Here is a 57671-nt window from a genome sequence, read left to right on the forward strand (position 1 = left end):
CTTTTGGAAGATTTAAAACCGAAGTTTTATTTAACTCTCTGAGTTGTTCCTGCCTCGCTATGCATTGGCGTTTACCGTCTCAGTGGGGTCGCATTATAGGGAGCGGCGGATTTTACGCAAGCGTTATTTGCATAAAATAGTAATTAAAATTAAGCCCCAAGCAAGCACACATGATAAGCACAAGTTACCCACAAAAATCTGTTGATAACTCTTGTTTTTACATAGCTAAACCATTCTATAGCTTTTAATTAAAACCCTGAAAATACAAAAAGCACCTTATATAGGTGCTTCTCAAAAGTAATAGTTATTAGAATCTAGTATAAAATACTATATAACTTGCGACGATACTTTGCTGCGAGTGCGTCGCCATCAGGTAAAGAGGCAATAATGGCTAAAAAGCTTGGTTTCGCTTCATTGAAATTCAGATCTTTTTGCAGCACTGTAAATAGTATATCCAATGCTTCTTCTTTTCTGCCTGCTTCATTGAGTAAAATACTGAGCTCTTCTTTTAATTCTAGGTCATTTGGGTACTTTTCTACTTGTTGTTGCTTTTCTTTAATCTCTGGTGAGTCTTTTGCTTCAAGCGCAGCTTCGCATTTTGCTTTTATATTATTAAAGTAAGCATCTTGCTCTTGTACGTCTATTGTATTTATAAGCGCTTGGGCTTCATCTACCTTGTGAATTTGAATACATATGTCTGCTAGCACTAATTTGATACGTGCATTACCGCTGTCTATTTCATAAGCTTGCTTTGCATAATTAAATGCAGCATTTAAATCTGACTTTAATAACGCTTGCTTTGCTTGTTCTAACAGTAAGTCTTGTTGTGCAGGTAAATGCTTTGCTAGGGCTTCGCGTATTTGTGCTTCGCTTTGAACACCTGCAAGTAAATCTACTGGTGCAGAGTCTTTTAATAATACAAGGGTAGGCAGTGTTTGCAGACCAACTTGTTGCGCAAGTTGAGATGCGAGTGCTTGCTCTGCATCGCAATCTAGGTTTGCTACTACTATATAGCTTGCATATTCTGCCGCTACTTTATCTAAAATTGCAGCCTGTCCGATACAGTCAGGACTTTGAGGAGAGAAAAAGTTAAGCAACACCAATTTTTGTTGTGATGTTTCACCGAGTACTTGTTGAAGGTTTTGCACATTAATACTAACTATGTTGCTCATTGAATTGATTGCCATATTCATCTATTTAGGTTTTTATATGGTGGTGAACATAATAATTACAAGTCATATACCTAAATCATCCGGTATACATATTCAACAATGAGGGAAAACATGAAATTAACTTATCTAAGTGCAATACTTTTATTAGCAAGCCCATTAGTACAAGCAAATGGACTCGATTTGAATTTAAGCAAAACCATGCCAGCTATAGAAAAGTTTTACCTCGATTTACACCAATCGCCAGAGCTTTCTTATCACGAACAAAAAACGGGTAATAAAATAGCGGATAAATTAACTCAGCTGGGTTTTAAAGTAACAAGTAATGTAGGTGGCTTTGGTGTTGTCGGCATTTACAAAAACGGAAACGGTCCAACCGTGATGATCCGTACTGACACCGATGGCTTACCTATTATAGAGCAGACAGGAAAGTCCTATGCCTCAAAAGTTAAAGTAATAGACGAGCATGGTGCTAAAGTAGGTGTAATGCACGGTTGTGGCCACGATATTCACATGAGCTCTTTTATTGGTACTGCTGAGCAATTAATAGTACACAAAGATCAATGGAAAGGCACTTTGATGATGGTTGCACAGCCTGCCGAAGAAGTTGGTGGGGGTGCTAAAGCCATGTTAGGGGTAGGACTATTTAGTAAATATGAAAAACCTGATCATATAATTGCTTTGCATGTAAGTGCTAGCGTCCCCGCTGGTAAGGTATCAATGAAAAATGAATACACTATGGCAAGTGTAGATTCTGTCGATATTACAATTAAAGGTAAAGGTGGTCATGGTGCTTACCCGCATACAACTATAGACCCTGTGGTTATAGCTGCACGCACAGTACTTGCTCTGCAAACAATCACAAGCCGAGAACTTTCACCGCTAGAACCTTCGGTTATTACGGTTGGGTCTATTCATGGTGGCTCAAAACATAATGTGATTTCGGATGAAGTAAAACTACAACTCACTCTCAGAAGCTATAACCCAAATGTTAGAAGTGCTCAAATAGCAGCAATAAAACGAATCACGGCAGGTATTGCACAAAGTGCTGGCTTAAATGAATCAAACTACCCTGTAGTATATGTACATGAAGATGAATCTATTCCATCTACTTATAATAACCCTGCACAGACAGACATTGTTAGAAACTCTATTGCCAGCGCAATTGGTGATACTAATGTGCTTGAAACACAAGCTGTAATGGCGGGTGAAGACTTTGGCCTATACGGACGCACCGATGAAAATATCCCGATTACCTTATTTTGGCTAGGTGGCGTAAACCAAACACAATATGCAGATTCGATAAAAACAGGTGAAGTACTCCCTTCCCTACACTCTAGTAAATTTGCACCAGATTATAAAGTTGCCATTCCTACCGGAATAAAAGCAATGAGTAACGCTGCTGTTGCTTTATTTAATAAATAATCTGAATTCTGGACAATAAATCTATCTCAAGCAGAGTTCAGGTTAAGTAATATCGTTTAATAAAATGGCTCTGTAGCTAACTAGCAACAGAGCTTTTTTTATAACTCGACTTTTTAAGGGTCGCTTTTCCACCTCGTTTAGCAAAGCGTTTTTTAGGTGAGCTTTTTGGTAACCTTGCAAATGCATTGCTATCGCAGTTTGCTGCTAATTGTACAAACCCATTTAGCTCAGCAAGTAAAGGCTGTAAAAATTGCTGATAACTCATTACTTGCTGCGCGATATCACCTAAGCTCGATTCCCACTTTGCGGTTAAATCAGGACTCGCTAAACCTTGTGGTAATACGCTAATAAGGGCAAGTCCCGTTTCGGTCGCTCTAATTGACTTACCTTCACGTTTTAAAAAACGCCGCTTAAATAGCAACTCGATTATTCCCGCACGTGTTGCCTCCGTACCTAAACCATCAGTGTCTTTTAATACTTTTTTAATTTGTGGATCTTTAACATAACGACTAATGCCGGTCATCGCAGCCAATAATGTAGCATCGGTAAAATAAGCAGGGGGTGATGTATGCTTTTCGACTACTTCGCCTTGCTCACAAAAAAGAGACATACCTTTTGTTAAAGGAGGTAACGTAGCTTCATCTTTTAATTCAGACTTACCCATTAATACCTTAAAGCCTAAGCTTACATCTTGTTTTGCATTTGCTTTAAATAATCCGCCAGCGATTGTTATCTCTGCTTTAGTTTCGTTATATATATAGTCGGGATAAAACTGAATTAGGTAATGGCGGCTTATTAATTGATATACCTTCGCTTCGTCACCGCTCAAACTCGCTGACTTTAACTGCTTAGCTGTAGGCACAATGGCATGATGGGCAGCCACTTTTGAATCGTTAAAACATTTACTACGCTTTTTTACATCAGCCCCATTTACTAATTCACTGTTTTGCCCACCATTAGCACTTATAGCTTTAAAAATAGCAGATGCATCTTGATGGTGATCTTTAGGTAAATAACGATTATCAGAGCGTGGGTAAGTAATTAGTTTATGACGTTCGTAAAGTATTTGGCAAATATCCAACACCTTTTGAGCTGGCATACCAAATGCTTTAGCCGAATCTATTTGCAGTGCAGATAAATTATAAGGTAATGGAGCACTTTGTTTTTTTTGTTTTTGGTCAAGTGAAGTAAGCTCAGCACTTTGCTTTGTAATGCGTGAAGCAACATTTTGTGCGAGTGCTTTGTTAAGTATTCGCCCTTCTTCATCTTGATGTGGCTCACATGCTTTACTAGGAACCCACTTAGCTATGAATGGCTGGTTATCTGGAGTAAGTAAATGCGCCAGTACATCGTAAAAAGGCTTAGATACAAAGTGTGCTATTTCGTTATCTCTATTAACAACAAGACCTAAAATAGGGGTTTGTACTCGCCCTACCGAAAGCACATTACCAAACCCTGCTTTTTGCCCAGCTAGTGTGTATGCACGTGTTAAATTCATACCAAATAGCCAATCAGCACGAGAGCGCGCTAAAGCAGATACACTTAGCGGAATAAAATCTCGATTAGAACGCATAGTACCCAGTGATTTTTTTACCGCCGATAAGTTTAAATCACTAATGAGTAAACGTTGCGTACTCTGCTTTTTAGCCTGACTTATTTTAGCTTCTTCAATTACTTGATCGACTAGTAGCTGGCCTTCACGGTCTGGATCGCCAGCGTGAATAAGTTGCGAGGCTTGTTTAATTAATTTTTTTAAAACAGTGAGCTGTTTGCGAGTTTTGGTTTTGGCTTTTAACTTCCACTGTTCAGGTATTATAGGTAAGTGTTCAAACTGCCACTTTTTAAAGCGCTCATCGTAATCATCGGGTTCTGCTTGTTCTAGCAAATGTCCAATACACCACGATACACAATCGCCATTAGCGACTTCTATATAACCATCATATTTTTTATGTGGTTTTGGTAACGCATCAGCAATAGCGCGTCCAAGTGAAGGTTTTTCTGCAATGTAGAGTTTCATAGCCTGCTCATCACTGTTTATATAAACAGTAGTCTAGCACAGCTATTTTAAAGGAGGGAACTTTTTGTAACTATTGGCTAGCTGGGCTTTTTTTGTCTTTTGTTAAAATATAAATAAGCGGAAGATAACAAACAACAACGGTGCCTATATTAATAAATGGCAATAAGGTTTTATAAATGTATGTACTATAAGAAAGATCCCATAAATGGCGGTCGACTAATCTAAATAGCTGTAAAATTGGTGCCATAATAACAACCAATTGACCTAATACGCATTGCCATAAATAAACCTTATCTTTTAAACCCAGATATGCGATGAGTGCCATCCAAGCAATATCATTAAGGGCCCAAACAAGGTATCGATAAACATAAATCCCATTATCAAACTCTTTCAAGTAAGGATGAATAATGGTTCCATATAAAAAAAAAGCGGCTGTAATTAAAGCGAAACGCAGGGCCAAATAATCTTTTCTAAAATAAAAGATGAAAATAGCAGGGCTTAAAATAAACACCCAACTAGTATCTAATATCAATATAGTCTTTAAAAACCATTCAGGCATTAGAGTTAATCAAGTTTTTTTTCATCATCGTCATTACCACCGCCATTTCCTGGCATATGACTAAACTTATCGACCTTTTTCATAAACTATTCCGTTACATTTGTTAAAGAAAGCATACTTTATGATAAATAAGTGTGTTTGCCAATAAAAGTTATCTTACATCTATAGGAGCTGACTCTTTTGCTTTACCTTGTAATATAGATATTTCTACTCGGCGATTCCTGCGGCGATCTTCATCGGTGTCATTCGGTACAAGTGGTCGTGTTTCAGCTCGACCAACCACCATCATTCGCGTTTTATCAAATCCTTGGACTTTTTGCAGTTCACTTGCAACGGCTACAGCACGCTTTGATGATAGGTCCCAATTATTAATATATAACTCATTTGATACCTGAAAATCATCTGTATGGCCAGATACTGTTATTTCACCGGGTACATCTTTTAACAGCACACCGATATCTTGAATTATAGGTTTAAACTTAGGTTGTAAAAATGCACTACCAGAAGGAAATGAACCATTCTCTCTAATGCGAATAATTATTTGCTGCCCTAAAGACTCAAGCTCAATTGCGCCATCGATTATTTGCTTTTCAAGCTGCTGCGCTATCTTTTTAACAAGCTCGTTAGTTTGCTCCTGATCGGCTGCTGAAGTTGCTTGCTCAGAAGATTCTTCTTGTGAGGTACTACGAGATTCGCCACCGCGTTTATCCCCGCGCTGTTCTTGCCTGCCGCCTGCTGAGCTTTCATCGCCAGCCTGAAACTCTAACATTTGTTGAGTCATTTCGACTGTTTGCTGCTGAATGGTTTCTATTGGGGTTGGCTCTGGTTTGCCTGGGGTAAACTCCATGGCAATAACAGAGGTCCCTTTAGGGATGTCTTTTACTTCAATTTTATTCTGCACACCAAAAGCAAACTTCATAGAGCCCGCAATTTGTTTAAACTTAAGTACATCCATTTCTGAAAACGCGAGCAAGAGTACAAAAAAGCACATTAACAGTGACATTAAATCGGCAAACGTTCCCATCCATGCAGGTAGACCTGGTGGTGGGCATTTGCACTCTTGATCAGACATAGTTACTCCTCGGTATCTACTTTGCGTTTAGATTCAGCTAAGTAATTTTTCAAAATACCTTCGATTACTTTTGGATTTTGACCATCTTGTATACCTAAAATAGCATCCAAAATTAAACGCTGATTCATCGCTTCCTCGTCTTTACGCAGTTCAAGTTTTACCTGAATAGGAATTGCCACAACATTGGCTAAAAACGCGCCATATAAAGTTGTTAATAGTGCTACTGCCATTGCCGGACCGATTGCCTTTGGGTCATCCATGTTAGACAACATTGCAACCAAACCAATTAGAGTACCAATCATACCCATTGCAGGCCCTATATCAGCTAACGACTTAAATAAACCCGCGCCCAATTCATGACGAGTCGTGGTTAGAGAAATATCTTTTTGAAGTGTAGCGCGAACTACATCTGCGTCGTGGCCATCAACGAGCATATCGACGCCTTTGCGCATAAAGGGGTTTGGAATTTCAGCTTCTTCGAGTGCTAAAAAACCGCCTTTACGAGCTGAATCAGCAAGTTCTACTGCTTTTTCGATAAGTATTTCTGGCGTTTCGATTTTAAACATAAACGCTTTGGCAACAACTTTACCTATCCCCAAAAATTGCGACATAGTGAAGTTTGATAAAACAATAAAGAGTGAACCACCAAATACAATAACCACAGACGGGGTATTGTAAAACATAGCCATTTCACCGCTACTACTCATAAACATAGACATGACAATTAAGCCAATTGCGCCTAGGATCCCGATTATGGTTGCTAAATCCACATTTCCTCCAGAAGTTTCATGCTTAATGGCCTTATCATAAACTTTTATTATTAACTGCTTATCGGCAACATATTGAATTGCTTAAGCCATTTTTATAAATAAACATAAAAAGCAGCCTTTAGCACTATCTTAGATCAAGTTATAAAGGCTACCTAATTATCAATTGATTTATTAAACCAACAGACCGCTATTAAGGCTTTATTAATGCACTTGAAATATAATTTAACGTTATAAAGGTAAAAAACCAATATCATCCTTTGACCTAGTTTAGCATTCCCCCTAAAATTGACCCCTAAATTTATTATGTAAGCTGAAATAAAGATGGCGACTAAAAAACCTGAAAACTTAAGTTTCGAACAAGCACTAGAAGAATTATCTACAATCGTTAGTGACATGGAACAAGGTGACTTATCGCTTGAGCAATCGTTAAAGCAATTTGAGCGTGGAATTGCATTAGCAAGTGCTTCATCAGGGAAATTACAGCAAGCAGAACAAAAAGTATCAATTTTGATGGGGAATGGCGAAAAGTCAGTACTTACAAACTTTGATAATGATATGGAATAGCTGTGAGCATAAAAAATCATATTGAACGTGCTCAAAAAGATGTAGTAGCGACCTTACAACAGCATTTTAACCAGCCTCTCGATACAGAAGAAACGGTAAAGAACGCCACCCAGTATGGATTATTTAATGGCGGTAAAAGATTACGTCCATTTTTAGTTTATGCCACAGGTAAAATGCTCGGCGCAAACCATCAAGACTTAAACGTACTTGCTGCTGCAATTGAGTGTATTCATAGCTATTCGTTAGTCCATGATGACTTACCAGCAATGGACGATGACGACTTACGCCGCGGACGCCCTACTTGTCATATAGAGTTTGGCGAGGCAAATGCAATTTTAGCCGGTGATGCTCTTCAAACTCTTGCTTTTGAGCTTATTGCGAATCACAAATTTGAATGCTCATCACAAACACAAGTAAAAATGATTGCTACACTTGCCCACGCATCAGGCCTTCAGGGTATGGTTGGCGGACAAGGCCTTGATATAGCAGCAACTGATAAAGTAATTACCGTACAAGAGCTTGAGCGAATACATAAGCTAAAAACCGGAGCTCTAATTAATTGCGCAATTACACTTGGTGCACTGTGCAGTGAAAAGGCTGATCAACAAACCTTAGAAAATTTAAGTGTTTTTGGGTATGCTATAGGGCTAGCATTTCAAGTACACGACGACATTTTAGATGTTGAAGGCGATACAGTTATTTTAGGAAAGCCACAAGGCTCCGATATTGCCGCGAATAAAGCGACATATCCGGCGTTATTAGGTATGCTAGGCGCTAAAGAAAAGGCGCAGAATTTAATACAACAAGCCCATGAAGCGTTAGCAAATATAGATGCTGACACAACACTTCTTGCGTCGCTAGCAAATTATCTAATTGAGCGTGACCACTAATTTTTGCTCATACGTATTGCAATTAGCACTGACATTATTACTCAACATTAATTATTCGTAAAAGCTTTGAATTAATTAATGTTAGCGAAGGATATATATAAAACCATGACACTTGATAGTAGCAAGTATCCATTACTTAATTTGGTTGACGAGCCAGCCCAATTGCGTGACTTAGCGCAAGACAAACTCCCTGCATTTAGCAATGAGCTGCGCGATTATTTACTCAACTCAGTATCGCAAAGTAGCGGTCATCTAGCGTCTGGTTTAGGGACGGTTGAACTAACCGTTGCCCTGCATTATGTTTATAACACTCCAGACGATCGCCTAGTTTGGGATGTGGGTCATCAAGCTTATCCGCATAAAATTCTTACTGGTCGTCGCGAGCAAATGCACACCATTCGCCAAAAAGACGGTTTGCACCCTTTTCCTTTTCGCGATGAAAGCCAATACGATACGTTTAGCGTAGGCCATTCAAGCACCTCTATTTCAGCTGCCTTAGGTATGTCTATTGCCGCACAAAAAGAAGGTAAAGGTCGAAAGTCTGTAGCCATTATTGGAGACGGAGCTATAACCGCAGGCATGGCATTTGAAGCGATGAATCATTTAGGTGATGTAAAATCAGACATGCTTATTATTTTAAATGATAACGAAATGTCGATTTCTGAAAATGTTGGCGCATTAACAAATCACTTTGCTCGAATTTTATCAGGTAGCTTTTATACTAACATTCGTGAAGGTAGTAAAAAGTTACTCTCAGGAGTGCCTCCGGTAAAGCAACTTGCCAGTAAAATGGAAGAGCACATTAAAGGCATGATGATCCCGGGTACCTTCTTTGAAGAATTAGGCCTAAATTACATTGGTCCCATTGATGGTCACGATGTAAACATGCTTGTAGATACATTACGTAATATGCGTAATTTAAAAGGCCCACAGCTTTTACATATAAAAACCCAAAAAGGTAAGGGCTACAAACCGGCTGAAGCCGATCCTATTGGCTATCATGGTGTACCAAAATTCGATCCGAGCACAACTAGCCTACCTAAATCTAAACCTAGTGCTGCTACTTTTTCAAAAGTATTCGGCGATTGGTTATGTGATATGGCCGAACAAGACAGTAAGTTAATGGCTATCACGCCTGCAATGCGCGAAGGTTCAGGCATGGTACGTTTTTCTAAAGAGCATCCAGATCAATACTTTGATGTAGCTATTGCTGAGCAGCATGCCGTTACTTTAGCCGCTGGCTTTGCCTGTGAAGGTTTAAAACCTGTTGTTGCTATTTACTCAAGTTTTTTACAACGTGCGTATGACCAATTAATACATGATGTTGCACTGCAAAACTTACCTGTATTATTTGCCATTGACCGCGCTGGTATTGTTGGAGCCGATGGTGAAACTCACCAAGGTGCGTACGATTTAAGCTTTATGCGCTGCATTCCAAATATGGTAATTATGGCACCAAGCGATACCAACGAATGCCGCCAAATGCTATACACCGGTTATAAAGCAAACTGCCCTGTTGCAGTTCGTTATCCTCGAGGTAGTGCAGGTACTGCAGACATTGAAAGCACTATGCAACTGCTTGAAATAGGTAAGGCAGATACAATTAAGAAAGGCAGTAAAATTGCCATTTTATCGTTCGGTACATTACTTGAAAATGCACAGCTTGCTGCAGATGAATTAGATGCAACGCTTGTTAATATGCGTTTTATTAAACCACTTGATACCGCACTTTTAAATGAGCTTGCAACTAGCCACGATGTAATTGTTACGCTTGAAGATAATGCGATTGCTGGCGGTGCCGGCTCTGCAGTTAACGAATTCTTAGCAACGCAAAAAGCTGATATTAATATCCTTAACTTAGGTATTCCTGATGAGTTTATTAAACACGGCACCCAAGATGAAATGCACGATGAAATGGGGTTAGGCGAGCAAGGAATATTAACCGCTATTAAAGCGTTTATTAATTAACTTCCTATACATCTAAAGTTGAGCATATTAAAAAAGGAGCCTAGGCTCCTTTTTTAATATCAAATATTGCTGATCAGCGCATCCACACTTTAATATCAGCTAGGCCATTGCTTTGTAAAATACCTAATTGTTGATCAACGTTAGAATTTTGTTCAAACTCAAATGCATCAAGCTGATCATCAAACGTAATATTTGCAACACCATCACCACCGCGCTTTTTAACTTGGTGCAATGAAATATCAGCTAAATTAATAGATGTTTCCCAGCTAATTACCTGCCCACCCAAAAGTGGTAATGGATAAAATGACCAACCAATTGATGCCGTGATATTAGTTGTTTTGCCATTTGGTAATTGGAATGAATTAGCCGCTATTACTTTACAAAGATCTGAAGCATAGCTGTCTATTTTATTGCATTTAAAATCACGTAATAATAGTAAAAACTCATCACCACTCCAACGTGCCACATAGTCAGAACCCTGCGTACGCGAATTTAATAATGCAGCCATTTGCTGTAAGCAGCTATCACCTGCAATTGGGCCATAGGCATCATTAATACGGCTGAAATTATCAAAGTTAATAATTACCAGCACCAGTGACTTGCCTTGTGCCTGCAGCGATTGTGAATTACGTTGAAAGTGTTCAATATCTTTAGGGAGTTGATCAAACAAAAAGCGACGGCTACGCAGCCCTGTTAGCTCATCTGAGTGACTAACTAATTTAAGCTGTGAATTCACTTGGCCTAATTTATCATTAGCTTGACGAAGCTCTAAGGTACGCTCGGTGATCAAGCCCTCTAATGCTTCTTGTTTTCTACGCTCTTGCGCTCTAAATACCCAAAAAATGAGATAAAAAAGCAAAATAAAGCCACTGGTAATTAAAAGCCTAAAGTAAATAGTTTCGTCAAAGCGCTCAGGCACTACAAAACCGTATTCTACTTCTTGCGCTTTAGTCCAGTCTTCACCTTGGCGCTTCGCTTCTAGCTGAAACAAAAACGAGCCTGGAGGCAAGTTAGTATAAATAGCTTCACGTCGCGTATTAGCATAGCGCCAGTCACTATCTAAGCCACTTAGTTTATATCTAAATTCAATACTGTTTGGTGCATAATAATCAATAGCTGTGTAAGTTAGCGTTATATCACGCTCGTCTGTTTCTAATGATGGTTTTTTACCAAGCGCAGCGGTGGTTAAATGACGAAGTGGTGTTGTTATTGTTTCTATTGTTGGCTTTAATGCAAGCACACCAAATAGCTCTACATTTTTAGGTATTTCAACAACACCTTGTAAGCTTGGGTACCAAATAGAATTGCCGGTGTCTGCTACCGCATCATGCCCAAGCCCACTACAACATTGATTCGCTTTACCATCGAGTTGACGGTCAAAAGATGAAATCACTTCTTCAACTTTTAAGCTTTTTATCTCTGTTTTAAATTGCTCTACAGGCATTCTGTAAACACCTTTCATGGTGCTTACCCAAACATGTTTTAACTTTTCATCATATTCTAGGCTAAATATAGACCCATACGGTAAACCATTAGCGGCATCGAGTTGACGCCACTGCCCTTGCGTACTTCTGTAAAAAAGCCCATCGTTAAGAGAGCCGATTAAAATACCCACGCCATCTATATGTAGCACGCTAGTTACGTATGCACTTTCAAGTGTTGTTTGGTCACCAATTTTTTCAATGCCACGGTCTGTAAAGTAATATGCGCCTTTACTAGTACCAATCACACCAAAGTTTGTTTTATCCAATACGTAGGTAATAAACTTACTACCTAAAAAAGCGTTATATGCAAAAGGCGTTAAACCAGCATAATTTAATCGATATAAACCGCGTCCGGTACCAATCCAAAAACCGCCTTTACTAGAGCGACTTATTGCAAATACCGGGTTATCGCGAAGCGCTCGACCAGGGACGGTATAGAGTGTCTTGTTTTCAAAAACAAATAAGCCGCGCCCCGTGGCTATATATAATCGTTCACCATCGAATTGTAGATCGTGTACTGACGCGTATCCATATTTACTACTTGGAACTAAATTAATAAAACTTTTATCTAAATCGAAATAACCAATGCCGCTTTTGTTAGCAACCCACAGTTTTCCATCAGGAGCTTGGCTGATAGCCATAACAGACTCGGTCATATCTGAAACAGCTGAATGCCTTTCTACTCGCCCTTCATGGGCAAGCCATAAGCCTTCACTAAAACTTGCTAACCAAACGTTATTTTTATCATCTCTAAAAATATCAGCAAACCATATGCTTTGATCAAGTTGGCTTGGTTCTACCCATTGCCACTCACCGGTTTTATCTCTAAATAATAAACGTCCATAAGTCGAAACCCATAAGCCACCATCGGTATCACTCATAAACTTATAAACGGCTGAGTTATTTGCATTAGGTAAAGGAAAAGGTCTTAGTTCGTCATCTAAATCTAAAAAGTATGCACCTAGCTCAGAGGCTATATACAAATTACCGTTTAAGAATGATAAATCGTGCACTATGGTTTGCGCTAAGCGCTCTGGTAACGATATTTTAGCGGTAAGCTCTAAACGTAGTTTAGAGAAATCTGATGAGTTTTTAGTAAGGCGTAATAAATGACGATCATTAACCAGCCAAATACCTTCAGGAGAGAGTGCCATTTGGCTAACAGAGCCAACAATTTGGGTAATTACGGTAGCATTAACAATAGGTAGGGGACCATTTACTTGAGTGCGTAAATCAACTTGCCCTCTATCTACATAGTATAAACCATTAGCCGCAATCCATATGCTGCCTTTAGAGTCCTCAAGAATATCTCTTACCGGACCTTTAATATTAAATTCTTGTGCTGCAAATGTGGCTGGATTAATAACTACCAAGCCACTTTTAGTACCTACCCATAATAAGCCACTAGAATCGACTAAAAGTTTATTAATACCATTACTAGGCAAGAACGGGCTATTTTGCGTGTTGTAGTTTGTAAATGTTGTGCCATCAAAACGGCTTAAGCCAAACTGAGTACCCAACCACATATAGCCTTGCTGGTCTTGTACTACGCTTTTAAGTGATTGCGAAGGTAGACCATCTTTTATATTCCATTGCTTAACTACGTAATCACTAATTGAAGCCCAACTTGGTGTCGCGCACAACATCAGTACACAAACCAGTAAAAATCGCATCATATTGCTGCCACCTAGTTAAACAAATCAAATATAAAAAATTAAAAGGGTAGTAAACCCACTTTTATTAGCGCCTGTAAGCATATAAGCGAAAAAACGCCCGCAAGTATATCATCGGCCATAATACCTAAACCACCATGTACTCGTTTGTCTAGCATACGGATTGGACCAGGTTTTGCTATATCAAAAAAGCGAAATAACAAAAAACCAACGAGTAATGTTTGCCAGCTAAGTGCTGCACCAATCATTGTAATGTAATAACCTGCCACTTCATCCCATACAATAGCAGGATGGTCATGCACGCCTAAATCATCAGCTGTTTTACCGCAGGCCCATATACCAAATATACTGATCACTACGGCAAACACAATTTGCAACCATAGCGGATAATACATAGTCATAAAAATGAATGGCAGTGCAGCAAAAGTGCCAAATGTACCAGGTGCTTTAGGGGCTAACCCAGTACCAAAACCCAAACCAAAAAACTGATGTGGGCGCTTTAAATTAAACTTTCGGTTTTTGTTCAAACCAGCTCCTTTGCAAAATGCTCAAAACCTTGCTGCTTAAAATCAAACTTTTCACCGTTGTGTAAAAGTTCAATTTGACCATCGCCACTTTTAATTTGGCCTATGCATGTTGCATCTACACCATATTGACGCAGTTTTATATCTAGCATACTTTTATTGCTATCAGGTACAGTAAAAATTAATTCGTAATCATCACCGTAACTTAGAATAAATGGCAGCTGCTGATTAAAATCAAGGCTTGCTTGCATTGCATCTGAAGTCGGAATACTTTCAATATTCACAACTGCATTTACTTGCGACATATCAAGTATATGACTTAAATCAGCGATTAAACCATCTGATACATCAATAGCCGATGATGCAAGACCTCGTAATACCTGTCCTGCAGCAACACGCGGTGTTGGAAAGTCAAAGCGCTTATTTAAGTACTTTAAATGCTCTGGCTCAATACTTATACCTTGTTTGCGAGACTCAATTGCAAGTCCAGCATCACCTAGCGGACCTGTAACATAAATCCAATCACCCACTTTCGCACCACTACGGCGAAGTGCAGTACCTTCTGGTACAGTCCCTTTTGCACAAATAGTGATAGTTAATGGGCCCTGAGTAGTATCGCCACCTATAATTTGCACATTAAAGTATTCTGCAATTTCATGCATGCCTTCAGTAAACTCTTCAATCCACTGTGGGTCAATACTTGGCAAGGTTAACGCAACTGAAACCCATGTTGGCTCAGCGCCCATTGCCGCTAAATCACTTAAATTAACAGCAAGCGCTCTGTGACCTAATGCACGAGGGGAAATATCATCAAAAAAGTGTACGCCAGCAACAAGAGTATCTGTTGTAACGGCAAGTTGGCAGTTTTGTGGAACGGTTACTAAAGCGCAATCATCCCCTATACCTAGGTTTACATCACGACGGGTGATCCCGCGACCTTTAAAGTAGCGGTTAATTAATTCAAATTCCTTCATACACAAAAAAGCCGGCCTATGCCGGCTCCCCTCTTTAACGGTTTACTTACTTGCGTAAATGCTTAACAGCTTTATCAAGTACACCGTTTACAAATTTATGGCTGTCTTCAGCGCCAAATATTTTGGCCAGCTCAATACCTTCGTTGATAGCAACTTTATAAGGTACATCTTCACGGAACTTAAGCTCATAGCTGCTTAAACGTAAAATTGCGCGCTCAACCATATCTAAGTCATTAAACGGACGTGTTAAATGTGGTGATACAGCTTCGTCTAGTTGCTTATAATTTACAGCAACACCCGTCGCTAAATCTTTAAAGTATTCAACATCAATTTTAGTAACGTCTGTTTCGATCAACATTTGTTGTTCGATATCGGCAATTAAATTGCCACTTATTTGCCAAGAATAAACGGCTTGGAGTGCTAAGATACGTGCTTTACGTCTTGCTGCTGGTTTCACAAAAATTCCTTAAACTTAAATTTTATCTAACACATTAACCATTTCAAGCGCGCCTAAAGCAGCTTCGCCGCCTTTATTGCCCATTTTGGTGCCAGCACGCTCAATTGCTTGTTCAATGCTTTCTGTGGTTAATACGCCAAATGCAACCGGGATATCATACTCAAGTGATACTTGCGCAAGACCTTTGTTTGATTCGCCAGCAACTAGGTCAAAGTGTGGTGTACCACCTCTGATCACTACGCCTAATGCGATGATTGCATCATACTCTTTTTTTGCCGCAACGCGTTTAGCCGCTAAAGGTAATTCTACCGCGCCTGGTACATAAATAACGGTAATGTCGTCATCAGATACGCCACCAGTGCGTTTTAGCTCATCAACAGCACCTGCAAGGAGGCTGCTACCGATAAAGTCATTAAAACGAGAAATGACAATGGCAAACTTTTTGCCAGGAGCGTACTTACTACCTTCAATAATTTTCATTTGATAACCCTAAAAATAAGTTCAAGCGGTTGCGATTGCGCAAAAATTGCTGCGCATCATACCATAAAAATAAAATAATAGCCTAGTTTAAGCGTGATGCTTATTGTGGCTCAACATAATCAACAACTTCTAAATGAAAGCCCGAAAGTGCATGGTACTTTTTAGGGCGACTCATTAATCGCATTTGTTTAATTCCAAGATCTGCAAGTATTTGCGAGCCTACGCCAACAGTACGAGATGTACCTTTGAATTTACGAGGCGTAACGCTTTCGCCAGCATCAGCTGCTGCGAATGCTTTTACAGTTGCCTCTAATTCTTCAGTGCTTTCTTGCTTACCTAAAATAACTAAAGCACCTTCATTTTTAGCGATATAAGCCATTGCCTCAGAAAGGCCCCAACTACGGTCAGCACTTCTATCTGAAAGTAGGATATCGTTAAAGGTACTTTGCAAATGTACACGTACATTTGTCGGTTCTTGCTCTTTTATATCGCCTTTAAGCAATACGTAATGTAATTGGCCGTCAATTGTGTCTTTGTAAGTAACTAAATCAAATTCACCGTGAATAGTTGGTAACTTACATTTTGCAACTTGCTCAATTGTTGTTTCATTTAAGTTACGGTATTCGATTAAATCAGCAATAGTACCAATTTTAATATCATGCTCTTTCGCAAAAACTTCTAAATCAGGGCGACGCGCCATGGTGCCATCGGCATTAAGTATTTCAACAATAACAGATGATGCTTCAAGCCCAGCTAAACGCGCTAAATCACAGCCAGCTTCAGTATGTCCTGCGCGAGTTAATACGCCGCCAGGTTGTGCCATAATTGGAAAAATATGACCAGGCTGCACGATATCACTTGGTACTGCGCCTTTAGCTATAGCCGCTTGCACTGTACGCGCTCTATCTGCTGCTGAAATACCTGTAGTAACACCCTTTGATGCTTCTATCGACATTGTAAAGTTAGTCGAAAATGCAGCACCATTATTTTTAACCATTAAAGGTAAATCAAGTTGTTCACAACGCTCTTGCGTCATAGTTAAACAAATTAAACCACGGCCATGAGTCGCCATAAAATTAATAGCTTGTGCACTAATATGCTCTGCGGCAATAACTAAATCGCCTTCATTCTCTCTATCTTCATCATCCATTAAAATAACCATTTTACCGGCTTTAATATCGTCGATGATTTCTTGTGCGCTGTGTAAATTCATAAATTTGCTCGTGTAAGTTATCAGTTTCGTTATTTAATAAAACCCGCTTTAGCGAGTAAGCTCATCGAAATATCAGAGCCCGTTGGTTGCTCTGCACCTTTTATAAGGCGCTCTAAATAACGTGCAATTTGATCGACTTCTAAATTAACTTGAGTGCCTACTTTAAAGTGAGCAATTGTGGTTTGCTCACTCGTATGTGGAACAATTGTTAATTTGAATTTATTACCTTCTACAGCGTTTACCGTCAGGCTTATACCATCAATACATACCGAACCTTTGTACGGGATGTATTTCATTAAATTCTCTTCGGTTGTAAGCCAATATTCTGTTGCTCGAGCGTTTGCTGTAATGCTTGTAATAGTTGCTATGCCATCAACATGGCCAGATACTAAATGACCGCCTAAACGCGAAACAGGTTGCATGGCTTTTTCAAGATTCACCGTTTGCCCTAAAGCATAGTGAGCAAAACCGGTTAAACCAATCGTCTCGTTAGATAAATCAGCACTAAAACCGTCAATATGTTTATCAACTACGGTTAAGCAAACGCCATTGGTTGCAATGCTGTCGCCTAGCTTTACGTCTTCCATATCAAGGTCAGCACTTTGGATACGAATGGCTAAGTCGCCTTGTTTTTTTTGTAATAAAGCAATTTTGCCTGTGGCTTCTATTATCCCAGTAAACATAGCGCTACTCTTTTTATTAAGTGATTTTAATGAGTTTTTAACGCGGTGATACGTAAATCGTCACCAATGCGCGCACATTCATTAAATGTTAAATCAACGGTGTTTTGCATACTCGTCAATTCAGGAAAATTAACTAAACTTTTTGCATCATGGCCCATTAATTTAGGCGCCAAATAAAAAACAAACTCGTCAACTAAATCAAGCTCTGTCATTTTACCAGCAAGTGTTGCTCCGCTCTCAAGCCAAACATTATTAAACTGCAGTTGCCCAAGCTTTTCTAAAACAGCCTGTAAATCAACTTTGCCGTTACTTTCACTTACTTCAATATGCTTTACAAAATGCGGCCATTGCAGTGATTTATCAACCTTAGTCGTAAATATTATTACATCACTTTGGATTTTAAATAAAGCAAGGTTGGGCGTTAAACGATTCTGTGAATCAATTATAACACGCACGGGCTGGCGAAGCGGTAAATCGGTAGGTAACGTGCAAGGCAACTCGCTTAGTCGCACATTAAGTTTAGCATCGTCTACTAACACGGTATCGGCACCGGTTAAAATAGCGCAGCTTTGCGCTCGATATAATTGTACGTCTTGGCGAGCAGCGGGACTTGTGATCCACTTACTTTGCCCATTTTTAAGCGCTGTTTTACCATCTATGCTTGCTGCCATTTTACAGGTCACATAAGGTAAGCCTTGTTCCATTCGCTTAAAAAAGCCAACGTTAAGTGCGCGAGCTTGTGATTCAAGTAATCCATAAGCAACTTCAATACCGGCATCGCTCAGTATTTTAAGGCCTTTGCCTGCAACTTGTGGGTTTGTATCAACCATAGCGGCAATTACTTTTACAACGCCCGCCTTTTTTAAGCCTTCAGCACACGGTGGCGTACGCCCATAATGACTACACGGTTCAAGCGTTACATAAGCCGTTGCACCTTGTGCACTACTACCAGCTATTGCCAGTGCATTTACTTCAGCATGGCCTTGACCTGCTAATTGATGAAAACCCTCACCAATTATTTGATTATTTTTAACTAATACACAGCCAACATTAGGGTTAGGCGTGGTAGTAAACCGGCCTTTTTTGGCAAGCTCTATGGCGCGTGCCATATACATTTCATCATGTTCGGTAAAAGTAGTTTGGCTTTGCATTATTACTCCCCTAAGCGGGCAATTTCTTCGCCAAATTCGCGTATATCTTCAAACGAGCGATAAACAGAGGCAAACCTTACGTACGCTACTTTATCGAGCTTTTTGAGGGCTTCCATAATGCATTCACCCACCAAATGGCTTGAAATTTCTCGCTCACCCGTTGCGCGTAGTTGCGATTTTATTATATTCACCACTTCGTCTACTTGCTCTGTGCTCACTGGGCGTTTTTCGAGTGCGCGATTTAAGCCATTTAATAATTTATCTTCGTTAAATGGTTCGCGGCTGCCGTCTTGTTTAATAACACGAGGCATAACCAGTTCAGCGCCTTCAAATGTAGTAAAGCGCTCGTGGCAGTCGTTACACTCACGACGCCTGCGAACTTGATGGCCTCCGCCAACAAGGCGTGAGTCAATAACTTTAGTATCTTTTGCGGTACAAAATGGACAATGCATAGCTCGGTACTTCCGTTTTAAAACAAAAAAGACCGCTAAATAGCGGTCTTTTATCTTAGCAAAAAAATAGGGCCTGTTGACCTTTCAGGATTAAATTTGTTCTATCTAGGGGTGATTTAATCGCGGCTCGAGATTTGTAACCTAGTGGGCTAAGTAAAAATCGAGCAACAAAGAGTAAATCGCCCCTAGAACGAACCCGAGGGCAGTGCATGTTTGGCATTTATGCTGCGTTATCGCCTATTTGTGTGGAGTAACCACACTACATAGACTCTGCCTTGCTTAAAAGCCAAACATACTACTGCAAATTAAACCTCGAAAGATAAACAGGCCCCTAGCTTATGTGCTCTAAATTACTGCCGCATATGCAATTAAGCGTAAACAGGTAATTTTGCACAAATTGCTTTTACTTTTTCTTTAACTTGCGCCTGTACAGATTCATCAGTGATGTTATCTAGTACGTTACAAATCCAGCCAGCAAGCTCTTTTGATTCTTCTTCTTTAAAACCACGACGAGTAATTGCAGGAGAACCAATACGCAAACCAGATGTTACAAACGGAGAACGTGGATCGTTCGGTACTGAGTTTTTATTAACTGTGATGTTAGCGTTACCTAGGGCAGCATCTGCATCTTTACCAGTGATATCTTTATCGATTAAATCAAGTAAAAATAAGTGGTTTTCAGTTTTGTCAGAAACGATTTTGTAGCCGCGCTCTTGCATTACAGCAACCATTGCCTTTGCGTTTTTAACAACTTGTGTTTGGTATACTTTAAACTCTGGTTGAAGTGCTTCTTTAAATGCCACTGCTTTTGCTGCAATAACATGACATAAAGGACCGCCTTGGCCACCAGGGAAAACAGCGCTGTTAAGCTTTTTGTAGATTGCTTCGTCGCCACATGCAGAAATAATCAAACCACCACGAGGGCCTGCAAGTGTTTTATGCGTAGTTGTAGTTACAACGTGTGCATGAGGAACAGGGCTTGGGTAAACGCCTGCCGCAATTAAACCCGCAACGTGAGCCATATCAACAAACAGATAAGCACCGATTTTGTCAGCAATTTCACGGAATTTAGCCCAATCAACAATACCAGAGTACGCTGAGAAACCACCAATAATCATTTTTGGCTTGTGCTCAAGTGCTAGTGCTTCAACTTGTGCGTAATCAATTTCGCCCGTTGCTTCATCTAGTCCGTATTGGATTGCATTGTAAAGCTTACCAGAGAAGCTTACGTGAGAACCGTGAGTTAAGTGACCACCATGAGCTAAGCTCATACCTAATACAGTATCGCCAGCGTCTAATAATGCTAGAAAAACAGCAGCATTAGCTTGCGAACCAGCATGTGGCTGCACGTTAGCGTAGTCAGAACCAAATAATTCGTTAGCACGGTCAATTGCTAATTGCTCAACAACATCTACATGCTCACAACCGCCATAATAACGTTTGCCTGGGTAACCTTCTGCGTATTTGTTTGTAAGCTGTGAACCCTGCGCTTCTAGTACGCGTGGGCTACAGTAGTTTTCTGAAGCGATTAGTTCGATATGCTCTTCTTGGCGAGCAGTTTCTTTGGTTATCGCGTCAAATAACTCTGGATCAAAATCCGAAATATTCATGCTACGTTCTAACATTGGGGTCTCCTAGGGCAACGTGTATGGTGTTTTTTAGAGGCTTTATTGTACGCTTTAAACGACTCTTTGCCTACGCTCTTAAGTTGAGGATATTTAAACAGGGATTGAAACTATTTCACAGCTCTTTTAAGATGATATTTTTTTATAAAGCCATAATAATTTTAAATGAATTATATTTACTACATTTAATTAGTAAATATAACTAAGTGTATTCATCCGTATAAAGTTACAAAAAAAGCGGCTCAAGCCGCTTTTCCTTGTAATTTAACTTAGCCTAGTTTAGCGAGTATTTCGGTACGTAACGCGTCGTAATCGGCGTTCATATCGCTTGCTAGGCATGGTTTTGCTAGTGCATCAGCAAGTGGTTTTGGCATACCTAATTCAATATTTAGAATACCCTCTACGCTTTCTTTAAACTTAGCAGGATGAGCTGTCGCTAAAAAGATACCCGCAGCACCAGGTGCCCGATTTTCAACAAGACCTTGGTAAGCAATAGCAGTATGAGGCTCCGCAACATAGCCAGTTTGTTGAATTTTTTTCATCACGGCTTGCGTGTCTTGCTCGTTTACGCTTGTTGAATAAAAATTATCGTAGCTAAACCAGTTATTATCTAACATTGTTTGTACACGCGGCCAATTGTTTGGCTTACTTACATCCATCGCATTTGAAAGCGACTCAAGCGTTGCGTTTGGCGTCCAGTTTTTATCAAGCATAAAGCGCGGCACAGTATCATTTTGATTTGTTGTTGCACTTAATTTGCCAACAGGTAAACCAATAACTGCACCAATCATTGCGGCGCACACATTACCAAAATTACCACTTGGCACTGATATATGCGCTGTTGCGCGCTTTTCTTTTGGTAGCAGTGCAATGGCTTCAAAGTAGTAACAAACCTGAGCAACTAAACGGCTAATATTAATTGAATTAGCTGAGTTAAGCCCAAGTGTTGATTTAACTTCTTCATCTAAAAAGGCATTTTTAACTAACTCTTGGCAATCATCAAAGCTGCCCTCAACTGCATAACAATGAATATTATTACCAAGCGTAGTAAATAGCTTTTGCTGAGCAAGTGAAATTTTGCCTTTAGGGTATAAAATAACAACATCGATATTTGGTTTATTATAAAAAGCATGCGCTACAGCTGCACCGGTATCGCCCGATGTTGCTGTTAAAATAGTTACTTTCTCGTCTTTGTTAAACTGCGTTAAACACTCTGCCATAAAGCGACCACCAAAGTCTTTAAACGCAAGTGTAGGCCCATGAAACAGCTCTAAACAGTATGTGTTCTCTTCAACTTCCACCAGCTTAACTGGAAAGTTAAATGCATTTTTAACCATTTGTGCCACGGTATCGCTTGGTAACTCATCACCAATTAGGTGAGATAATATTTTGCCGCTGCGCGTAACAAAGTCCATATCAAGCAATGCATCAACATCGGACAGTGGCGGCAGTGATTCTGGGAAAAATACACCTTGGTTACGACCCAAACCTGTTTTTACAGCTTCAACGAACGACACTTTTTGTGAGCTATCTTTTAAATTATGTAATTGCATGACTACCTATCCTATAAAACTGTTAATTGACGCGTGCCGTCGTTATCTAATTTACAAATGTGGCAAAAGCCTTGCTCGTTAATGTAATTGGTTTCTAACCACTGCGCGCATTGCTGTGCAGCTTCAAGTGTTTTACACACAGTAAATAAGGTTGGTCCTGCGCCCGAAATACTGACTATTTCAGCGCCCAGTGCTGGCAAGCTTGCTTTGGCTTCACTAAAACCTTTTATAAGCGGTGCGCGGTAAGGTTCTGCTATTTCATCTTTCATTATGCTCAGCGCATCGTCAAAACGGTTAGTTAACAGTAAGCTACTAAATGCCGACAAACGCTGAGCAAACTCAACACTTGCATGCATGCTCAACTCTTTTGGTAAAACAGAACGCGCTTTTGCGGTATTTAGCGAAAAACCAGGAAATGCAGCAACGTAATACCAGTTTTCATCAACCGGCAGTGCAATCGATTTATCAGGAATTAAATCACCTGTTAACTGCAAACCACCTAAATAACATGGCGTGATGTTGTCGTAATGGCGACCGCCGCTTACCACTGCTTCAAAGTCAGCCATCAGTTCAATAAGCTCAACCTGACTTAAATTAGTTTTTGCAAACTTATCAAGGGCAGCAAAAGTAGCCACGACCGAACATGCACTAGAGCCAAGCCCAGAGCCAATTGGTAAGTTCTTTTTAAGCTCGAGCTTTACGCTTGGCATAGTAGGCGCAACATGCGCTCTAAAATGCACTAAGCACTGGTACGCTAAATTTTCATTAGCATCACTTGGTAACTTATGAGCGTATTCGCCAGTGCAAATAAACTCATCGCTTGGTGCGGCGCTTACAACGGCTACATCACCTAACAAACTGCCATCAATTGGCGCAAGCGCTGCGCCAAGTGCATCAAAACCCACTGCAAAATTACCAATAGACGCCGGAGCATATACTTCAATCATAACGAGCTCCTAGCGCGATAACGTTTTTAAAATATCAGCAAATACACCCGCGGCTGTTACTTCCGAGCCGGCGCCATAACCACGAATTACAAACGGACGTGGCTGGTAGTATTGGCTTAAAATAGCCAGCGCGTTTTCGCCATCGCGAATTACACTAAGCGCATGCTTTGCATCTACCGCTTCAATACCTACTTTACAGTGGCCTTCTTTAATTGTGCCTACATAGCGAAGTACCCTACCCTCGCTCGCAGCGCTTTTGATACGGTCGTTAAAATCAGCATCTAAGCTTGGTAGTTTTGCCATAAACTCATCAACGCTATCACCTTGTGCAAAACCTTGTGGTAATACTGACTCAACTTCAATATCGCTTAGCTCTAATTTCATACCGGCTTCGCGAGCGATGATCAATAACTTACGTGCTACATCGGTACCCGATAAATCATCACGAGGATCTGGCTCAGTAAAGCCACTTTCTTTGGCTTTAATAGTTGCCTCAGAAAGTGATAAACCATCTTGAAGTGCGCCAAACATATACGAAAGTGAACCTGATAAAATACCGCTAAACTCTAATAACTCATCACCGGCACCAAATAATGACTGTAAGTTGTCGATTACTGGTAAGCCTGCACCAACGTTTGTTTCGTATAAAAATTTACGATTATTCTTTTGCGTTGCTGCAATTAAATCTTGGTAATACGTGTATGAGCTTGTTGTTGCTTTTTTATTGGCAGCAACCACATGAAAACCTGCATTTAAAAAGTCTACATACTGCGCAGCAAGTGCATCCGACGACGTACAATCAACAAGCACAGGGTTTACTAAATGATTTTGCTTAACAAACTGCTCTACTAGTTTTAAATCAAACGCCTGCTCAGATGAGGCCAATTTTTGCTGCCAATCACCAAAAGCAATACCTTCACTATCAAGGTGTAATTGACGAGAGTTAGCAACACCATACAAGTTAAGTTTAATATTACGTTTTTCAAGCCACGCTTGTTGGCGCTCAAGCTGATTAATAAGCTCTTGCCCTACTAAGCCACAACCTAGTAAAAACACATCAATTGATGGCACATGCGTGAAAAAGTTTTCATGGCATATTTTTACGGCGTCGTTACAAAGTTCGCCATCAATTACGGCTGAAATAGCACTTTCTGTAGAATCCTGTGCAATTGCCACAATATTTACTTGCGCTTGTGCAAGCGATGCAAAAAACTTAGCCGCTAAGCCACGGTGCGCGCGCATGTTGTCGCCCACTAAAGTAACAATGGCTAAATTGCGCTGCACTTGTACAGGCTCAATAAGCCCTGCTTGTAATTCAAGTTCAAATGCAGTTTGTAGCGCATCAAGTGCAAGTGCTAGGTCTGTTTCGTGTACACAAAAGCTAATGCTGAATTCGCATGATGACTGCGTGATCAATACAATTGATACGTTATCGTGAGCAAGCGCGTTAAATACCTTAGACGCCATACCTACTTTGCCTTTCATGCCTGGCCCTGAGACAGTTAGCATTGCAAGGTCTTGTAGGCTCGAAAGCGCTTTTACTGGCTCATCTGATGAATAATCGTTACCAATTAATGAGCCTTGTGCGTCTGGGTTATGCGTATTTTTAATTTCGCACGGCACGCCTGCTTTAGCACACGGTAAAATTGTTTTAGGGTGAAGTACTTTTGCACCAAAATAAGAAAGCTCCATCGCTTCTTTATAAGATAAAAAATCTACTTTAGTCGCTTTTTTAATATAACGAGGATCAGCACTGTATACACCATCAACGTCAGTCCAAATTTGGCAAATCTCAGCTTCTAAACATGCTGCTGCAATGGCTGCTGAGTAATCTGAGCCATTACGGCCAAGCGTTGTAAGCTCACCTTTATCATTACTCGCCGTAAAACCAGGCATGATATAGATAGTTGCAGGGCTTTCTTTAAGCACAGCTTGAAAGCGCGCTTTACTTGTTACTAAATCAGCCTCGGCGTCAATATAACCACCAGTTGAAGCGATACAGCTTGTTGCTTCTAAGTATCTTGCATCGTGCGAGTTCAATAAAGCCTGCATTAAAGAAACACTAACGCGCTCTCCAAAGCTAATTACAAATGCGCGAACTTGATCAGGGCAACATTGTATAAGTGATACGCCATCTAGTTTATTTTTAAGTTCCCTTAAGTTTGGCCAACTTGTAACTACTACACCACTTTTTTCAACGTCAGCTTTCAAACCTTCACAGCGGCTAACTAATGCTTGCCATTGCTGCGAAAAGTCAGAGCCTTGTTCTGCAGCACTTGCAAGTGCAACTAGCGAATCGGTCATTCCACCTGGAGCAGAAAGTACCAAAAGCATTTCATCTTTTAATTGTGCTTTAACTAGCTGAGCTACCTGTTGTAAGCATGCATAGTCGGCAAGCGAAGACCCACCAAATTTTAAAACTCGCATTGTTTATGTTCCTCATCCCATAAAACGAAAAAAGGCCTGTGTTCTAAGTGAACACAGGCCTTTAAATTTGTTGCACCGACCTATGCCACTATCCAGTAAGAATGATGGTTGTAATAATAATGGTCAGTACGCGATTAATTGTTTTCATATGTTAAGACTGCCTTAACAAAGGCTATGCTGTCAACCCTAAATTAAAAGATAAAACAGCCTTTTTTAACATGAAAAAACCTAATGAATGCCAAATTTATGCAATATTTCGTTTAAGTTAGATTTATTGATAGGTTTATCGATAAAGTCTATTGCGCCAAGTTGTGCGACTCGTTGCTTCATTTTTTCTTGTATATCGGCAGAAATAACTAAAACAAAGCACTCTATTTTTTCTGTTTTTATAGTCTCGAGTACTTGTATACCATCAACTTCGGGCATGGTGAGATCTAAGCACAATAAATCAAAGCTTTGTGCTCGTAAAAGTTCTAGAGCGTGCGCTCCATTTGTAGCTTGTTGTATTTGAGCGTCTATACATTCATTTAAACACCGCACGACTTGTTTACGGGCAACTGCAGAATCGTCACAGACTAATATCGAAAATTTCATCATGTTTACTACTACACAACCATCAAAGTTATTAAAAGGTTATTAAACTAATGCCTTCCATTGCATTTTAGACACTTTAACACGCCTCAAAGCACTCAGCGCATTAATAATTTAATACAATGATAAATATAGAATAAATCCGTTTAAGATATAATTAACCAAAGCAAATACTAATTAAGCCTACAATACATAACAGATAACGAATTTATTAATTTATACCTTGGTTTAAATACTTTGATACTACACGCTCACTTTTTGGATTTATCTTATTAAATTTTAACTTTTTTATTTATTTTTAGAGGTTTATTGACTAACTTTTAAATTACTATCGTAACGTTACAAAAATAATAAAGGATGAACAAGTCACTCATGTTACAAAAAAGTCTTTCTAAGAAGCTACTGACTAGCGTTTTATCCGTCTATTTTTTGCTTACCTTTGTAGTGACCTGTGGACAAGTGCTTGCTGAATACGTCAATACTAAAGACTATATTCGCGATGAACTTAGTACCTTACAAAAAACCTTTAGTCGCAGCTTAACACGTGCAATTTGGGAGCTTAATACCAAGCAAACAATTACAACAGCAGAAGGTTTACTCGCCATCCCCATGATTGAAGGGATTATTGTTCGAGACGACAGCGGCGAAATTATTTCACAGCTAGGGCGCTCTCTTGATATACACAAGCTATATAACCAACAGTTAGTACAAGAAGAGGTTATTTTAGAAGACGCAAAATCGGGTTTATTTGGTTATACCTTTCCACTTATTTTTGAATTTTCAGGTCGTGCTACTCAAGTTGGTGACGTTACCTTATTCTCAAGTCGAGAAGTTGTTTTTAGCCGCATTATGGTATCAATCTACTTTTTGATTGGTAATGCGATGATTAAAACCACCTTTTTGATCATCTTATTTTTAATGGCATTTAGAAAACTTCTTACAGACCCTTTAGCAGAACTCACTGAGCAACTAGAAAATTTAGAACTAGACGAGCTAGAAGGTCAACATATAGAAATAGAAACAGAAGAACATAATGAACTAAAAGTGATGGAGCAGTCATTTAACAAACTAATAGATAAAGTGGTTCAGTATAGAAAAGAGCTTGAACACACCCAAAAAGAACTCATTATAAGTAACGAAAAGCTTGATCAACACAACATACAACTTGAACAAGACGTAGCCCGTAAAACATCCAACTTAAGCCAAGCAATGATGGATTTACAGCAGCAAAAATACGAACTCGAAAAGCAAAAAATTGTCCTCACCGAAGAAGTAGACTTACGACGCAGCACAGAGCAAGAGTTAATTACAAAGCAAACTGAATCTCAGCGCTATATAGAAGAGTTAAGCCTTGCACAGGAACGTTTATTAGGCACAGAAAAAATGGCTGCGCTAGGCGGACTTGTGGCAGGTATTACACACGATATAAATACCCCTATTGGGATAGGTGTAACGGCAATATCATTTTTACAAGAACGCTTAAATAAACTCGAAAATGCTTATACCGAAAAAACACTTTCGCCAAAAGCGCTAGAAGAATTCATTAACGAAGCAAAGCAAAGCACAAGCTTACTAACCACTAACTTAGATAGAGCTTCGGAGCTTATAGCTAGCTTTAAACAAATAGCGGTCGATCAAGCCAGTGAAGCAGTAAGAACCATTAACTTTAAAGATTACACTAACGAAGTAATACGCTCACTGCACCCAAAACTAAAAAAGACATCCCATACTATAAAATTAGAATGTCCTGATGATTTAGTTTTAAATCTACCTGCAGGGGCTATAAGCCAAATTTTTACTAACCTAATTATGAACTCACTTATCCATGGCTTTGAAGGTAAAAGCAACGGTGTAATGGATATTAAAATAAGCGCTGATGACACTAACTTAACTATTGATTACAAAGATGACGGTAACGGTGTTACCAACGAGCAATTAAAAAAATTATTTGACCCATTTTTTACTACCAAACGCGATGAAGGCGGTAGCGGATTAGGCACCCATATAATGCTTAATTTGGTCAAGCAAACCCTTAGTGGCTCTATTGATGCAACGAGTGAACCGGGCAAAGGTCTGCGTTACTATATTCAATTTCCGAAGAACATGGCTAAGCCACTGCCTATTTTTGATAAATATGAATAAATAAAAGTATATGCATTAAATTATTAGGCATGTTGATCTTTGGTGGTTGAATTTGCAGCAACATGTTTGGTTTTTAGGCAAGGCAGAGCCTATGTAGTGTGGTTATTCCCCATAAATAGGCGATAACGCAGCATAAATACCAAACATGCGCTGCCCTTTGGGTTCTTTCTAGGGACGATTAACTCTTTGTTGCCTACATGGATGTAGGTAAGGGGCGTGAGCAGGACGCGGAAGCTTTGCTCGGTTTTTACTTAGCCCACTAGGTTACAAACCTCGCGCCGCGATTTAATCGCCCCTAGATTGAACAAATTTCAATCCATAAAGTTCAACACGCCCTAGTAACAAATCAGTCATTTCGAGATGCTGTTTTTATTGCTATGATTGTACAAATTTTTCAAATGGATCAATTCCCCTATGTGGTTTAGTAACCTTATTTGTTACCGCTTTAAGCAAGACGTTTCATATACTCAAGAAGACTTTGATAAAGCATTAGAGCAAGATTTATTTCGCCCATGTACTGGTCAAGAGCTTGCAACATTTGGTTGGACAAAAGCGTTTGGAAAACATGGCGATACGCTATCGCATTTTTCTCAAAAAAGTATTCTAGTTTGCGCTAAACGCGAAGAAAAAGTACTCCCTGCTTCTGTTATTAATGAACTAGTTGCTGAGAAAGTTGATCTGATAGAAGCTGAAGAAAACCGCCCAGTTAAAAAGAAAGAAAAAGACGAATTAAAAGAAAACATTCTTCATACTCTTCTACCTCAAGCATTTAAAAAGTCGAGCTTACAATTTGCCTTTATTGACCAAGAAAACGGTTGGGTTGTTGTAAATAGTGGCAGCTTTAATAAAGCAGAAGAGCTACTAGCACTACTTCGTAAATCGTTGGGAACGCTTCCGGTTGTACCTGCGTTTGCTAACTACGACCTAGATGTATTTTTAACTGATTGGTTAACTAACTTTAGTACACCAGAAGGTTTTGCTATTGGCTCAGACGCTGAACTTGAAGAAGCAGACGACAGCGGCGCACAAGTAAAGCTTAAAGGTCATGATCTATCGTGTGATGAAGTTAAATCGCATTTAGAAAGTGGTAAACGCGTAACTAAACTTGCACTTGATTGGCAAGAGCGTCTTAAGTTTATGCTGCAAAACGATGGCTCTATCAAACGTTTAAGCTACTCTGAAACTCTAAAAGAAGAAAACGCAGATATTCCTAAAGAAGATATGGCTTTAAAACTTGATGCTGACTTTATTTTAGCTTCTGAAGAAATAAAGCAATTACTTGAAGAGCTAACTGCAGGTTTAGGTGACGTTGAAGATTTAGAAAAAGCGTAAATACCATAGTGCCTACCTGCATAAATATTTAAGCAATTTAATGAATTAAATAGCATATGTAAGTAGGTTGGTATAACAGATAAAAATCCGATAGCTAGTTTACTGCTATCGGATTTTTTTTATGAAATTTAGAAGCACTTATTTATATCTAAACCGCGAACAGTATTTAGCTAACGATCGACGTATTAAAACCTAAGGTAATCATCTTTTAAGTAGGAGAATACAGCATGGTTCAGAGGTAAGTTATGTAGAGTGATATGAGATTATCTATATACGCTTCAAGCTGGACTGCACAAAAGCTGAAATTTTTGATTTTAATTAAAACCATTAACTTACTTTGTGCAGATAACTTATTTTAGCTTTTAGCGTCTTCAACTTTAGGTTGGCGATATATTTTTATAATGTGATATAAATTTACAAGCGACAATAAGCCGTTGGTAAAAATAACAGGCACTGCGCCAATGGCAACACCGTATGCAGTAAATACAATACAACCAAACATGTTGTACCAACGCAGTTTTACTACATCTGTCATTGTTAACGATGCAACCAATAAAGCTGATGCAATATAACCTAAATATTCCCAACTCAATTGTTCTCTCCTAGCCTTTAGGTTAGCATTACATGTACTGCTATCTTATGGCACTTGTAAGTATTGCAAAGTTACAACAAAATAAAAAAGCTAACCTGCTTAAAAAACCTGAAAAAGTTTGCCGGAAAAGACCAGCAAATTCTTAAATCATTACACGGGAAATGAAGGTAAAATAATACTCTTAGCAAAGCTAATAATATTAGTAGCAAGTTAGCGTAAATTCTTAGTGTCTTAATGCTATCGTCATTAAGATGTAATAAATAGGACAAATGTCCGAAGAGCACATTGATGTTTCAATACCATTTTTCTAGTTACCTTGTTGATCAGCTTTTAACCTTTGCCGGTAGTAGCTATCAACAATCAAAAAAAGAAGTTCTGATCCATCAAGATCAGCCTTTAAGCAAGCTTGTGCTTGTACGCAGTGGCACTGTGTCGTTTAGTTACGACGTAGGTAATGGACGACGCCTGCTGTTAGGACAATTGGATTGTAACAACACCCTTATTGGTGAAATAGAAGCGCTAAATAATAATCCGTGTATATATACGGTAACGTGCTTTAGCGATGTCACTTATAACCTTATTGAATTAAGGCATTGGCGTGCTCTACTGCTTGAAAAACCAGAACTAAGCTTATACACAGCACAAACTATTGCGGCTAAGTTTCAGGAAAACCAAAAAATCAATTTAGATAAGTTATTACTACCACTTAGCTATAACATAGCTAAAGATTGCTTACTAAGGGCCGAGAACAACAACCCTACGCTACTTAGAGCCTACCCAACTGTAAATGCTGAAGCCGAACGTTTTGCTACCACTGAGCGAGCTTACAGACGTGTTGTTACAGAACTCGTAGAAAAAGGCTTGGTACTTAGAAGTAACGATGGCTTGCAAGCAGTCGATATACCAAAACTAAGTGAATACGTAGATAGCTTTGCTCAGCTTTAAAATAAAAAAAGGCCTTAACGGCCTTTTTTTATTTATGCAAATTACTAATTACTAATTACTTCTCTAGCAAAATGTCATGAATTTTCGCAAGATCAGATTTACCAGCAATAATTTCATCCGGTGTTAAACCCGATAATTCATGCGGGAACACTAACCACTCTTCAGATTCATGAATATAATAATCTGGAACAGTGTCCACTTTTGAGTTTTTTGGCTTGTAGTACGGGCATGCAATACGAATATCACGTGGCAAGTTTAAGCGCATAAGCTCTGAAAGCTTTTCTTTTAATGCAACAATACTACGACCTGAGTCAAATACATCATCAACAATTAATAATGAATCACCTGCATTTGCGTTCTCTACAATGTAATGTAAGCCGTGTACTTTAATTTCTTTCGACTGTTTACCAATACCGTAATAAGACGATGTACGTACTGCAATGTGGTCAGTCTCAATGCCTTTGTAATCGTAATATTCTTGAACAGCAATACCGATCGGTGCACCACCTCGCCAAATACCAATAATAAAATCAGGACGAAAGCCATCTTGGTATACTTGTGCCGCTACGCGGAACGAATCTTCAAGCAGCTGTTGAGCTGTGATGTAGCACTTATCTGACATAATTAGAAACCCCAGTGGTGGATATAAGATTTGAGCGCAGCTTAGAGTTAAGCAAAAATTAAACTCAAACAGGTATTGGCGACTGATTTTACCGTAAATGAAATAAAATTGCTTGCCTGTAAATTAAAAAATAGGCACCCAAGGGTGCCTATTTTTAGCGTAAAAAGCGTAATTTAGTAAATATTATGCTTTTTCTTGTAAAGTACGAGCAACTGTACGCATACCTTGAGTTGTTGCACCCGCTGCCCATTGACTTGTACTGCCCATGTTAAATGCAGCCGCTAAATCGATGTGTACCCAGCCTTTGCCATCGTTTGGCACAAAGCGCGATAAAAAGCCTGCAGCATTCGATGCACCGCCATAACCGCCACCTTTTTGCGCACGGCTATTTGCCGTATCAGCATAAGGAGATGGGCAGTTTTGTTGATGCCATTTTTCAAGAGGAAGTGGCCAAGCAGCTTCCATTTCTTGAGATGCAAAACTCTCAACTTCACGTACAAGTTCTTTATCAAGTGCAAATAATGCATTGTACTCTTGACCAACAGCAACAAGCGCTGCGCCAGTTAGTGTTGCTGCATCAATAATAAGTGGAGCGCCAGTCTCACCTGCGGCCATTAGGCCATCGGCAAGTACTAAGCGACCTTCAGCATCGGTGTTTACAATTTCAACTGTCGTGCCATTTTTATAAGTAAGAATATCACCTAATTTGTATGCATGACCCGAAATTAAGTTCTCAGCACAACATAAAAACAGTTTAATACGTTTTTCAATACCACGGTTAATAGCCAATGCTAAACCTGCAGTTACTGTTGCAGCGCCGCCCATGTCGCACTTCATACCAAGCATACCTTCGCTTGATTTGATTGAGTAACCACCTGAGTCAAACGTAATACCTTTACCTACAAGCGCTGCACTTACTGGTGCATTTTCGTCGCCTGTTGGGTTGTAATCAAGCTCAAGCAATACTGGCGGGCGAACACTACCGCGACCAACAGCATGAATACCAATCCACTGTTGTTCTAGTAACGCATCACCTTTAATAATTTGGTAACTTACATGCTCAGGCGCTAATGATTGAATAAACTCAGCCGCTTTTTCAGCAAGGCTTTCTGGGTAAATGTCATCGGCAGTCCCGTTAACCATTTCACGTGCCCAAATTGCTGACGTTTTTAAGTGAGCAAGTTCTTTAATATCTGATTGTGCGTTATCAACAAAATCAACACCGTTTAACGATTTTGGTGTTACAAAGCCTTGATAAAAAGCCCACTGACTTTCTGTACACCAAGCATCGCCTGCTAATTCAACGTTTTTAATACCTTGGATTGCAATAGTACGACCAGCTTTTTGAACATTTTTCAATGTTTCTTGCTCAGACAAATGAACAGTTGCACCGCGCTCATTAAAAGACAATGACGCATTATCGCCCCAATGACTCGCTGCTGCTTGTTCGCTTAGTTGAACAACAAATTTTTCACTCATGTTAGAATACCCTTGCACTTAAATGTGCCACCGAGTTTACTATAGAGCGCTTAAGTTCCCAACAGCTTGAGATAAATAACATAAACCACACTGCTGTGCAGTATTTACGCTTTGGAAGTTATCATGAAGTACACGCCAACTCTGCAACCTGCCACCTTATTAAAACGCTACAAGCGCTTTTTAGCTGATTTACAATTAAGTGATGGCAGTGAATTTACCGCCCACTGTGCTAATACAGGTAAAATGACGGGATGCGCAGAGCCGGGTTTTGCTGCTTTTTATTCAACAAGCGATAACGCAAAACGAAAATACCCGCATTCATTAGAGCTTACGCAAAATAACTTATCGCAGCTTATTTGTGTAAATACAGCGGTGGCCAATAAAGTAGTAGAAGAAGCAATAAACAATAATGTGATAAGCGAGCTACTCGACTACAGTCAATTGCAAAGCGAAGTAAAGTACGGCAGCGAAAACAGCAGAATCGACTTTTTACTCACAGACGAAAATAAGCCTGATTGCTACGTAGAAGTTAAATCAGTCACATTATTAAGCGAAGATGCACCACAAAGCGGGCAAGGCTACTTTCCTGATGCGCAAACACTGCGCGGACAAAAACATATTCGCGAACTAATAGAAATGATCGAACAAGGCCACCGAGCAGTATTACTGTTCGCTGTTTTGCATGAAGGAATAAATACAGTAAGTGCAGCTGCGCATATTGATAAAAAATACGCCACGCTATTAAGCCAAGCAATAATAGCCGGCGTTGAAGTATTAGCATACAAGGCCACAATTTCTGCTAATGAAGTTTTACTTCATAAAAAAATAGTATTTGCACAATAGTGTATTAAACCAAGGGATTGAACTAAGCGTAATTTGCAAAATAAGCAAAGTACTCAAATTAAAAAAAGTTATACAAAGTGAATTATAAAAATTAACTTGTTTTTAAAGCTTTTGCCCACATAACAAGGCAAGTTTTAGAAAGCGAATATGTGAATTAATTAAAAGTGTAAATAAACTATTAATACACTTTTTACTCAGTAAGCATGGTTGAAGCTAATTCGATTAATTAAAAATAAATTTGCCTAGGGTATAAGATTCTGTTATTTATACCGCCGGCTAATGCTGAGGCATTAAATTAAGGATTTAGGAGAGAGTTATGCCAGACCAAAAGAAACATGGTTTATTGGCTCAAGCCGGTTTAGAACCATACCAAGAAAAACCAGGCGAAGAGTACATGAATGATGCACAACGTGCTCATTTTAGAGCGATTTTAGAAACTTGGCGTAATGATTTACGTAACGAAGTTGATCGTACTAAATCGCACATGCAAGACGAAGCTGCTAACTTTCCTGACCCAGTTGACCGCGCTGCACAAGAAGAAGAGTTCTCTTTAGAACTTCGTACTCGTGACCGCGAACGTAAATTAATCAAAAAAATTGAAAAAACAATTAATTTGATTAAAGAAGATGATTTTGGCTTTTGTGAGTCTTGTGGCATCGAAATTGGCATACGTCGCTTAGAAGCACGTCCTACTGCCGATTTATGCGTAGACTGCAAAACACTTGCAGAAATCAAAGAAAAGCAATCTGGACGCGGCTAATTAATACTTATTAATTAGTTATGTCTCCTACAGCCGTTACTGCGCCTATGCGTAAATATCGCGGTCGTTTTGCACCGTCTCCTTCTGGGCCATTACATTTTGGCTCACTTGTAGCGGCTGTGGGTAGTTATCTAGATGCAAAAGCTAACCAAGGAGATTGGTTAGTTCGTATTGAAGACATTGACACTACGCGCGTGGTTAAAAACGCCGACTCCGATATTCTTAATACCTTACATGCCTACGCCCTTCACTGGGACGAACCTGTTGTATATCAAACGCAGCGTCTGCCTTTATACCAAGATATTACCCACTCACTTTTAAAACAAAACCTTGTTTATGGTTGCACCTGTACTCGCAAACAAATAAAAGCCATTGGCGGTATTTATCAGGGGCATTGCCAAGCACTTAATCATAATACTCAATGCGGTGCGCTTCGCTTAGTTCAGCAACATCCAACGACTCAATTTAATGATTTAATTCAAGGTGATATAACGGTAAATAGCGCCCTTTCCCATGAAGATTACTTAATTAAACGCAGCGATGACTTATTTGCATATCAACTTGTTGTGGTCGTCGATGATATTGCTCAAGGGATTAATCGAATTGTAAGAGGTGCTGATTTAATTGAGCCAACCGCACGGCAAATTAGTTTGTTTAAACAACTCAATAGCCCTGTACCTGAATTTGCTCATTTACCTTTAGCGGTTGCCAAGCCTGGTTTCAAATTGTCTAAACAAAATTATGCTCCCGCCATTAGCAAACAAAATCCAAAGCCTGCTTTAATTAGTGCATTTGAATTTTTAGGGTTGCCTGTTATAGCTGATTTAATCGATTTAAATATTGAACAATTAATCGCTTGGGGAATTAAAAACTTTAGCTTAAAACAGGTACCACAAGTATCCGAAATACAAATTTCTCAGCATCCACGTAGTCAGAAAGTCCAATTTACACATTTAAGTAAATAAAATAGCTAAAAACGGCTTAATTTCAACACATCAACTTAATTTTTAAACCCTGCTGGTATATGATAGCCGCCTAAATATATGCTAATTACGTCAAACAGCTTGTACTGGGCTATAACCGCCCCATTTGCTGTAACTTTTGATTGCGATGCAGAGTCAATCACACCTTCTAGGAGACAGACTATTATTTCCAAGCTTTTTCAATTTTGCCGACAAATAATCGGCCCGAATACCAGTGCCGAAAGCGCTTCTGTAAGCAGTGAACCTATTGTTGTCACTCGTGGTGAGCATGGTATTTCTCGCAAACAATTTAGCCCAAATGCAATCAAAGTATTATACCGCTTAAAAGACGGTGGCTACGATGCCTACCTTGTTGGTGGTTGTATTCGCGATATATTGTTAGGCCAACAGCCAAAAGATTTTGACGTAGTTACTAATGCCACGCCAGATCAAGTAAAAAAACTATTTAGAAACTGTCGCCTTATTGGTCGTCGCTTTCGTTTAGCACATATTGTATTTGGCCGTGAAATTATTGAAGTGGCGACTATGCGTGGCCACCACGAAGCGCAAGAAGACAAAAATCAAATAAGCCAATCAAGCGATGAAGGCCAATTACTACGTGACAACGTATTTGGCAGTATTGAAGAAGATGCAGAACGCCGCGACTTTTCAATCAATGCACTTTATTACTCAATCAAAGATTTTAGTATTCACGATTACGCCAACGGCTTAGCGGCAATTAAAGCTAAACAAATTGAGCTAATCGGCGACCCTGAAACGCGTTACCGCGAAGACCCTGTTCGTATGTTACGTGCAGTTCGCTTTGCTACTAAACTTGATATGAGCATTGCGCCTAAAAGTGAAAAGCCAATTAGTGAGCTTGCAAGTTTGCTTGATAACATTCCGCCAGCACGTTTATTTGAAGAAATTCTTAAGCTGTTTTTAAATGGCAAGGCCGAAGCCAACTTTTTAATGCTGCGTAAATACGGCTTATTCCGCTCACTGTTTCCTGAGCTTGATAAAATCTTAGATAAAAACCCAAGTGGCTTAGAACACACGCTTATTCAGCAAATGTTTCAAAATACCGACAAACGTATTAATGCCGATAAAAAAGTAACACCAGCGTTTATTTTTGCCGCACTACTTTGGTTCCCGCTGCTTGAACGTACTAAAAAGATTCAAAGCCAAGAGCAACTTGCAGAATACGATGCTTTCGCACAAGCAATGAATAAAGTACTAAGCGATAACTCACAACACATTGCGGTTCCTAAACGCTTTACTTTAGGTGCTCGCGATATTTGGCATATTCAGCACCGTTTGGATAAACGCGCAGGCCAACGTGCTTACAGACTAACGCAGCAACCTCGCTTTAAAGCCGCCTACGACTTTTTACTCTTACGCGTAGATGCAGGCGAAACACAGCATACTGAGCTTGCCCAGTGGTGGACACAATACTTAAGCCAAGATATAAACGGCCAAAAAGAGATGGTTAAAAACTTAGGCCATCAAGGTGGTCCTAAGCCGCGAAAGCGCCGTCGACCTACTAAAAAGCCAGCTGAGTAATAACATGCACTGTGTTTATTTGGGTTTAGGTGCCAACCTAAACTCACCAAAAGAGCAGCTTGATAACGCGGTAATCGCGCTTAAAAAGCTGCCTAATTGTGAATTTATAAACGTATCGCATTACTATGCAAGTAAGCCTATGGGCCCACAAGATCAACCAGACTATATCAATGCAGTAGCGTGCATTAAAACGACCCTTGAGCCAGAGCAATTACTTGATTTAACGCAACGTATTGAACTTGAGCATGGTCGAGTAAGAAAGGCTGAGCGTTGGGGTCCACGCACACTTGATATAGATACTCTATTATTTGATGATCAAATTATAAATACGGTGCGCTTAACTGTGCCTCATTATGGTTTGAATAATCGCGAGTTTGTGGTTTATCCACTATTAGAGCTTGCACCTGAACTTATTTTACCTAGCGGCATTGCATTAAAAACCATTGCAAATAATTTACCGCTCAACGACTTACAACAATTACCTCTGTAATTAACCTAGGCTTTTGCCTGCGAGGATATTATGTCTAAAATAACCGTTTCTACTTTAAATAAAATGAAAGCAGAAAATAACAAAATTACTGCATTAACAGCCTATGACGCTAGTTTTGCAAAGTTATTTCATGATAACGGCGTTGAAGTTATTTTAGTGGGCGACTCTTTGGGCATGGTACTACAAGGCGGCGATGACACCCTTGGCGTAACCAATCAAGATATTGCATATCATACCCGCTGTGTACGCGCTGGTAGCCGCGAATTATTTGTAATTGCTGACTTACCTTTTATGACCTACTCAAGCGTAAGTGATACTTGTAAAAATGCAGCTGAGCTTATGCGCGCTGGCGCAAACATGATTAAGCTTGAAGGCGGAGAATGGCTTTACGAGAGCATTAAAACGCTTACTCAACAAGGTATTCCAGTTTGCGGGCATTTAGGCCTTACACCACAGTCAGTGCATGTATTTGGTGGCTTTAAAATACAAGGTCGCGAAGAAGACAAAGCACAAAAAATGATTGATGACGCAAAAGCACTAGAAGCTGCTGGCGCACAATTATTAGTACTTGAATGTATTCCAAGTGCACTGGCAAAACGCATTACAGACGCTCTAAGTATCCCAACAATTGGTATTGGTGCGGGCAGTTTAACTGACGGCCAAATACTGGTAATGCATGACCTTGTTGGTATTTCAGCAGGTTACATTCCTAAATTTTCTAAAAACTTTTTGCTCGAAACAGGCAATATGCCTGCAGCCGTTCAAAAGTATTGTACAGACGTTAAAAATGGCGCGTTTCCAAGCGCTGAACACGAGTTTAAATAATGCAGTCAATTACTGAAATCAGATCGTTACGTAGTCAAATTAAAGCATGGCGCCAAGCGGGTCTTAGCGTGGCACTTGTGCCAACGATGGGCAACTTGCACCGTGGGCATTTTTCGCTAGTAGAAAAAGCAAAAAACTTAGCCGATAAAGTCGTTGTGAGTATTTTTGTTAACCCAATGCAATTTGGTGCTAACGAAGATTTAGATAACTATCCTCGTACACTAAACGAAGATAAACAAGGCCTTGCAGAACTAGGCACTGATATTGTATTTACCCCAAGTGTAGAGACAATTTATCCAAATGGACTTGGCGCACAGAGCTTTGTAGATGTGCCTGATATTTCATTAGGTTACTGTGGTGGCTCACGCCCTGGTCACTTTAGAGGTGTTGCCACGGTAGTTACAAAATTATTTAATCTTGTACAACCCGATTACGCCTGCTTTGGTGAAAAGGATTTTCAGCAACTGCAAGTAATTAAAACCATGGCACGCGACCTATCAATTCCGGTTGAAGTTATTGGTGTACCTACAATGCGAGAAGTTTCTGGCCTTGCTATGAGCTCACGTAATGGTTACTTATCTGATGAGCAAAAAGCGACTGCAACCGTATTATTTAAAGCACTTAATACATGCGCTGAGCAACTTAAAAGCGGCGAAAAAGACTTCGTAAAACTTGAAAGCTTAGCTAAACAGAGCTTAGAGCAAGCTGGCCTAAAGCCAGACTATTTTGAGATTGCTCAACGAGATACATTAAAAACTGCTACAATCGAAGATACTCAATTTGTTATTTTAGCCGCAGCCTATTTTGGTGGTGTTAGATTGATCGACAATATTCAAGTCGAAATTTAATATTATTGCGACTCCATTTTAAGGATAAGAAGCATGCACACTTTAATAAAAACAAGCGTAGTCGCCCTTACTTTTGCACTATTAGTAGGCTGCCAAAACCAAGTTGAAAACCCTGAAATGAATCAGTGTGCTCAACAAAATTACCAATGCGAAAGTACATGCGAACAGCAAACAACTGCTGAGGGCTTAAAGCAACAAGTATGCTCTGGAAAATGTGTTGAGAGCTATAATCAATGTAAAGCACAAGCCGAAAAATTAGGTAATATTTAATTCCTTAAAGTTTTTAGTTTTAGGCACAAAAAAACCGCTCAATGAGCGGTTTTTTATTGCCTATGTTTTATCATACCAATTTTATTAAAAACATGACCATTCTAGCGTATTAAATAACTCACTAACTACGTTAAAAATTATTTATATAGAACAACTATGTATCATAATTTTAGCCTTGTTATTGCGCTATTTTCTTATCGCTATAATAACTCACTAATTTAATGCAATTGGTATTAGTTCAAACCAAGCTTTTTAAGTTCTGTTTTTACTAGCTTTGCAGAAAGTGGTACATAACCATCTTTTTCTACAATTTGCTGACCATCTTTTGAAAGTACCATTTTTAAGAATTGCGCTTCCATTGGAGACAACGGCTTGTTTGGGTGCTTATTCACATAAAGGTATAAAAAGCGAGATAATGGATATTTGCCTTGTGCAACGTTATCAAGTGTTGCATCAACAAAGTTATCGCCTTTTTTAGCTAGCGGTACTGTACGTACGCCCGATGTTTTATAACCAATACCTGAGTAACCAATTGCATTTAATGAAGATGAAATTGACTGTACTACTGATGCAGAACCCGGTTGCTCATTTACATTATTACGGAAATCACCTTTACAAAGTGCTTTCTTTTTAAAGTAGCCATACGTACCTGATACTGAGTTGCGTCCGTAAAGTTGCACATCTTTAGCTGCCCAATCACCTGTTAGGCCGACATCGCTCCAACGATTAACTTGTTCTGGTGCGCCACATTTACGAGTAGATGAAAAAATAGCATCTACTTGGTCAATACGAAGACCTTCAATTGGGTTATCTTTATGTACAAATACAGCAAGTGCATCAATAGCTACGCGAACTTCTGTTGGCTTGTAACCGTAACGTTTTTCGAACGCTTCGATTTCTTTAGATTTCATTTTACGGCTCATTGGACCTAGGTTAGCTGTACCTTCGGTAAGTGCCGGTGGTGCAGTAGAAGAACCTGCCGCTTGAATTTGAATATTTACATTTGGGTAAATACGTTTGTACTCTTCAGCCCAGAACGTCATCATGTTGGCTAAAGTATCAGAACCTACTGATGAGAAGTTACCTGAAACACCACTAATTTTTTGATACTCAGGAATATCTTGATCTAAAGCAACTGCTTGTGCAGATACAAAAGTTGTAACAGCCACACCCATTGCGGCAACTAAGTTTTTAAATTTCATGTAGGGTTCTCCGGTTTGTTCGTCCCATTTTCTAACTGCTGCCCACTCTAAAGTGAGTACATGACAGTTACATTACTCTTAAATGACACTTTTATGACTTTGCTTTTCAGCCTAATTACTTAGCTAGCGAAACTATCTTATCTATTGAAAATTCGAAAGAAAAACACGAACCTTTGTTAACTTCACTGCTAATATTTAATTTACTATCGTGGCGCGTTAGTACATGTTTTGTAATCGCAAGCCCTAAACCTGAGCCACCTGTTGTTCTGCTGCGGGCTTTATCAACACGATAAAAACGCTCAGTTAAACGGTTAATATGCTCTGGCGCAATACCATCACCATTATCGGTAACACTAAAACACGCTTTATTGTTTTTGCGCTGCCAACACACTTCCACTTTGCCACCGGGTTTAGTGTAATGAATGGCGTTAAATACTAAATTAGAAAACGCACTACGCAGTTCATCCTCAGAGCCTTTAATATCGAGGGTTTTATCAATATTAAAAATAAGCTCATGGCCTTTGTCTTGATTAATTGAGTTTGCCTCAGTGTGAATATAACCAAGTAATTGCGGTACGTTTATGGCTTTATCGTTATCTTGGCGACGAGCACCTTCAATACGTGAAAGCGATAATAATTGGCTGACTAAGCTATCCATGCGCTTGCATTGTTCAAGCATAGTATTTTGCGCTTTGTTCCACATTGCTGGCGGCGGCATCATGTCGCCATCCATCATCTCAAGATACCCAGTAACCACTGTAAGCGGTGTACGTAGTTCGTGTGACACATTGGCAACAAAGTCTTTACGCATCTGTTCTAGCTGTTTTAAGCGCGTTACATCACGCACAACAACCATAAGTTGCGTGCTTGCATAAGGCATTACCCTAAATTCTAGTACTTGCTCAATGCTATGGCCATTATCCAGCTCAAGCGCGTCGTCAAATTCACCTTTGTGCATGTATTTAGCAAACTTAGGTTCGCGAATTAAATTATCAAGACGCTGACCATGATCGGTTGGCCACTGCAAACCAAGCACTTTAAGGGCTAATTGATTACACCACACAATACTTAAATCGTTTTGTAATACCACTACCGCATCAGGTACTGCTTCAGCCCCATCGCGAAAGCGACGAATTAAATCAGCAAGCTCATTACGTTTTTTACGATTACGGTGCTGTAGATGATAAATACCTTCAAACACTTGCTCCCATGCACCCTCGCCCTCAGGTGGATTAAAGCTACGTTGATTAAGTAGCCAATCGCTCAAACGATAAAGTTGATGGTAGTGCCAAATAAGGAGGGAAAAAGATCCTAAAAATAAAAGCAAAAATGGCGCGCCAACTAGCACACCAATTAATAGTAAGGGTAAAAAATAGATAAACAGGCGCTTTACTAACGCCTGCTTATTAACAACTCGATACATACACTCACTTTACCTTAGAGTAGTAATACATGCGTATTTCATACATTAGCTAAGCTTTAAGCTGATCACAGCTTACTTGAAAAACGATATCCAGCACCACGTACAGTTTGCACCAAACGGTCATGTCCAAGTGGGCCAATTGCTTTACGCAGACGACGAATGTGCACATCAACCGTGCGATCTTCTACGTAAACATTAGTTCCCCATACATGATCAAGCAGTTGTTCACGGCTATAAACACGCTCTGGGTGAGTCATAAAAAAGTGCAGTAATCTAAATTCGGTTGGCCCCATATCAAGCTCGTTACCTTCTGAGGTAACACGATGCGAAATAGGGTCTAAACGCAGGCCATGTACTTCAATAGCTTCTTCTAATGAGGTTGGCGATACACGGCGAATAACCGCTTTAATACGCGCCATAAGCTCTTTAGGAGAAAACGGCTTAGTGACGTAATCGTCAGCACCTACTTCAAGACCGCGTACTTTGTCTTCTTCTTCGCCGCGGGCTGTAAGCATAATAATTGGGATTTGGCGGGTGTGTTCGTTTTGCTTAAACTTTTTAGCAATTTGAATACCGCTTCCACCTGGTAACATCCAATCAAGTAAAACCATATCTGGGTAAGGTTCAACCATAGCTGCAATAGCAGAGTCGTAATCTTCTGCTTCAATTGCTTGAAATCCATTTTGCTCTAAAACAAAAACCAACATCTCCCTAATAGGAGCTTCGTCATCTACGACTAGTACTTTACGTGACATTCCAATTTATCTCTTACGCTATCGAATTAGTTTTCATTATTATGACTAAGTATGACATTTTTATGAAAGTGTAACGTGTAAATTAAAATGGTGGTAAAAAAAACACAAATTAGTGACAAAAAACCTCATTAACGTCATATTTTTAAAACCTTTTTAATATTTAACGTAATAAAAAGAGATTTACGATAAATTTATAAAATAGCTAATTTTTGAAATTATCTACTTTTTGTCGCTAATTAAATCATTAAATAATACAAAATCAGCTGGGATCATTGTTTTACTAACCAAGACTTTTTTACAGATCGATCGTTTAAAAGTAACTTTAAAGCTATTTTAAAATTAACAAACCCGCCTGTGTAACAATCAATACGTTTAAAAATAGATCTAAATTTTACTAAGCCCCAAATAAAGGATCAGATTTTTACCAAGCCGATCCACTCTCAGATCAGAGTTGTACCTAGTCAAAGCCATAAGTTGTTGATTGTTTATACAAATAAATAACGATCAAATTATCTCAGAGCCTAAAATAGCGAAAAAGTGTATTTGGCTTAGTAAAGTAATGATCCGAAAAGGCTGTGTTAGTAAATGCGTGATCCCAAAGTACGGCGTTGATAGTACAGCGATCTGATCAATAGAAGCCGTAACCTGCAATATAAAAAGGGCTGACATTAAAAAAGCCAGCAACAAAGTTACTGGCTTAAATGATCAATTATAAATTGATCTATTATCTAATTTTAGGGTCTAGTTCGCCGCTTAAGTATTTAAGGTGCATTTCATCAAGTGAAATTGGCTTAATTTTACTAGCCTGACCAGAAGTACCAAACGAGTTATAGCGTGCAACACAAATCTCTGTCATTGCTTTAGTTGCTTCAGCTAAGTATTTACGTGGATCGAAGTTAGATGGGTTAAGCGCCATATGACGGCGAATTGCACCGGTAGATGCTAAACGTAAATCGGTATCAATATTTACTTTACGAACACCAAACTTAATGCCTTCAACAATCTGTTCAACTGGCACACCATAAGTTTCTGGAATTTCGCCACCATACTGATTAATAATTTCTAACCATTCTTGAGGAACTGAAGATGAACCATGCATCACTAAATGCGTGTTAGGAATACGTGCATGAATCGCTTTAATGCGGTCAATCGCTAAAATGTCATCTGTTGGTGGGCGAGTAAATTTATAAGCTCCGTGCGAAGTACCACAGGCAATTGCAAGTGCATCAACATGTGTTTTATTTACAAAGTCAGCCGCTTCTTCTGGGTCTGTTAGCATTTGCTCAGTGGTTAGTAACCCTTCTGCGCCAACACCATCTTCTTCGCCAGCTTCACCGGTTTCCAGTGAACCAAGTACACCTAGCTCGCCTTCAACCGATACGCCACAAGCATGCGCCATAGCAACAGTTTCGCGCGTTACTTCTACATTGTATTCGTAGCTTGAAGGAGTTTTACCGTCGCTCATTAACGAGCCATCCATCATTACTGATGAAAAACCAAGCTGAATTGAACGCTGACATACGCCTGGCGATGTGCCGTGATCTTGGTGCATAACAACCGGAATATGTGGCCATTCTTCAACGGCTGCTAAAATCATATGACGAATAAATGGAGCACCAGCATAAGCACGTGCGCCAGCTGATCCCTGAACGATTACTGGGCTGTTTGTTTTGTCAGCCGCTTCCATTATTGCGCGCATTTGCTCTTGATTGTTAACGTTAAAAGCAGGTACGCCGTAACCATGCTCTGCTGCATGATCTAAAAGTTGTCGCATACTGATTAAAGCCATTGGGTATTCTCCAATTTATCGACAGTAGTTCCCTACCATCTAGTTTGAACGGATGTGTTAGTTTGGCGTTACTACAACGCCACGAAAAACCACTGCTTTGCAGTAATATTCCGTCTAAATTAACTATTAAATTAGGGTGAGAGGTATTTAATAATTAATTGTCGGTGAGGGCTATTACCCCCTCACCTTACGCTACTAAAATTACTTAGCGCGCGACTCTAGCATTTCAACTGCTGGAAGTTTTTTGCCTTCTAAAAACTCTAAGAACGCACCACCACCAGTAGAAATATAAGAAACTTTATCGGCAATGCCGTATTTATCAATTGCGGCTAAGGTATCACCACCACCAGCAATTGAAAACGCATTTGAGTTAGCAATTGCTTGTGCAATAGCACGTGTGCCATTACCAAACTGGTCAAACTCGAACACGCCAACAGGGCCATTCCATACAACAGTGCCCGCATTTGCAATAATTTTTGCAAGCTTGCTCGCTGTATCAGGACCAATATCAAAAATCATATCGTCGCTTGTCACTTCGCTTACATCTTTAAGCGTAGCTACAGCAGATTCAGAAAATTCATTACCAACAACTACGTCAGTCGGTACCGGAATTTCACCATTATTAGCAATCGCTGCTGCACATAAACGGTTCGCTTCATCCATTAAATCAGGTTCGTAAAGCGATTTACCAACTGGGCTACCTGATGCAGCAATAAAGGTATTTGCAATACCGCCGCCGGTAACTAATTGGTCAACAATTTTAGAAAGTGAATCTAAAACGGTTAGCTTAGTTGAAACTTTAGAACCACCAACAATCGCCACTAATGGACGAGCTGGGTTATCAAGTGCTTTGCCTAACGCTTCTAGTTCAGCTGATAACAATGGACCTGCACATGCCACATCAGCAAATAAGCCAACGCCATGCGTAGATGCTTGTGCACGGTGAGCCGTACCAAATGCATCCATTACATATACATCACACAGTGCTGCAAGTTGCTTAGATAGCGCTTCGTCGTTTTTCTTCTCGCCTTTGTTAAAGCGCACATTTTCAAAAACAACAACTTCGTTATCCGCAATATCAACACCGTTTAGGTAATCTTTTTCTAAACGTACAGTTTGCTCAAGGGCATCGTTTAAGTAATCAGCTACAGGTGCTAGCGAAAACGCCTCATCATATTCCCCTTCCGTAGGACGGCCAAGGTGTGACATAACCATTACTTTAGCACCCATCTCAAGCGCTAATTTAATAGTAGGTAGTGCTGCACGAATACGCGCATCTGACGTCACTTTACCTGCTTTAACTGGTACATTTAAATCTTCACGAATTAATACGCGTTTGCCGTTTAAATCTAAATCTGCCATTTTTATGACCGACATGAACATCTCCTTAGTTAACGATACTGAACCTGAAAAATACGTTTAAAATTATTATATTAATAAATTACTTATTCACTGCCATCATAGCACGCGCTGTGTCGAGCATACGATTAGCAAAACCCCATTCGTTATCACACCATACTAATAACTTTATCAGTCGTTTGTGACTAACACGTGTTTGTGTGCCATCAATAATACAAGAATGTGGGTCGTGATTAAAATCAACCGACACAAGCGGCTCTTCGGTATAACTTAAAATACCTTCTAAGCGGTCTTTTGCTTGTGCTTTAAGTGCGTTATTTACTGCGTTTAAATCTACATCGGTATTAACCGTTACACTTAAATCCATTGCCGTGACATTTATAGTCGGTACACGTACGGCGATGGCTTCAAAACGGCCTTTAAATTTAGGTAAAATACGGTCTATACCACGGGCGAGCTTTGTATCAACTGGAATAATTGATTGGCTTGCAGCGCGAGTACGGCGTAAATCATGATGATAACCATCAATCACTTGTTGATCGTTCATCGACGCATGAATCGTTGTAATAGCGCCCGACTCAATACCAAATGCATCATCTAATACTTTAATAACCGGCACAACACAGTTAGTTGTACACGAGCCGTTAGAAACAATTGTGTGCTCGTTTTTAAGCTCATCGTCGTTAATGCCATACACAATCGTAGCATCAACATCGTTATCGGCCGGATGCGAAAACAACACCTTTTTAGCGCCTGCGGTAATATGTAACTGCGCATGTTCACGCGAGTGATAAACACCAGTACATTCAAGTACAACGTCTACATCGAGCGTTTGCCAAGGTAATTCAATTGGGTTTTCTTCACAAAAAAGTGCAATGGTATCGCCTGCAACACTAATGGTGTCTTCACCAAGTTTTACAGGAAAAGAAAAACGACCGTGGGATGTGTCGTATTTTAATAAATGAGCAATAGCTTCAGGATCAGCAAGTTCGTTAATCGCAACAATTTTTATATCGTCGCTCAAACCAGACTCGTATAACGCGCGGACAATATTTCGACCAATACGACCAAAACCATTAATTGCAAGTTTGATTGCCATGAAATATAAAATCCACTCTTTTAGCGTGCAGATAAAGGCAATACGCCTTTTAGATGGCTGTATTGTAATCGACCTTGAGCATTATTATAAGAGGGTAGCATTAGAAACTTTAAATTAAGGTTAAAGAGCTTACGCATTGCAAGCTCTTCGATGGTTCTGACTTTTTAAATTAAGTTTTTTATACTAAATTTTTCAATGCGTTAATTATATCTTCTGGCTCAGAACGAGTACGATAATCAACATCAACATAACGCCAAGTCACTTTACCTTGTTTATCTAAAACAAAGGTGGCAGGGATCGGTAAAACACGACTATTGCCATTGTTAACCGACTCTAAATCTAGGCCTCGGTCTACTCGCATATGCTCTAGTAAAAATGTGGGTACTTGCCATGCTACGCCGTAGCTTGCTGCTACATCCGCATTTTGATCACTCAGCACTAAAAAATCCATTTTACTTATTTCATCATCACTAAGTGAGCCATCGGGTACTTGCGGGCTAATAGCCACCAATTGTGCGCCTAATGCGTGAATTTCAGGTAAACGTGCTTCAAGCGCTTTGAGCTGTAAATTGCAGTACGGACACCAACTTCCACGATAAAAAGTAACAACCACAGGTCCTTTAGCAAGTAACTCGGTTAACTGCACCGATTGACCATGTTGATTTGGTAACTCAAAACTTGGTGCGCTTTGGTTTAAATCAAGTGCATTAGCACCTTGCTGAAACGCTTTTGCTTGTGCAATCGTTTCATCAACACCTTTCATGAAATCAGGATTACCTTTTCGCCCTGCGGCTATTTTTGCCTCAGTTTGTGCTTTTAACGTGTTATTTTCATCGCTCATAATATGGCTACCTTCAAATTAATCAAAAACTTAAAGCCAGCTTACATTATGAAAATGTATTTGAAATGAAAATTTTAACTTATTCATTTACTTCTAAATCAAACACCACGTTTATTGATGATTTAAATGTAATAGTTTCTTGCAGGTATCTACCTTGCTCAAATGGATTTCTAGTAACTTTAGAACCGGTTACAACTATTCTCTCAAAATTATCTGCGCCATAACCATAACTTGAACGGTTAGAATTTGAATTAATGCTGTAAATTTTTCCAAGCTCTGCGCCAAATGCTTTAGCAAGCTTACCCCCTTTAACTATAGCGTTATCTATTGCGCCTTGTGTTGCTTCAGCTTCTAACTGCGCGGCTTTTGAAGACATAAGCTCAATATTCGTCAGTTCATTAATTTTTACACTTAATGCAAAATCGATAAAATCATTCAACTTTTCAATATTTCTTAATGTTACTTTAAGTGTTCTTGTTGCTACATATCCTGCATTAATTGCTGTACCGCTCTCGACATTAAACTTGTCGTCATCATTGTAAGTTAACAGGCTTGTAGCAGAAACATCCGTCTCCTTAACACCGTACTTGCTTAATCCTTTAAGTAACAAATTTACTCGATCATCAACATCACGTTTAGCATCAAGTGATTTGTCTTTAAAGCTTATTACTTCAAAAGAAATCTTAGCCATATCGGGCTTTGCTAATACCTCTGCAGTACCCTGCACTGCAATATGGCGATTAGCAGGCAAGCTTGAATTAGCAAAAGTGATGAGTGGGAATAAGGTTAAGAAAATAGTAGTGATGAGTTTCATGTTCGTTCCTTGAAGTAATTAGTAAATAATGATTACGTAACTGTACCTATAGTTATACGGATAACAATAAAAGTAAACTGCTCTTTATTGTAGGCGGGAGTTTATCTCGCGCTGCATAAAGCCCCGCATACAGCCAACCTACGTCAACTCGCCTACTTTTAACTCTTTGCCACGGCTTATTTGATGGCACTGGGCTAGCAGTAACTCGGCGGTGGCTTGTGCATCGGTCAGTGCATGATGGCAATGATAGCTTGGTAACTCATAACGTGTGCGGCAAGCATTAAGGGTTAAATCATCTTGTTTAATTTCAGTTGAATGATGGAGTAAGCGCTTTTGTTCAATATGGAGTGTGTCGATTATGAGTTTAGGACGTATAGTTATATTGGCATTTTTAAGCGCTATTTTTAAAAACCCCCAATCGAGCATGGCATTATGAAACACTAAAATACAATCACTAAAGTGGCTGCTTAGTTGCGTTAATATACTGCACAAGCTCTGTCCTTTTGTTATAGCATCGTCGCTAATTCCATGAAAAACAGGACTTTGCTCAAGGCTTTTTACGTCTTTATTTATAAGGTGCTGTGACTCGCTCATTTTTATACATTGGTTATCTATTATCACCCACGCTACCGATACAATTTCGTGCTGTTTTGCATCAAGGCCAGTGAGCTCTAAATCAATCACTAAGTAACGTTGTTGTAAGGCATTTTTGCCTAGTAATTTACGGCGCTTTAAATACCGAGTGAGCAGCTTTTTTACCATGTTAGTAATCCATCATTATAAACTGCCGCGAGCAAACTTAAACGCGGCGGCTTGCTGCGCTTGTTTAACAAGGTAAAACGCTTCTTTTAGTTGATGGCGCTCTAGTGAGTTTAATTTATTAGGGTTAATGCAATTACTCGGTAAGCCCTCTTCGTTTATTTGTGTACTCAAACGAAGCTGCGTTAAGAACCGCCAGCAGTCTTTTAGGTTGTATATATCTTCTTTGCTGATCAGTTTATGTTTTAGTAGTGCGTCCAACCGCTCTTGTGTGTTGGCGCGCCTAATACCCGCTTTTAAAGCGTATAACCGCACTATGTCATTTATAATTACGACACCACGTTTTTTTAAATCTATGTATTTATTATTTTGATCTGTTTTTTCGGTTTTAAATTTATTAAATAAACCAATTGGCACGCTGTTGCTGCTTATGTCGGTTGCCATTGCGGCATAGAATAAGTCGTTACGCGATATACGAATTAGTTGCTCGCAAAAAGCCGTGTATAAAGCGTTTGAACCTTCAATAAATCGCAGGTCAAAAAATATTTTACAGTTGAGCATTGCATTAGGAGTAGGGCTTTTTATCCATTTAAAAAAGCGCTCGCTCCAGTCGTTTACGCTCATTCGGCACTCATCGCTGCTTGCCATAATATTACCTGGGCAACGCCTAATGCCGCACTCAACTAAGTTTTCACATACAAACTCTCCCATGCTTTTAAAGTAAGCGTGTTGTTCGGGGGTTAAGTCGTTAGGGAGTAATAAGCCGTTATCTTGATCTGAATGCAGAGTTTGCTCTTCGCGTGCTTGCGAGCCAAAGCAAATAAAACTAAAGCTGGTTGGCGCTGCGCCATGCTCTTCTTGAAATAAGTGAATAAGGCGCGATGTAAGCGCATCAGTTAAACCACTCAGTAATTTACCAATTAGCGATATGTCGTCAATGTTGTACGAAAAACCACGCAAAAGTTCGGGGATTTCTTTTGCGTAGCGTTTTAAATCAGTAACAGTATGCGCTTTGTATATGCGCCCAATAAGCTGTACGGGGTCACTTTTTTGTTGGCGCAGTAAATCGGTGCTGGTTATCATTCCTATCGGGTTATGGTTTTCGTCAAGCACCGGCAAATGATGAATATTGTATTTAAGCATTAAGTGCAGCGCCGAAAACACCCGGTTATTTTCAAATATAAACTTGGGCTTGGCGGTCATAATACTGCTTACTGCGTCTTGTGGATCTACTTCGTCGGCAAGTACTCGATTACGTAAGTCGCGGTCGGTTACCACCCCTACTAAGTGCGCGTGCTGCGTTATCATTATTGACGATACGCCATGCTCTTTCATTTTTTTAGCACTTTGTCTAATACTTGCATCGGGCGTAAGCGTAATGGCGGTGCGGGTCATCAGCTCTGATATTTTACGTTCAGACCAACTATCGTTTTTACTTTTATAATGCGATGACAACAACCGGTTAGCATGAGCGCGTACAAAATATTGCTCAAACGATTTATATTCTCTGCGTAAAAAATCAAAGTGCGTTTGAGAGAGCATATACACTATGCCCTCTTTTTGTACTTCCAACCTATTTTGAATTGCCTCACCGGTTAACAGCGACGGAAAACCAAAATAGTCACCTTGCGCTAAGCGTGTAACAACATCGCCCTTACCATCAACTAGGTCATACAAACCAGAGCGAATTAAAAACAGTTTAGGGTTTTCACTTTGTAACCACTGAGTTTGGTTTTCGCGGGTGAGGTAAATAATATCAAGATGATTTACAAAATATTCGCATGCGCTGCTATCAAGCAGTGTAAAAGGCGCTTGTAAACAAACGTATTGGGCTATTTCCTGTTGTTCTACACTCATTGTATTCGCTCTTTAAATGGTGATGTACCAATCTAATGTACTTATTTATTAAACAAATAAAAAGCCCGACTAAAGTCGGGCTTTGGGTGCTTTATGTTTTCTAAACTATATCTATAAATTGTAGCCTAGTGGTCGTGTGCTTCTGCAGACCCTTTAGGGTTACGAATGCTTTCAACCATTTCTTGAATTTCAACTGGTGTGGGTTTAGTAAACTTAAGAACAATTGCAGCAACTGCAAAGTTAATAATCATACCAATTAAGCCAATACCTTCAGGTGAAATACCTAAGAACCAGTTTTCAGGGCTGTTTAGCTCTGGGCTAACAAACTTGAAGAAGATGATATACGCAGCGGTAAAGCCAATACCCGTTACCATGCCTGCAATTGCGCCTTCGCGGTTCATTGTTTTAGAGAATATACCCATAATAATTGCTGGGAAGAAACTCGCTGCCGCCAGGCCGAATGCAAATGCCACTACCGATGCCACAAACCCAGGCGGGTTAATACCAAAGTACGCGGAGATAACAATAGCGACCATGGCTGCCAACCTCGCTGCAAGTAACTCTTGCTTGTCGGTAATATCGGGCTTGAGAGTTCGCTTGAGTAAATCGTGCGAAACGGAGGTCGAAATAACCAGTAGTAAACCTGCTGTTGTAGAAAGTGCAGCGGCAATACCACCAGCAGCTACAAGTGCGATTACCCATGCTGGTAAGTTAGCAATCTCTGGATTTGCTAATACCATAATGTCGCGGTCTACGTTTACTTCGTTAGCACTGTTCGGATCGGTGATTTTACCCGCCGTGTAGAACATTTTGCCATCGCCGTTTTTATCATCAAATGTAATTAAACCTGTACGCTCCCAGTTTTTAATCCATCCTGGTGCTTCTGCGTAAGCTGTACCGCTACCGTCTTTACCATTAATAGTATCAACCATGTTTACTCGAGCAAAGGCTGCAACCGCAGGTGCTGTAGTATAAACAATCGCGATGAACACAAGTGTCCATGCTGCAGAAATACGCGTGTCTTTTACGCGAGGTACAGTGAAAAAGCGAACAATTACGTGTGGTAAACCAGCAGTACCTACCATTAACGCGCCAGTAATAGCGAACACGTCAATCATGCTCTTAGAGCCTTCGGTATATTGCGCAAAACCAAGTTCAGCGCTTAAGCCGTCTAGTTTATCAAGTACGTACACGCCATCGCTGCCAATTAATGTGGCACCAAAACCGGTTTGTGGGAAGAAGTGACCCGTCATCATCATCGAGATAAAAATGGCTGGTACAAGGTAGGCAAATACAAGTACACAATACTGCGCTACTTGTGTATAGGTAATGCCTTTCATACCGCCAAGTACGGCGTAGAAAAATACAATCACCATACCAATGTAAACACCGGTTTCAATTTCTACTTCTAAAAAGCGTGAAAATACCACGCCTACACCACGCATTTGCCCTGCAATGTAAGTGAAACAAATGAATATGGCACATACAATTGCCACTAAACGCGCGGTGCGTGAATAGTAACGGTCGCCAATAAAGTCAGGCACGGTAAACTTGCCGAATTTACGTAAGTAAGGCGCTAAACACATAGCTAATAGTACATAACCACCAGTCCACCCCATTAAGTAAACGCTGCCATCGTAACCTGCAAACGAAATAATACCCGCCATTGAAATAAACGACGCGGCGCTCATCCAATCGGCAGCCGTTGCCATACCATTAGCAAGAGGAGGTACGCCGCCGCCTGCTACATAAAACTCTTTAGTTGAACCCGCTCGGGCCCAAATTGCTATGCCGATATAAAGCGCAAAGCTTAAACCAACAATTATAAACGTGAGTGTTTGAACATCCATTGCTTAGCTCCTATTCGTCTACGCCGTATTTTTTATCTAACGTATTCATTTTGAAAACGTACACAAAAATCAAAGCAACAAAGGTATAAATCGCGCCTTGCTGGGCGAACCAGAAGCCAAGTTTAAACCCAAAAAAACGCACTTCATTAAGTACATCAACCAGTAATATGCCAAAGCCGAAAGACACGATAAACCACACTGCTAATAGTTTAAATAACAGTGAAATGTTTTCTGCCCAATAAGCTTTTGCTTGTTCTTCATCTTTAAAAGCCATTTTTGTTTTCCCCTTTAAGCACCGCAATATCGCGATGAGTGGTTTTTTATCTTCGCTTACCAATTTAGCAACGCTGGTTAAATATTGAATTGAGACCATAGTCGTAACAGCTTGTTAACGTTTACGTAAACTGCAGATTGAATTTTATTTAAAAAACCAAAAACCTTTTAATTACATAAAGTTAATCATTTATGGATATTTAAAATACAGGAAATGTTACAAATTAGTTAATACTGCGACATTAGTCTAATATAATTACAAATTTAAATTTAACCACTTAAATTCAACAACTTAAAATATAAATACCATTTAGAAATAAAAATCTGCACGCACACTCGCTAGGAGTTCTGGTATTGTGTTAATTCCTCATAGGGTTGAGGAACTATTTAAAATAATAAGGTTTAATAACAACATGACTGCCGTACTCATTATTGTTGCTTTAAGTTATATAGGTGTGCTGTTTTGGCTTGCCAACTGGGGCGATAAAACAACACCTTTGGCAAAGCGTATTAGCCACCATCCTTTTGTATATTCACTGTCATTAGGCATTTATTGTACGTCGTGGACTTATTACGGCTCGGTAGGTACAGCGGCCACCAGCAGTTGGAGTTATTTACCCATTTTACTTGGCCCTGCTTTGTTGTTTTTTTTCGGCCAAGGGTTTTTACGTAAATTGGTACTTGTGAGTAAAAAGCAAAACATAACGACTATTGCCGATTTTATTTCAGCTCGTTACGGCAAACGCCAAACTACGGCGATTATGGTTACTGTAATCGCGTTACTGGCGACTATTCCCTACATTGCACTGCAATTAAAAGCGCTCAGTACCAGCTTTTTACTGCTGCAAAGTAGCACTAAAATATCCGGTGATATGCTCGCGCTTTCGGCTACATTAATTATGGCCTTATTTGCCATATTTTTTGGTACACGCAAGGTTGATGTAACTGAATATCGTTCTGGGTTAATGCTTGCTGTTGCATTTGAATCAATGATTAAACTGATTGCCCTTATTGCTGTTGCTGGACTTGCAGTATTTACACTATTTAACTTGCCCGAAACCGCTGCAAATAAAGTAACCGAATCGATTTGGGATCACTGGACTAACTTTAACTTTTTTAGTTTTAACTTTATTGGTCAGTCTTTAATGGCTGCGGCGGCTATTATATGTTTACCACGTCAGTTTCATGTAACCGTGGTCGACAATCAAAATAAACGTCACTTACTTACCGCTCGCTGGGCTTTTCCGCTGTATTTACTGTTAACCGCCGCAATGATTTTACCTATTGCCACAGCGGCTATTCATCCTGAAATTGGCAGTGGCTATTCACCCGACAGCTTTGTACTTGCCCTACCTTTAATTAACGACAATTCCTTTTTAACCACCTTTGTATTTATAGGCGGTTTATCTGCCGCTACCGCAATGATAGTGGTAGCCACGTTAACGTTGAGCACGATGATTTCAAACGATGTGGTATTACCGTTAATGCTACGCCGTAAATTTAAACGCAACTTAATTACTACCAGTTATAAGTCTCGAATTTTACTTGTAAGGCGCTTTGCTATTGCAGGCATATTAATTTTGGCCTATTTCTATCAGCAATGGTTTGGCCATAGCAGCGCACTGGCAAGTATGGGCTTAGTTGCTTTTTCACTTGTTACTCAATTATTACCCGCTATTGTGGGCGGTTTATACTGGCGAAAAGGCCATGCTTATGGGGTTTATGCAGGTTTAGTAGCGGGCTTTATTTGCTGGGTACTATTTTTAATGCTGCCAATACTCGATGCCGGAGCAACGCTTGATAGCGAGCTACAACAAACGCTTATAACGCGTGGAACCTTGATAGCTTTGTTTGCCAATATTGGGTGTTATATTAGTTTTTCACTTGGGGCTGAGGAGCGCTTAATTGATAAGATTCAGGCAGCTGCTTTTGTTAACCCTAAAGATCAGGCTATTTTATCAAGGCGCTTAAATAAAGACGTAAAAGCCACTGTTTACGACTTTAAAATACTACTGCAAACCTTTTTAGGTATTCAGCGCAGCCAACAAGTATTGGCGCATTACGCGCTCGCCCATCACTTGAGCGATAACAACGCACACCCAGAGCCTGAATTTATAGCCTACTGCGAACGCGCGTTAACAGGCGTGCTGGGCGCATCTTCCGCACAAGCGTTAATACATACGGTATCGTCGGGTAAGCGTATGGCGTTTGAAGAAGTTGTAAACTTTTTTGACGAAACCACACAAGCGCTGCAATTTAATCAAAATCTGTTATTTACCTCACTCGAAAATTTAAGCCATGGTATTTCGGTTGTAGATAAAGATTTAAAGCTAGTAGCTTGGAATAAACGCTACAGCGAAATGTTCGGCTACCCTGAAGGATTTTTAGAAGTAGGCCAACCCATAGAAGATATTATTAGATACAACGCTAACCGTGGTGAATGTGGCCCTGGCGAAATAGAACGCCAAGTAGAAAAACGTGTGCAGCATTTAAAATACGGCAGCTCACATCACTTTATTCGCCACCGTCGTAATGGCCAAGTATACGAAATGATTGGTAACCCGCTGCCCGATGGCGGATTTGTTACCAGCTTTTCGGATATTACCAATCACATAAGTACGCAAAATGCGCTTGAAGAAGTAAACATGGATCTTGAAAACCGCATAGAAGCGCGAACTCAAGAAGTGCAAACCATTAATAGAGACTTACAAGCTCAAATAGATAGCCGTGTACAAACCGAGCAAGCACTTACTTTAGCCAAACGAGAAGCAGAGCAAGCCAACGACAGTAAAACGCGCTTTTTAGCACTGGCGAGCCACGACATTTTACAGCCGTTAAACGCAGCACGTTTATACCTTGCTGCCATTGACGAAAAGCAACTCGACAGCACTAACCAAAACAGCTTTGAAAAATTAGGCGACAGTCTCGATTCAACCGTGCATTTAATGTCGGCACTACTTGAAATAGCCAAGCTAGAACAAGGCGCTATGACCCCAACCCCTCGCCACTTTTATATTGAAGATATTTTAGCGCCATTGCAAAGTGAATACGCTATTTTATCAAGTGATAAAGGCCTTAAGCTTAGTGTGCGTTCACACCAGCAAATTGTGCACAGCGATATAACCTATTTGCGCCGAATTATTCAAAACTTGGTCTCTAATGCAGTTAAATACACCGATAATGGCCGTGTATTAATTGCCTGTAGGAACCGAAAGCACAATTTACGAATAGAAGTATGGGATACAGGCCCTGGTATTAGCGAAGTAGAGCAAGCTAAAATATTTAACGACTTTTACCGTGTTGAGTCGG

50 protein-coding genes (1 of these 50 running past the window's edge) are annotated in these 57671 nt (G+C 39.7%); 16 read left to right on the top strand and 34 right to left on the bottom strand.

Annotation, left to right across the window (positions count from 1 at the left end):
* Positions 1-314: 314 nt before the first annotated feature.
* A complete protein-coding gene (locus P20429_RS00685; protein WP_007587107.1) occupies positions 315-1172 on the bottom strand; it encodes a tetratricopeptide repeat protein in 858 nt (285 codons plus the stop codon).
* A gap of 111 nt (positions 1173-1283) precedes the next feature.
* Here P20429_RS00685 and P20429_RS00680 point away from each other — a divergent pair, with 111 nt between their 5' ends.
* On the top strand, positions 1284-2594 hold the full coding sequence (locus P20429_RS00680) for a M20 family metallopeptidase (RefSeq protein WP_007587109.1): 1311 nt from the start codon (positions 1284-1286) through the stop codon (positions 2592-2594).
* Positions 2595-2670: 76 nt separating this feature from the next.
* Here P20429_RS00680 and P20429_RS00675 read toward each other — a convergent pair whose 3' ends face one another.
* The 4 genes from P20429_RS00675 to pomA form a co-directional block, all read right to left on the bottom strand.
* Entirely contained in the window at positions 2671-4611 is a 1941-nt protein-coding gene (locus P20429_RS00675; RefSeq protein WP_007587111.1) for a DNA topoisomerase III, read from the bottom strand.
* Positions 4612-4681: 70 nt separating this feature from the next.
* Positions 4682-5170 carry a hypothetical protein gene (locus P20429_RS20035; protein ID WP_010554575.1) on the bottom strand — a complete coding sequence of 163 codons (489 nt, stop codon included), beginning with the start codon at positions 5168-5170 and terminating at the stop codon, positions 4682-4684.
* 151 nt (positions 5171-5321) lie between these two features.
* Positions 5322-6242: a flagellar motor protein MotB gene (locus P20429_RS00670; protein WP_007587113.1), complete on the bottom strand. Its 921-nt coding sequence runs from the start codon at positions 6240-6242 to the stop codon at positions 5322-5324.
* 2 nt (positions 6243-6244) lie between these two features.
* Positions 6245-7012 carry a flagellar motor protein PomA gene (gene pomA, locus P20429_RS00665; RefSeq protein ID WP_007587114.1) on the bottom strand — a complete coding sequence of 256 codons (768 nt, stop codon included), beginning with the start codon at positions 7010-7012 and terminating at the stop codon, positions 6245-6247.
* A gap of 321 nt (positions 7013-7333) precedes the next feature.
* On the opposite strand from pomA, the gene P20429_RS00660 reads away from it, so the two are divergent.
* From P20429_RS00660 to dxs, 3 genes are all read left to right on the top strand, one after another.
* The gene (locus P20429_RS00660) at positions 7334-7576 is read left to right on the top strand and encodes an exodeoxyribonuclease VII small subunit (protein ID WP_002961738.1); all 243 of its coding nucleotides are present in this window, start codon (positions 7334-7336) and stop codon (positions 7574-7576) included.
* A 2-nt stretch (positions 7577-7578) separates the two neighbouring features.
* Complete coding sequence (gene ispA / locus P20429_RS00655) at positions 7579-8466, top strand: (2E,6E)-farnesyl diphosphate synthase (protein ID WP_007587115.1); 888 nt, start codon at positions 7579-7581, stop codon at positions 8464-8466.
* Positions 8467-8571: 105 nt separating this feature from the next.
* Positions 8572-10434, top strand: a complete 1863-nt coding sequence (gene dxs / locus P20429_RS00650) for a 1-deoxy-D-xylulose-5-phosphate synthase (RefSeq protein WP_007587116.1) — start codon at positions 8572-8574, stop codon at positions 10432-10434.
* Positions 10435-10507: 73 nt separating this feature from the next.
* Here the strand turns inward: dxs and P20429_RS00645 are convergent, their stop codons facing one another.
* The 14 genes from P20429_RS00645 to P20429_RS00580 all read right to left on the bottom strand — a co-directional run bounded on the left by P20429_RS00645 (position 10508) and on the right by P20429_RS00580 (position 26674).
* Complete coding sequence (locus tag P20429_RS00645; RefSeq protein WP_007587118.1) at positions 10508-13594, bottom strand: ligand-binding sensor domain-containing diguanylate cyclase; 3087 nt, start codon at positions 13592-13594, stop codon at positions 10508-10510.
* Between the two features lie 38 nt (positions 13595-13632).
* A complete protein-coding gene (locus P20429_RS00640) occupies positions 13633-14118 on the bottom strand; it encodes a phosphatidylglycerophosphatase A (RefSeq protein ID WP_007587120.1) in 486 nt (161 codons plus the stop codon).
* Positions 14115-15089 (bottom strand): thiamine-phosphate kinase, encoded by a 975-nt coding sequence (thiL, locus tag P20429_RS00635; protein ID WP_007587128.1) that lies wholly within the window; start codon positions 15087-15089, stop codon positions 14115-14117. The genes P20429_RS00640 and thiL overlap by 4 nt, the downstream gene beginning before the upstream one ends.
* A 46-nt stretch (positions 15090-15135) precedes the next feature.
* Entirely contained in the window at positions 15136-15546 is a 411-nt protein-coding gene (gene nusB / locus P20429_RS00630; RefSeq protein ID WP_007587129.1) for a transcription antitermination factor NusB, read from the bottom strand.
* A gap of 15 nt (positions 15547-15561) precedes the next feature.
* Positions 15562-16026 (bottom strand): 6,7-dimethyl-8-ribityllumazine synthase, encoded by a 465-nt coding sequence (gene ribE / locus P20429_RS00625; protein WP_007587130.1) that lies wholly within the window; start codon positions 16024-16026, stop codon positions 15562-15564.
* Positions 16027-16126: 100 nt separating this feature from the next.
* Complete coding sequence (gene ribBA, locus P20429_RS00620; RefSeq protein WP_007587135.1) at positions 16127-17239, bottom strand: bifunctional 3,4-dihydroxy-2-butanone-4-phosphate synthase/GTP cyclohydrolase II; 1113 nt, start codon at positions 17237-17239, stop codon at positions 16127-16129.
* 29 nt (positions 17240-17268) lie between these two features.
* Positions 17269-17922, bottom strand: a complete 654-nt coding sequence (locus tag P20429_RS00615; RefSeq protein ID WP_007587137.1) for a riboflavin synthase — start codon at positions 17920-17922, stop codon at positions 17269-17271.
* 26 nt (positions 17923-17948) lie between these two features.
* Positions 17949-19073 carry a bifunctional diaminohydroxyphosphoribosylaminopyrimidine deaminase/5-amino-6-(5-phosphoribosylamino)uracil reductase RibD gene (gene ribD / locus P20429_RS00610; protein WP_007587139.1) on the bottom strand — a complete coding sequence of 375 codons (1125 nt, stop codon included), beginning with the start codon at positions 19071-19073 and terminating at the stop codon, positions 17949-17951.
* A gap of 2 nt (positions 19074-19075) precedes the next feature.
* Positions 19076-19525: a transcriptional regulator NrdR gene (gene nrdR / locus P20429_RS00605; RefSeq protein WP_002961761.1), complete on the bottom strand. Its 450-nt coding sequence runs from the start codon at positions 19523-19525 to the stop codon at positions 19076-19078.
* Positions 19526-19893: 368 nt separating this feature from the next.
* Positions 19894-21150: a serine hydroxymethyltransferase gene (gene glyA, locus P20429_RS00600; RefSeq protein WP_007587141.1), complete on the bottom strand. Its 1257-nt coding sequence runs from the start codon at positions 21148-21150 to the stop codon at positions 19894-19896.
* Positions 21151-21419: 269 nt separating this feature from the next.
* Positions 21420-22703 (bottom strand): threonine synthase, encoded by a 1284-nt coding sequence (gene thrC, locus P20429_RS00595; protein ID WP_007587147.1) that lies wholly within the window; start codon positions 22701-22703, stop codon positions 21420-21422.
* A gap of 11 nt (positions 22704-22714) precedes the next feature.
* Positions 22715-23650 carry a homoserine kinase gene (gene thrB, locus P20429_RS00590; RefSeq protein WP_007587149.1) on the bottom strand — a complete coding sequence of 312 codons (936 nt, stop codon included), beginning with the start codon at positions 23648-23650 and terminating at the stop codon, positions 22715-22717.
* 9 nt (positions 23651-23659) lie between these two features.
* The gene (gene thrA / locus P20429_RS00585) at positions 23660-26077 is read right to left on the bottom strand and encodes a bifunctional aspartate kinase/homoserine dehydrogenase I (RefSeq protein ID WP_007587151.1); all 2418 of its coding nucleotides are present in this window, start codon (positions 26075-26077) and stop codon (positions 23660-23662) included.
* A gap of 228 nt (positions 26078-26305) precedes the next feature.
* Entirely contained in the window at positions 26306-26674 is a 369-nt protein-coding gene (locus tag P20429_RS00580; protein WP_007587152.1) for a response regulator, read from the bottom strand.
* 366 nt (positions 26675-27040) lie between these two features.
* On the opposite strand from P20429_RS00580, the gene P20429_RS00575 reads away from it, so the two are divergent.
* Positions 27041-28810, top strand: coding sequence for a sensor histidine kinase (locus P20429_RS00575; RefSeq protein ID WP_010554589.1), 1770 nt, complete (start codon positions 27041-27043; stop codon positions 28808-28810).
* A gap of 414 nt (positions 28811-29224) precedes the next feature.
* Positions 29225-30142, top strand: a complete 918-nt coding sequence (rdgC, locus tag P20429_RS00570; protein ID WP_007587156.1) for a recombination-associated protein RdgC — start codon at positions 29225-29227, stop codon at positions 30140-30142.
* A 355-nt stretch (positions 30143-30497) separates the two neighbouring features.
* Here the strand turns inward: rdgC and P20429_RS00565 are convergent, their stop codons facing one another.
* Positions 30498-30734: a YgjV family protein gene (locus P20429_RS00565; RefSeq protein ID WP_002962663.1), complete on the bottom strand. Its 237-nt coding sequence runs from the start codon at positions 30732-30734 to the stop codon at positions 30498-30500.
* A gap of 288 nt (positions 30735-31022) precedes the next feature.
* On the opposite strand from P20429_RS00565, the gene P20429_RS00560 reads away from it, so the two are divergent.
* The gene (locus P20429_RS00560; RefSeq protein ID WP_002962665.1) at positions 31023-31679 is read left to right on the top strand and encodes a Crp/Fnr family transcriptional regulator; all 657 of its coding nucleotides are present in this window, start codon (positions 31023-31025) and stop codon (positions 31677-31679) included.
* Positions 31680-31734: 55 nt separating this feature from the next.
* Here the strand turns inward: P20429_RS00560 and P20429_RS00555 are convergent, their stop codons facing one another.
* Together P20429_RS00555 and pepB are read right to left on the bottom strand one after the other, a co-directional pair.
* The gene (locus P20429_RS00555; RefSeq protein ID WP_007377478.1) at positions 31735-32301 is read right to left on the bottom strand and encodes a phosphoribosyltransferase; all 567 of its coding nucleotides are present in this window, start codon (positions 32299-32301) and stop codon (positions 31735-31737) included.
* A 183-nt stretch (positions 32302-32484) separates the two neighbouring features.
* On the bottom strand, positions 32485-33780 hold the full coding sequence (pepB, locus tag P20429_RS00550) for an aminopeptidase PepB (RefSeq protein WP_007587159.1): 1296 nt from the start codon (positions 33778-33780) through the stop codon (positions 32485-32487).
* Between the two features lie 123 nt (positions 33781-33903).
* On the opposite strand from pepB, the gene sfsA reads away from it, so the two are divergent.
* The 8 genes from sfsA to P20429_RS00510 all read left to right on the top strand — a co-directional run bounded on the left by sfsA (position 33904) and on the right by P20429_RS00510 (position 40341).
* Positions 33904-34623 carry a DNA/RNA nuclease SfsA gene (gene sfsA / locus P20429_RS00545; protein ID WP_007587160.1) on the top strand — a complete coding sequence of 240 codons (720 nt, stop codon included), beginning with the start codon at positions 33904-33906 and terminating at the stop codon, positions 34621-34623.
* A gap of 316 nt (positions 34624-34939) precedes the next feature.
* Positions 34940-35383, top strand: coding sequence for an RNA polymerase-binding protein DksA (gene dksA, locus P20429_RS00540; protein ID WP_002962671.1), 444 nt, complete (start codon positions 34940-34942; stop codon positions 35381-35383).
* Positions 35384-35403: 20 nt separating this feature from the next.
* Positions 35404-36348, top strand: a complete 945-nt coding sequence (gene gluQRS, locus P20429_RS00535) for a tRNA glutamyl-Q(34) synthetase GluQRS (RefSeq protein ID WP_007587162.1) — start codon at positions 35404-35406, stop codon at positions 36346-36348.
* Positions 36349-36426: 78 nt separating this feature from the next.
* On the top strand, positions 36427-37908 hold the full coding sequence (gene pcnB, locus P20429_RS00530; RefSeq protein ID WP_007587164.1) for a polynucleotide adenylyltransferase PcnB: 1482 nt from the start codon (positions 36427-36429) through the stop codon (positions 37906-37908).
* Positions 37909-37912: 4 nt separating this feature from the next.
* Positions 37913-38398, top strand: a complete 486-nt coding sequence (gene folK / locus P20429_RS00525) for a 2-amino-4-hydroxy-6-hydroxymethyldihydropteridine diphosphokinase (protein WP_007587165.1) — start codon at positions 37913-37915, stop codon at positions 38396-38398.
* A 30-nt stretch (positions 38399-38428) separates the two neighbouring features.
* Positions 38429-39223, top strand: coding sequence for a 3-methyl-2-oxobutanoate hydroxymethyltransferase (panB, locus tag P20429_RS00520; RefSeq protein ID WP_007587166.1), 795 nt, complete (start codon positions 38429-38431; stop codon positions 39221-39223).
* Positions 39223-40071, top strand: coding sequence for a pantoate--beta-alanine ligase (panC, locus tag P20429_RS00515; RefSeq protein WP_007587167.1), 849 nt, complete (start codon positions 39223-39225; stop codon positions 40069-40071). Before panB ends, panC begins: the two co-directional genes overlap by 1 nt.
* A gap of 33 nt (positions 40072-40104) precedes the next feature.
* Positions 40105-40341 carry a hypothetical protein gene (locus P20429_RS00510; protein WP_007587168.1) on the top strand — a complete coding sequence of 79 codons (237 nt, stop codon included), beginning with the start codon at positions 40105-40107 and terminating at the stop codon, positions 40339-40341.
* Positions 40342-40574: 233 nt separating this feature from the next.
* On the opposite strand, the gene P20429_RS00505 is transcribed toward P20429_RS00510, so the two are convergent.
* From P20429_RS00505 to P20429_RS00450, 12 genes are all read right to left on the bottom strand, one after another.
* The gene (locus tag P20429_RS00505; RefSeq protein WP_007587169.1) at positions 40575-41543 is read right to left on the bottom strand and encodes a PstS family phosphate ABC transporter substrate-binding protein; all 969 of its coding nucleotides are present in this window, start codon (positions 41541-41543) and stop codon (positions 40575-40577) included.
* 115 nt (positions 41544-41658) lie between these two features.
* On the bottom strand, positions 41659-42966 hold the full coding sequence (phoR, locus tag P20429_RS00500) for a phosphate regulon sensor histidine kinase PhoR (protein WP_007587170.1): 1308 nt from the start codon (positions 42964-42966) through the stop codon (positions 41659-41661).
* A gap of 65 nt (positions 42967-43031) precedes the next feature.
* Positions 43032-43721 carry a phosphate regulon transcriptional regulator PhoB gene (phoB, locus tag P20429_RS00495; RefSeq protein WP_006791869.1) on the bottom strand — a complete coding sequence of 230 codons (690 nt, stop codon included), beginning with the start codon at positions 43719-43721 and terminating at the stop codon, positions 43032-43034.
* Between the two features lie 724 nt (positions 43722-44445).
* Entirely contained in the window at positions 44446-45510 is a 1065-nt protein-coding gene (gene fba / locus P20429_RS00490; RefSeq protein ID WP_007587174.1) for a class II fructose-bisphosphate aldolase, read from the bottom strand.
* 201 nt (positions 45511-45711) lie between these two features.
* Entirely contained in the window at positions 45712-46887 is a 1176-nt protein-coding gene (locus P20429_RS00485; RefSeq protein WP_007587175.1) for a phosphoglycerate kinase, read from the bottom strand.
* Positions 46888-46951: 64 nt separating this feature from the next.
* Complete coding sequence (epd, locus tag P20429_RS00480; protein WP_007587176.1) at positions 46952-47968, bottom strand: erythrose-4-phosphate dehydrogenase; 1017 nt, start codon at positions 47966-47968, stop codon at positions 46952-46954.
* Between the two features lie 178 nt (positions 47969-48146).
* A complete protein-coding gene (locus tag P20429_RS00475; protein ID WP_007587180.1) occupies positions 48147-48809 on the bottom strand; it encodes a peroxiredoxin-like family protein in 663 nt (220 codons plus the stop codon).
* 79 nt (positions 48810-48888) lie between these two features.
* Positions 48889-49623 (bottom strand): SIMPL domain-containing protein, encoded by a 735-nt coding sequence (locus P20429_RS00470; RefSeq protein ID WP_007587181.1) that lies wholly within the window; start codon positions 49621-49623, stop codon positions 48889-48891.
* A gap of 138 nt (positions 49624-49761) precedes the next feature.
* Positions 49762-50385, bottom strand: coding sequence for a 3'-5' exonuclease (locus P20429_RS00465; RefSeq protein ID WP_007587182.1), 624 nt, complete (start codon positions 50383-50385; stop codon positions 49762-49764).
* A gap of 15 nt (positions 50386-50400) precedes the next feature.
* Positions 50401-52239 (bottom strand): DUF294 nucleotidyltransferase-like domain-containing protein, encoded by a 1839-nt coding sequence (locus P20429_RS00460; protein WP_007587183.1) that lies wholly within the window; start codon positions 52237-52239, stop codon positions 50401-50403.
* Positions 52240-52364: 125 nt separating this feature from the next.
* The gene (locus P20429_RS00455; RefSeq protein ID WP_007587184.1) at positions 52365-54089 is read right to left on the bottom strand and encodes a sodium:solute symporter family protein; all 1725 of its coding nucleotides are present in this window, start codon (positions 54087-54089) and stop codon (positions 52365-52367) included.
* A gap of 10 nt (positions 54090-54099) precedes the next feature.
* Positions 54100-54363 carry a DUF4212 domain-containing protein gene (locus P20429_RS00450; RefSeq protein WP_007377498.1) on the bottom strand — a complete coding sequence of 88 codons (264 nt, stop codon included), beginning with the start codon at positions 54361-54363 and terminating at the stop codon, positions 54100-54102.
* 412 nt (positions 54364-54775) lie between these two features.
* Here P20429_RS00450 and P20429_RS00445 point away from each other — a divergent pair, with 412 nt between their 5' ends.
* On the top strand, positions 54776-57671 hold the 5' portion of the coding sequence (locus P20429_RS00445; protein ID WP_007587185.1) for a PAS-domain containing protein. The gene runs 545 nt beyond the window's last position; only the first 2896 of its 3441 coding nucleotides appear in the window; it begins with the start codon at positions 54776-54778; its stop codon lies beyond the right edge, outside the window.

Origin of the sequence: Pseudoalteromonas sp. BSi20429 (genome assembly GCF_000238895.1) — a bacterium.
In the GTDB taxonomy this organism is placed as follows: Bacteria; Pseudomonadota; Gammaproteobacteria; order Enterobacterales; family Alteromonadaceae; genus Pseudoalteromonas; species Pseudoalteromonas arctica.

What these genes read in the sequence shown, in the direction of transcription:
- P20429_RS00685 (WP_007587107.1), bottom strand. Translation starts at nt 1,172, where the DNA reads ATGAGCAACATAGTTAGTATTAATGTGCAAAACCTTCAACAAGTACTC.
- P20429_RS00680 (WP_007587109.1), top strand. Translation starts at nt 1,284, where the DNA reads ATGAAATTAACTTATCTAAGTGCAATACTTTTATTAGCAAGCCCATTA.
- P20429_RS00675 (WP_007587111.1), bottom strand. Translation starts at nt 4,611, where the DNA reads ATGAAACTCTACATTGCAGAAAAACCTTCACTTGGACGCGCTATTGCT.
- P20429_RS20035 (WP_010554575.1), bottom strand. Translation starts at nt 5,170, where the DNA reads ATGCCTGAATGGTTTTTAAAGACTATATTGATATTAGATACTAGTTGG.
- P20429_RS00670 (WP_007587113.1), bottom strand. Translation starts at nt 6,242, where the DNA reads ATGTCTGATCAAGAGTGCAAATGCCCACCACCAGGTCTACCTGCATGG.
- P20429_RS00660 (WP_002961738.1), top strand. Translation starts at nt 7,334, where the DNA reads ATGGCGACTAAAAAACCTGAAAACTTAAGTTTCGAACAAGCACTAGAA.
- dxs (WP_007587116.1), top strand. Translation starts at nt 8,572, where the DNA reads ATGACACTTGATAGTAGCAAGTATCCATTACTTAATTTGGTTGACGAG.
- P20429_RS00645 (WP_007587118.1), bottom strand. Translation starts at nt 13,594, where the DNA reads ATGATGCGATTTTTACTGGTTTGTGTACTGATGTTGTGCGCGACACCA.
- thiL (WP_007587128.1), bottom strand. Translation starts at nt 15,089, where the DNA reads ATGAAGGAATTTGAATTAATTAACCGCTACTTTAAAGGTCGCGGGATC.
- ribE (WP_007587130.1), bottom strand. Translation starts at nt 16,026, where the DNA reads ATGAAAATTATTGAAGGTAGTAAGTACGCTCCTGGCAAAAAGTTTGCC.
- ribBA (WP_007587135.1), bottom strand. Translation starts at nt 17,239, where the DNA reads ATGAATTTACACAGCGCACAAGAAATCATCGACGATATTAAAGCCGGT.
- P20429_RS00615 (WP_007587137.1), bottom strand. Translation starts at nt 17,922, where the DNA reads ATGTTTACTGGGATAATAGAAGCCACAGGCAAAATTGCTTTATTACAA.
- ribD (WP_007587139.1), bottom strand. Translation starts at nt 19,073, where the DNA reads ATGCAAAGCCAAACTACTTTTACCGAACATGATGAAATGTATATGGCA.
- nrdR (WP_002961761.1), bottom strand. Translation starts at nt 19,525, where the DNA reads ATGCATTGTCCATTTTGTACCGCAAAAGATACTAAAGTTATTGACTCA.
- glyA (WP_007587141.1), bottom strand. Translation starts at nt 21,150, where the DNA reads ATGTTAGAACGTAGCATGAATATTTCGGATTTTGATCCAGAGTTATTT.
- thrC (WP_007587147.1), bottom strand. Translation starts at nt 22,703, where the DNA reads ATGCAATTACATAATTTAAAAGATAGCTCACAAAAAGTGTCGTTCGTT.
- thrB (WP_007587149.1), bottom strand. Translation starts at nt 23,650, where the DNA reads ATGATTGAAGTATATGCTCCGGCGTCTATTGGTAATTTTGCAGTGGGT.
- thrA (WP_007587151.1), bottom strand. Translation starts at nt 26,077, where the DNA reads ATGCGAGTTTTAAAATTTGGTGGGTCTTCGCTTGCCGACTATGCATGC.
- P20429_RS00580 (WP_007587152.1), bottom strand. Translation starts at nt 26,674, where the DNA reads ATGATGAAATTTTCGATATTAGTCTGTGACGATTCTGCAGTTGCCCGT.
- P20429_RS00575 (WP_010554589.1), top strand. Translation starts at nt 27,041, where the DNA reads ATGTTACAAAAAAGTCTTTCTAAGAAGCTACTGACTAGCGTTTTATCC.
- rdgC (WP_007587156.1), top strand. Translation starts at nt 29,225, where the DNA reads ATGTGGTTTAGTAACCTTATTTGTTACCGCTTTAAGCAAGACGTTTCA.
- P20429_RS00560 (WP_002962665.1), top strand. Translation starts at nt 31,023, where the DNA reads ATGTTTCAATACCATTTTTCTAGTTACCTTGTTGATCAGCTTTTAACC.
- P20429_RS00555 (WP_007377478.1), bottom strand. Translation starts at nt 32,301, where the DNA reads ATGTCAGATAAGTGCTACATCACAGCTCAACAGCTGCTTGAAGATTCG.
- pepB (WP_007587159.1), bottom strand. Translation starts at nt 33,780, where the DNA reads ATGAGTGAAAAATTTGTTGTTCAACTAAGCGAACAAGCAGCAGCGAGT.
- sfsA (WP_007587160.1), top strand. Translation starts at nt 33,904, where the DNA reads ATGAAGTACACGCCAACTCTGCAACCTGCCACCTTATTAAAACGCTAC.
- dksA (WP_002962671.1), top strand. Translation starts at nt 34,940, where the DNA reads ATGCCAGACCAAAAGAAACATGGTTTATTGGCTCAAGCCGGTTTAGAA.
- gluQRS (WP_007587162.1), top strand. Translation starts at nt 35,404, where the DNA reads ATGTCTCCTACAGCCGTTACTGCGCCTATGCGTAAATATCGCGGTCGT.
- pcnB (WP_007587164.1), top strand. Translation starts at nt 36,427, where the DNA reads ATGCTAATTACGTCAAACAGCTTGTACTGGGCTATAACCGCCCCATTT.
- folK (WP_007587165.1), top strand. Translation starts at nt 37,913, where the DNA reads ATGCACTGTGTTTATTTGGGTTTAGGTGCCAACCTAAACTCACCAAAA.
- panB (WP_007587166.1), top strand. Translation starts at nt 38,429, where the DNA reads ATGTCTAAAATAACCGTTTCTACTTTAAATAAAATGAAAGCAGAAAAT.
- panC (WP_007587167.1), top strand. Translation starts at nt 39,223, where the DNA reads ATGCAGTCAATTACTGAAATCAGATCGTTACGTAGTCAAATTAAAGCA.
- P20429_RS00510 (WP_007587168.1), top strand. Translation starts at nt 40,105, where the DNA reads ATGCACACTTTAATAAAAACAAGCGTAGTCGCCCTTACTTTTGCACTA.
- P20429_RS00505 (WP_007587169.1), bottom strand. Translation starts at nt 41,543, where the DNA reads ATGAAATTTAAAAACTTAGTTGCCGCAATGGGTGTGGCTGTTACAACT.
- phoR (WP_007587170.1), bottom strand. Translation starts at nt 42,966, where the DNA reads ATGTATCGAGTTGTTAATAAGCAGGCGTTAGTAAAGCGCCTGTTTATC.
- phoB (WP_006791869.1), bottom strand. Translation starts at nt 43,721, where the DNA reads ATGTCACGTAAAGTACTAGTCGTAGATGACGAAGCTCCTATTAGGGAG.
- fba (WP_007587174.1), bottom strand. Translation starts at nt 45,510, where the DNA reads ATGGCTTTAATCAGTATGCGACAACTTTTAGATCATGCAGCAGAGCAT.
- P20429_RS00485 (WP_007587175.1), bottom strand. Translation starts at nt 46,887, where the DNA reads ATGTCGGTCATAAAAATGGCAGATTTAGATTTAAACGGCAAACGCGTA.
- epd (WP_007587176.1), bottom strand. Translation starts at nt 47,968, where the DNA reads ATGGCAATCAAACTTGCAATTAATGGTTTTGGTCGTATTGGTCGAAAT.
- P20429_RS00475 (WP_007587180.1), bottom strand. Translation starts at nt 48,809, where the DNA reads ATGAGCGATGAAAATAACACGTTAAAAGCACAAACTGAGGCAAAAATA.
- P20429_RS00470 (WP_007587181.1), bottom strand. Translation starts at nt 49,623, where the DNA reads ATGAAACTCATCACTACTATTTTCTTAACCTTATTCCCACTCATCACT.
- P20429_RS00465 (WP_007587182.1), bottom strand. Translation starts at nt 50,385, where the DNA reads ATGGTAAAAAAGCTGCTCACTCGGTATTTAAAGCGCCGTAAATTACTA.
- P20429_RS00460 (WP_007587183.1), bottom strand. Translation starts at nt 52,239, where the DNA reads ATGAGTGTAGAACAACAGGAAATAGCCCAATACGTTTGTTTACAAGCG.
- P20429_RS00455 (WP_007587184.1), bottom strand. Translation starts at nt 54,089, where the DNA reads ATGGATGTTCAAACACTCACGTTTATAATTGTTGGTTTAAGCTTTGCG.
- P20429_RS00450 (WP_007377498.1), bottom strand. Translation starts at nt 54,363, where the DNA reads ATGGCTTTTAAAGATGAAGAACAAGCAAAAGCTTATTGGGCAGAAAAC.